The organism is Streptomyces sp. NPDC002476, from assembly GCF_042889785.1.
In the GTDB taxonomy this organism is placed as follows: Bacteria; Actinomycetota; Actinomycetes; order Streptomycetales; family Streptomycetaceae; genus Streptomyces.
This window is the reverse complement of record NZ_JBIARH010000001.1, coordinates 354083-411753: the sequence shown is the minus strand read 5'-3', so window position 1 is coordinate 411753 and position 57671 is coordinate 354083. Positions and strand designations below refer to the sequence as shown.

Below are 57671 nucleotides of genomic sequence, written 5' to 3'. Positions count from 1 at the left end.
ACCACCACGCACGGCACCCGCACCGCCTTCGGGGGCGGCGTCAACTTCTACGCCCACGGCGGCGTCCTCGACATCACGCTGTCGGACGTGAAGCTCTCCACCACCCGCACCGGCGGCGCGATCACCGTCGATGTCACCACCCCGGAAGGCACCCGCGACGACGTGGAGTTCGCCTCTCTCGACCTGACGGGCGTGAAGCCCGGACAGGGCGAGGGCGGCGCGATGGTCTTCAAGGACATCCCGGCGACCCTGACGAAGGCCGGCTCCGAGGCGTTCAACGGCCAGTACAAGGAGGGCGACGAGCTCGACCCGGCCACGCTCTCGGTGAAGGCGGGCGCGGCCCCGACCACGGAACCGACCGGGGAACCGACCACCGAGCCCACCGAGGAACCGACCAAGGAGCCGACGACCGAGCCCACCAGGGAGCCGACGGCCGAGCCGAGCGGCAAGCCCACGTCGCCCACTTCCCCGTCCCCGTCGGCCACCGGCAAGCCGGGCACCGACGAGCCGGCCGCCGAGACCGGCGCGATCCTCGACGGCACCCTGGACTGGGGCGTCAAGAAGTCGTTCCGTACCTACGTCACCGGGCCCGTCGCGCACGGCAAGGTGGAGACGACGGGCGGTGCCGCCGCGTCCGGCGACGGCTACCGCTTCCCCGACTCCACCGGCGACTTCGACGCCGCGAAGCAGACCCTGACCGCCGGGTTCGGCGGCAAGGTCCGCTTCCTGGGTCACGAGGAGAACGGGGCGTACACCCTCGACCTCTCCCTCACCGGCCTGGAGGTCCAGGTGAGCGGTGGCAGGGGCAGGCTGATGGCGGACGTCTCCACCAAGGACCGCGAGACCAAGAAGGTCTCCACCTACACCGGCATGGCCATCGCGGACCTGAAGCTGCCCAAGGGCGAACTCGCCGCCGAGAACGGCGTGGTGACCCTCTCCGCCGTCCCGGCGACCCTCACCGCCGACGGCACCAGGGCGTTCGGCGGCATGTACGGCAAGGGCGAGCAGCTCGACCCGCTGACCGTCGCGGTCGCCCTCGACAAGGACGCCGAACTCCCCGGCGCCGCAGGCGGCAGCGGTTCCGGCGGGTCGGCCGGCTCCACCGGTTCCACGGGCCTGGCGGGCGGTTCCGCGTCCCTCGGCGGCGGCAGCGTGGGCGGCGGTTCCGTCGGCGGCTCCGGCGCCCTCGCCTCCACCGGCTCCCACATCCCGACCGGCGCCCTGATCGCCGGAGCGGGCATCGTCGTGGCGACCGGAGCGGGTGTCTTCCTCGCCGCCCGCCGCCGTACCGCCTGACGGCACACGGTCCGAGCGCACCGCCCGGGTGACGGCCCGACCGAAGGCCGTCACCCGGGCGGTGCTTGAATGCGGACGTGAGCGCGAGAACGGGCCGCGGACACCGGTGAAACGGGCCATCGGGGCAACGGCCCCCTGGGCAGTGGCCTCCTGGTCAAGGGGCCGGCGCGGCCGAAGACACCGGACCGGGATCATCGGTCGGTGCCTTCGGCCGCGCCGGTACGAAGGTCCGCGAAGGCCCTGTGCGCGAGGCCCCAAGAGCTGGCCCGTCATCCGTGGTGGACCAGCGCGCGGCGTCGGATGTGGTGCATCGCAAGGCGGAGAGGCATCCGCATACTGGACGTATGCGGATGTTCCGACAATGCGGCGAGGTGCCGCAGCTGTCGTCGCGCGCCCGCCAGGGATTACGGGACAGCCCTTACGCGCTGATCGGGAAAGCCTCGCCCAGCTCCCGGAACACCGCGGTGTTCAGCGCGAACGCGCGCTTGCACTCGTCGACGACACGCTGCTTCTCCAGGTCGTCCGCGTCCAGCGTGTCCAGCAGCTCGCGGTAACCCCGCTTGAACGCGGCGGGGTTGGGGATCTCCTCGAAGACGTAGAACCGGACACCGTCGCCCTTGCGCGCGAAGCCCCAGGCCTTCTCCGCCTTGTCGCGGATGATCTGGCCGCCCGAGAGATCGCCGAGGTAGCGGGTGTAGTGGTGGGCGACATAGCCGGCGGGCCAGGTGCGGGCGCACTCCGCGACCCGCGCCGCGTACGCGGCGGTGGCGGTCAGCGGCTCCAGGCCCTCGCGCCAGTCGGCACCCCGCAGATGGGCCAGGTCGCGCTCCAGCTCGGCGGTGCGCATCAGTTCGGCGCGTATGAACGGGCCGGCGACCGGGTCGTTCCGCAGTGCCCGGCCCCCCTCCTCCAGCGCCCGGTACACGAACCACAGCTGTTCCGTGTAGCGCGTGTACGCGTCCACTCCGAGGCGGCCGCCGAGCAGGTCGCTCATGAAGGTCGAGGTCTCCGCCTCGGTGTGCTGTTCGTGCGACGCCGTGCGGATGAGCGTCGAGAAGGGCGTGACTGCGGCGGTTGCGTCCAAGGCGGGCCTCCGGGGGCCGAGGGGACGGGAAAGTCCTGAAAGAGGCGGACAAAAAGACGGCAGCGACCACGTCTCGGTCCCTGTCGACATCTCCGATCTTCCTGCTTAGGCTTACCTAAGTCAACGGCTTCCCGACAGTCTGTCGGTAAAAACGATACGCCTGGCTCCGCCGATGCGCGCAGGCGTGGTGGGAAGAGGAGGCACGGGTGCGCGAAAGCGGCCGCCCGCGGGCGGCCGCTTTCGCGTCGGTACGTGGTGATGCCTGGTGGGCTGTCCGTGTGACTACGGGAGGGTCAGGATCTCGGCGCCCGTCTCCGTCACGACCAGCGTGTGCTCGAACTGGGCGGTGCGCCTGCGGTCCTTCGTGACCACCGTCCAGCCGTCGTCCCACATGTCGTAGTCGTGGCTGCCCAGTGTCAGCATCGGCTCGATGGTGAACGTCATGCCGGGCTTCATCACGGTGGTCGCGTGCGGGCTGTCGTAGTGCGGGATGATCAGCCCGGAGTGGAACGAGGAATTGATCCCGTGCCCGGTGAAGTCCCGCACCACCCCGTACCCGAAGCGCTTCGCGTACGACTCGATGACCCGCCCGATCACGTTGATCTGCCGCCCGGGCCGGACCGCCTTGACGGCCCGGTTCAGCGCCTCCTCGGTGCGCTCCACCAGCAGCCGCGACTCCTCGTCCACGGCGCCGCAGAGGTAGGTGGCGTTGTTGTCGCCGTGCACGCCGTCGATGTACGCCGTGACGTCGAGGTTCACGATGTCGCCGTCGCGCAGCACCGTGGAGTCCGGGATGCCGTGGCAGATCACCTCGTTGATCGAGGTGCACAGCGACTTGGGGAACCCGCGGTAGCCCAGCGTCGACGGGTACGCGCCGTGGTCGCACATGAACTCGTGCGCCACCCGGTCGAGTTCGTCCGTCGTGACACCCGGGGCGATGTGCTTGGCGGCCTCCGCCATCGCCTGCGCGGCGATCCGGCCCGCCACGCGCATGCGCTCGACGGTGTCGGCGTCCTGGGTCTCCGGGCCGGTGTACGGGGTGGGGGCCGGCTTGCCCACGTACTCGGGGCGCCGGATCTTTCCGGGAACGGAGCGGATGGGAGTGATCTCCCCGGGCACGAGCAGCGACTGGCCAGACATGTCAGCGAGTTTAAGGGCTGTCCCGCCATCCCTGACGGGCGCCCGATGGCGGCTGCGGCGCCTCGCCACGTTGTCGGGGCGCCCGCATACTGCCAGTACGCGGGCGCCCTTCCGCCTGTGCGATGCACCACATCCGAACATCCGAAGCCGCGCGCTGATCCGCCGCGGATGACGGGACAGCCCTTGACCCAGCGGGCTTGGGGCAGCATGGCCCCGAGGGAAGGAGCCGGAGATGGCCCTGTTCAAGAAGCGCACGGTCGGCAAACCGGGCGAGTGGTACTACTGCCTGCAGCACAAGAAGGTCGAGGAGGGCCCCGAGTGCCCGGCCAAGGACCGGTTCGGGCCGTACGCCTCCCCGGGGGAGGCGCGCCAAGCGATGGAGACGGCGCGGGAGCGGAACCTGGAGTGGGAGACGGACCCCAAGTGGCACGACGCCGAGACCCCGGCGGACCGGGACCCGGACGCGTGACGGGCCGGCCGCCCGGGGCGCGACGGATCGCCGGTGAGGCGGACGGCCGACCACCGGCGAGGCGGGCCTGACCAGCGGCGAGGCGTGCGACGGACGAGGGCCCGTCCTCAGCCCCCGGACGGGCTGGATTCCGGTTCTATCCGGCCGCGTCCCGCACCGGACGGGCCGGTTTCCGCCTCGTACGGGCGGGCCTGCGTTTCCCGCGTGCCGGCCCCCGACCCGGGCGTGCCCGCATCCTCCTCGCGCTGCGCCCGCCTGCGTACCGCGTCCTCGTCCGTCGCGGAGTCGTACGTGAGCAGCTTCGGCAGCGCGGCGGTGAGCAGCGCGACCGAGGCCACGCACGCCACACCGCCGCTCCAGATCGCGGGACGGGTCCCCGTCCAGCCCGCCATCGCGCCGGCCCGCACCTGACCCAGTTGCGGGCCCGCGCTGTACGAGAGCACCTCGATGCCCGCCAGGCGGCCCCGCAGCTCCTCCGGGATGGTCTGGTTCCAGATCGTGGAACGCCCCAGTCCGCTGAGCATGTCGCCCGCGCCCGCGATCGCCAGGCAGACCAGCACCGGCCACACACTGGTGAACCAGCCCGCCGCCGCGATCGCCAGCCCCCAGACCGCCGCCCCGAACACCACGAACAGCCCGTGCCGCCGCACCCGTGACGTCCATCCGCTGGTCAGGCCCAGCACCAGGGAGCCGACCGACCCCGACGCGTACATCAGGCCCAGCGACCACTCGGCGTGCAGCTCGTCCGCGAGGAACGGGAAGATCGTGTTGGGGAAGGCGAAGAACATCGCGGCCACGTCGACCGCGTACGTCCCCAGCAGCACCGGCCGGCTCCAGGCGAACCGCGCCCCCTCGACGATCCCGCGCAGCGACGGCTTCGTGTTCTCCCGGACGGGCGGGGCCGGGGTCAGGCGCAGGCACAGCAGGACGGAGAGGGCGAACGTGACCACGGTGACCGAGTACGCCGTGGCGTGCCCGGCGTAGGCCACCACGAGCCCCGCCACCGCCGGACCGGTGATCGCACCGACCTGCCAGCGCAGCGAGTTCAGCGCGGCGGCCGCGGTCAGCTGGTCGTGCGGCACGATCCGGGCCATCAGCGAGTCCAGCGCGGGCCGCTGCAGCCCGGAGAGCGCGGAGACCCCGCCCGCCACCAGATAGAGCGGCCAGAGCAGCGGATCGGGCAGCACGGCGTTCACCAGGAGCAGCAGGGCCAGCACCCCCAGGCCCGCCTCGGTGCCCAGGATCACCTTGCGGCGGTCCACGGCGTCCGCGAGCGCCCCGCCGTACAGGCCGAAGACGACCAGCGGCACCAGTTCGACCGCGCCCATCGCGCCGACGGCCAGCGGCGACCCGGTGAGCTCCTTGATCTGGAGCGGCAGCGCGATCAGCGCCATGAAGCTGCCGAAGTACGTGACCACGCCCTGAACCCACAGCAGCCGGAAGTCGGCCGACGAACGCAGGGGGGTGAGGTCGGGCAGCAGCGCGGAGAAACGGCCGGACGGGGAAGGGGCTGAGGTCACGAAGGGTCATGCTCCGAAGTCGTGGTGCCCGGTGCAACACCTTTTCCGTGCCCGCGTCCCGGGCCGCGGTCGTGGTCGCGGGGGCGGGCGCGGGGGCGGGCGGTCCCGGCGCTCACCAGCGCGGCGGAGGCGGCGCCGTCAGCCGGTCGGCGAGCCGGGACAGCCGGTCGCGGAAGCGACGGCCGCCGCGCGGCACGGGGTCTCCGTTCTCCCCGGCAGCCGCGCTCACCAGATGCTGCACGGTGTCCAGGTCGACATCGTCGGAGCCGGTCACCGCCAGCGCCTCGTGGGCGAGTCCCCGCACCTCCGGGTCGCCGCCATCCAGCGAGAGGACCGTCGCCCCGGCCCTGCGGGCGTCGTGCATGCGCTCCAGCAGCCCCGCGCAGGGCCGCTCCGGCGCCACCAGCAGCAGCGTCTCGCCCCGGCCGGCCGCCTCGATCCGGCCCAGGCCGACCGCCAGATGCGCCGGATCGCCCGGCTCCACCCGGTGGCGCACCAGGGTCGGGGCCAGCTCGGGCAGCCCGGACCAGGTGGACTCGTCGACGAGATGGGCCGCCAGATGCCACGGCTCGTACTCCGCCGTCCCCACCAGCAGCAGCCCGCCGCCGTGCGGGGCGACGGACGACCTGAGCGACCCGGCGAACCGGCGGGCCGCGGCCGGCCACTCGGTCCCGGCGAGCACTTCACGCAGCAGAGCGACGCGTACGGCATCCATGGCCAGGCATCGTGCCCCGGGCACCGGCCGCGCCGTCGGTGAACGCCGCGGAACCACACGAACGGGGCACGGGCACGGGCGCGCGGCACGGGGTGCGGGGACGCGCCGGACGGGTCGGTGACTCCGCGTCGGGGCGACAGACTGTTCGTCCCGGTGGCGGGCAGTAGTGTCGAAGCCATGACTACGAATGAGACGGGCAGCGCGCCCAAGCCCGCCAAGGACCCCTGGGACCTTCCCGACGTGTCCGGGCTGACCGTCGGCGTGCTCGGCGGCACCGGCCCGCAGGGCCGCGGCCTCGCCTACCGGTTCGCCCGCGCCGGGCAGAAGGTGATCATCGGGTCCCGTGCCGCCGACCGCGCGCGGGCCGCCGCCGAGGAACTGGGCCACGGCATCGAGGGCGCGGACAACGCGGAGTGCGCCCGGCGCAGCGACGCCGTGATCGTGGCCGTGCCGTGGGACGGCCACGCCAAGACCCTGGAGGCGCTGCGCGACGAACTCGTGGGCAAGCTCGTCATCGACTGCGTCAACCCGCTCGGCTTCGACAAGAAGGGCGCCTACGCCCTGAAGCCGGAGGAGGGCAGCGCCGCCGAGCAGGCCGCGGCCCTGCTCCCGGAGTCCCGGGTCACCGCCGCCTTCCACCACCTGTCCGCGGTGCTGCTCCAGGACACGGCCGTCGAGGAGATCGACACCGATGTGCTGGTGCTGGGCGAGGCCCGCGCCGACACGGACCTGGTGCAGGCGCTGGCGGGCCGGATCCCCGGCATGCGCGGCATCTTCGCCGGGCGGCTGCGCAACGCCCACCAGGTCGAGTCGCTCGTCGCGAACCTGATCTCGGTCAACCGCCGCTACAAGGCGCACGCGGGGCTGCGTACGACGGACGTCTGAGAGAGCCTGTCGGGTGACGCCCGGTCAGAGGCCACCCGACAGGCTCTGAGCGGGGCCCGCGTCGGGGCGGTCCGGTCCGGCCCCCGTTTCCGGGCCACCCTGCGACGGGCGGAAAGGGGCATGGGGGACACTGGACGGGACCGTGCACCACTCCGGACAGGAGCCGACTCCCATGCCCCGACTCGCTCTCTACGCCATCGCCGTCTGCGTCCTGGCCGTCGTTGCGGCCGTGTTCTCGTTCGTCCAGGGCAGCTGGCTCGGGATCGTCTGGGTGCTGCTGGCCGGGCTCTCGTCCAACATGGCGTGGTTCTACCTGCGTCGGCACCGCGCCGGGACCGCCACGGGCTGAGCCCCGTCGCCGTGACGACTCGGACCGCACCTACGAGCGGTCGGCCGTCCCGTCGGCGCACGGGAGGGGCCTGGGTGCCGGCGGGGAGCGCCTCGCGGACGCGGGCACCGGGACGGGTGCCTTCGGCGACGCCGAACCGGGCGAGTGTCGCACGCGTGTCCTGCCGCCGCTCCCGGTCGCGGGAGAATGGGCGAGTGCGCTACAGCATCCTCGGAACCACCCAGGCACTCCATGACGACGGCACCACCGTCTCCGTCGGCGGTGCGCGGCTGCGTGCCCTGCTCACCGCCCTCGCCCTGCGTCCGGGCCGTTCCGTCCCCGCCGCGGTGCTCGTCGACGAGGTGTGGGACGGCGACCCGCCGGCCGATGCGGTGGGCGCGCTCCAGGCGCTCGTGGGACGGCTGCGGCGGGCCCTCGGACATGGGGCGGTCACGTCCGGGGAGAGCGGCTACCGGCTGGCCGCCGCCCCGGACGAGGTCGACCTCTACCGCTTCGAGCGGCTCGCGGGGGAGGGGGCGCGGGCCCTGGCGGAGGGGGACCCGGCGAAGGCCCTGGCCGCGCTCGACGACGCCCTCGCCCTGTGGCGCGGCCCGGTCCTGGCCGATCTGCCCGACCGCGGCGCCGTCGCGGCCCGCTGGACGGCCCGGCGGCTGGACGCCCGCCGCACCAGGATCACCGCGGCACTCGCCCTCGGCCGCGCCGACGAGACCCTGCCCGAACTGATCGCGCTCTGCGCCGAGCACCCGATCGACGAACCGCTCCAGGCGCTGCGGCTGCGGGCCCTGCGCGACGCCGGGCGCCCGGCCGAGGCGCTGGCCGCGTACGACGAGGTGCGCACCGTGCTCGCCGACCGGCTCGGCACCGACCCCGGCCCCGAACTGCGCGCCCTGCACGCCGCGTTGCTGGAGCAGGACGCGACGGGCGGGAAGCACCCGGCCGGGCCGTCACGGCCTCCCGCGCCTCGGCCCGTCGCCGCCGCCCCGGCCGGAGACACCGGCGCGTTGCGGGAAGCCCTCGCCGCCCCGCGCGGGAACCTGAGAGCCCGGCTCACCAGCTTCGTCGGGCGCGAGAACGACATCGAGGCCCTGCGCGAGGACCTGGCGCGCACCCGGCTGGTCACCCTCCTCGGTCCCGGCGGCGCCGGTAAGACCCGGCTCTCCCAGGAGGCCGCCGAGTCCTTCGGCTCCGCCTGGCCCGACGGCGTCTGGCTGGCCGAACTCGCCCCCGTCGACGACCCCGAGGCCGTACCGGAGGCCGTGCTGACCGCGCTCGGCGCCCGCGAGACCGTGCTGCGCGGGGCCGGTGCCGAGGAACTGCGGGTCGCCGAGGGCAACGCGGGCGACCCGCTCGTGCGCCTCGCCGAACACTGCTCCCGGCGCCGGATGCTCCTGCTCCTGGACAACTGCGAGCATCTCGTCGGGGCCGCCGCCGCCCTCGCCGACCACCTGCTCGCCCGCTGCCCGCAGCTCACCGTGCTGGCCACCAGCCGTGAACCCCTGGGCGTGCCCGGCGAGTTCGTCCGGCCCGTCGATCCGCTGCCCGACGCGATGGCGCTGCGGCTGCTCGCCGAACGGGGCGCGGCGGCCCGGCCCGGCTTCCGGACCGACGCCGACGAGGAGACCGCCGAGGCCGCCGCGGAGATCTGCCGCCGCCTCGACGGCCTGCCGCTCGCCATCGAACTCGCCGCCGCCCGGCTGCGGATGCTCACCCCGCGCCAGATCGCCGACCGGCTCGACGACCGGTTCCGCCTGCTCACCAGCGGAGCCCGTACCGTACTGCCCCGCCAGCAGACGCTGCGCGCCGTCGTCGACTGGTCCTGGGAACTGCTCGACGCGTCCGAACGCGCCGTCCTGCGCCGCCTGTCCGTCTTCGCGGGCGGCTGCACCCTCGCCGCCGCCGAGGCCGTCTGCGCGGAGGGCCCCGGTGGCGCGCGCGAGGTCGCCGGGCTGCTCGGCTCGCTCGTCGACAAGTCCCTCGTCGTCGCCGCGCCCGCCGAGGACGGCGAGATGCGCTACCGGCTGCTGGAGACCGTGGGTGAGTACGCCGCCGAACGGCTCGACGAGGCGACGGAACGTGACGCCGCGGAACGGCGCCACCTGGTGCACTTCCGGGAGCTGGCCCGTACCACCGACCCGCTGCTGCGCGGCGCCGGGCAGCGGGCCGCCATCGACCGCCTCCAGCGCGACTACGAGAACCTCCGCACCGCCCTGCGCAGGGCCGTCGCCGCCCGCGACGAGCAGGAGGCGCTCTGCATGGTGCTGTCGCTGTGCTGGTACTGGCAGATGCGCGATCTGCGCGCCGAGGGCCTGCAATGGGCCGACGCGGTGGCCGCGCTGGGCCCCGACCCCTTCGCCGGGCCCGCCGAACCCGCGCCCTCCCTCCACGAGCGCTGTACCGACGCCCCGCCGCCCATGTCGCCCGAACTGCTCCAGGAGGCGCGGCGCCAGGTGGCCCTGGTCCAGCTGGTCAGCATGGACCACTCCAAGGACGTGTGGGCCGACGAGCAGGGCATGGCCCGGCTGCGGATCATCGCGGCCACCTACCGCGCGGGACAGCCGCAGACCTGCCGCGCCCCCGGATCGCTCTGGTTCTTCGCGGTCATGATGACCGGCGGGGTCGACGACCTGCGCGCGCTGCTCGACGAGACCGTCCGGGCCGGCCGGGAGCTCGGCTACGCGTGGGAACTGGCCGGAGCGCTCCAGACGCGGGCCAACATCCTGGCCAACCGCCCCGAATGGGCGGGCGGCGCGCTCGCGGACGCCGACGAGAGCCTGGAGATCTTCCGTCGGCTCGGCGACGACTGGGGAGTCGCCGAAGCGCTCTCCTCCCGGGGCGAGGCCAACGAGAGGCACGGCGAGTACGCGCGCGCCGCCGAGGACTTCCAGGCCGCCATCGGCTACGCGGCGAAGCTCGGCGCCCAGTCACAGGTGTCCGTCCTGCGCACCAGATACGCCTCCGCCCTCACCGAACTCGGCCGCGGCGACGAGGGCGAGACGATCCTGCGCGAGGTGCTCACGGAGGGGCGCCACGCCGGTCACGAGGCGATTCCCGCCGCCCGGATCTACCTCGCCCTGTGGCTGGGCCGCACCGGACGCACGGCCGAGGCGCGCGAACAACTGTCCCTGCTGCGAACGGAGTTCCAGTCCGAGACGCTGGCGATCTTCGAGGGGTTCGTGCTGGGTACATTGGCCTGGCTCGACAACCAGGACGGGCGCTACGCCGAGGCCCTGCCCCGGTCCCTGGAGGCGCTGCGGCGGTCCCACGACCGGCTGTCGCAGATGGTGGCGCCGCAGATGTCCGTCATCCACCTCGTCTCCGTCGCACGGGCGATCGCCGGGATCGGCGGTGAACGGCGGGCCGCACTCGCGGCCCGGCTGCTGGGGGCCGGCCGGGCGCTGCTGCCCCTGGGACACGCGCCGACGTCCATGGAACGCGACGACTACGCCCGGGTGGAGGAACTGGCCCTCGCCGTCCTCGGCCGGGACGCCTACGACACGGCGTACGCCGAGGGCGGCGGCCTCTCCATGGAGGAGGCCACCGCCCTCGCCGAGACGTACGGACCGGAGCGCGACTGAACCGCCGCCCGGCCCTCCGGTGCGCGCACCGCGTCCGGCACGTACCGGGCGCGCCCTTCGACCCGCACCGGTTCAGCTCTTCCTGCGGAACTTCGAGACCGCCAGCGGAGCCGCCACAGCGGTGATCGCCACCGCCCAGCCGAGTGTGAGCCACGTCGCGTGGGCGACCGGTCCGCCGATCATCAGCCCGCGCGCCGCGTCCGCCAGGTTGGACAGCGGGTTGTAGTCGGTGAACGCCTGGAGCCAGCCGGGCATGGTGGCGGTCGGGGCGAAGATCGAGGAGCCGAACTGCAGGGGCATCAGCACCAGGAACCCCATCCCCTGCACCGCCTGGGCGGACTTCAGCGACAGCCCCAGCAGGATGAAGATCCACATGATCGCGGCGCCGAACACCATCGAGAGGCCGACCGCCGCGAGCAGGCCGAGCACCGAGGTCTTCAGCTCCATGCCGAGCAGGAAGCCCATGCCCAGCAGGATCGCCGTGGCCACCGTCATCCGGCCCAGCTCGACCACGATCTTCGCGACGAGGACCGACGACCGGGCGATCGGCATCGTCCGGAACCGGTCCATGACCCCCTTGCGGAAGTCCTCGTTGACCCCGGTGCCGACCGCGGTGGCGATGTTCATCCCCAGCATCGCCATCATGCCCGGGACCACGTAGTTGACGTACGTCTGCCGGTCGCCGCCCAGACTCGCGCCGATGGACCCGCCGAAGACGTACACGAACAGCAGGATGAAGACGATGGGCATCAGCAGCACATCGAACATCGACTCCGGATCCTTCTTGATCTGGAGCACGTTGCGCCGCATCAGCGCGCCGATGTGCCGCAGGCTGGCGCGCAGCCCGATCCGGCCCTCGCCGGCGAGGGCCCTCGGCGCGGCGGACGGGGCCCGGCCGGTCGTGGCGGGCTGCTGGATCGTCGTACTCGTGCTCATGCGGCGACCTCCGCGGGGATCGTGTCGGTGGCGGAAGCGCTCTTCTCGCCGGTGATGGCCAGGAACACCTCGTCCAGGCTGGGCAGTGCGGTGGCGACGTGCGCCAGCGCGTAGCCCCGGGCGCCGAGCAGGCCGATGACGGCGGTCAGCTGCTCGTCACTGAGGATCGGCACGTACAGCAGTCCCTCGTCCGGGACCGCCTGCGCGCCCGCGACCCCGTCCAGGCCGGTCTCCCGCAGCGCCTGCGCCATCGCGGGCAGCTGCGCCGGGTCCGAGGGGCGGATCTGCAGGGTGCGCCCGCCCACCTTCGCCTTGAGTTCGTCGACCCCGCCGTTGGCGATGATCCGGCCCCTGTCGATGACGGTGAGCTCGTTCGCGAGCTGCTCCGCCTCCTCCATGTACTGGGTGGTGAGCAGGACGGTCGCGCCCTCCGCGACCATCCTCTGCACCTCGTCCCAGACCTCGTTGCGGGTCCGGGGGTCGAGCCCCGTCGTCGGCTCGTCCAGGTAGAGCACGGCCGGGCGGCCGATCATCGAAGCGGCCAGGTCGAGGCGGCGCCGCATGCCGCCGGAGTAGTCCATCGCGGCGCGCCGGGCCGCGTCTGTGAGCGAGAACCGCTCCAGCAGCTCGTCGGCCCGGGCGCGGGCGGCCTTGCGCGACAGATCGAGCAGCCGCCCGATCATGTAGAGGTTCTCCCAGCCGGACAGCTTCTCGTCGACCGAGGCGTACTGCCCGGTCAGTCCGATGGTGCGGCGCAGCTGCCGGGGATGCTTCACCACGTCGTAGCCCGCCACGACGGCGTGCCCGGCGTCGGGGACGATCAGGGTGGACAGGCAGCGCACAAGGGTGGTCTTGCCCGCGCCGTTGGGGCCGAGCACACCGAGCACGGTGCCTTCGCGGACATCGAGGTCCACGCCGTCCAGAGCCTTGGTCGAGCCGTAGTGCTTGACCAGCCCCCGGACCTCCACGGCATGGGTGCCGTTCCTGGGGTTCTTGTCGTTTCGCGTCATGTCCACCATGGGAACAGGCGCCACCGACAGTCCGCCGACAACAGGCCGACACGGGGCCGACATGGGGCCGACAAGGCATCGGCAACGGGCCGGCGGAGGGACCGGTGGAAGGCCGACAGCCCGCCGATGGGGGAGGTCGGCGGGCTGTCGGTGGTGCGGGCAGTGGCCTGTGCGGGCCCCGACGGGTCACGGGCGGGGCCGGTCGACGCGACCTCTTAGTGGAAGGTGTGCTCGGCGGCCGGGAAGGCGCCGCCGACGACCTCTTCCGCGTACTCCTTCGCCGCGTCGCCCAGCACCTTGCGCAGATTCGCGTACTGCTTGGTGAAGCGCGGCATCCTGCCGCCGGTCAGCCCGACCATGTCGGTGTGGACCAGCACCTGGGCGTCCGTGTCCGGACCGGCGCCGATGCCGACGGTCGGGATGTGCAGGGCGCGGGTGATCTCGGCGGCCAGCTCGGCCGGGACGAGCTCCAGGACGACGGCGAACGCGCCCGCGTCCTGCACGGCCTTGGCGTCGCGCAGCAGCTGCTGGGCGGCCTCCTCGCCACGGCCCTGCACCCGGTAGCCCATCGCGTTCACGGACTGCGGGGTCAGACCGATGTGGGCCATCACCGGGATGCCGGCGTCGACCAGCAGCCGGATCTGCTCGTGGCTGCGCTCGCCGCCCTCCAGCTTGACCGCGCCGACACCGGACTCCTTGATCAGCCGGGTGGCGTTGCGCAGGGCCTGGACGGGACCCTCCTGGTACGCGCCGAAGGGCAGGTCGGCGACGATCAGCGCACGCGTGGTGCCCCGTACGACGGCGGCGGAGAGGACCGCCATCTCGTCCATCGTGACGGGCACGGTGGTCTCGTAACCGAGGTGGCAGTTGCCCATCGAGTCGCCGACGAGCAGGACCGGGATACCGGCCTCGTCGAAGACGGACGCGGTCATCGCGTCGTACGCGGTGAGCATGGGCCACTTCTCGCCGCGCCCGGTGGCGGCGGCGATGTCGTGGACGGTGATGCGGCGGGTGCTCTTGCCCCCGTACAGCGCCTTGCTGCTGTCGGCGGCGGCTCCCGCGGCGGGTGTGGCGGACGTGTTCCGCGCAGCCTGAAGCGACATGTGCCTACGGCTCCTTCGTCATCTCGAGGCGCCCTGACGGCGTCCCCGGACCGGTTCCATGGTGGCATCCCGTGCCCGTCCGCGGGAAGTGGGCCCGCACAAGCCCGTACCGCGGCCCCGGCGCGGCGCGAGGGGCTGGCGCCGGCCCGCCCCTGACCGGACCGGTCCCATGGACGGCGACGGCGGCGGCGCCTGCGCCCGGAGCCCGTGAGGGTGAAGCCGACCCGGGGAGACCGGGGAAGACCGGTGGAGTGAGCGCGGCCGGACCCGTGGAGTGTGATCGTTCTGTCACAAGCCCCGGCGGAGCCGGCCCCGTCGGAACTCATCGGCCCCCGCCCTTCGTCCTTGTGGCAGTACCGCCGTCGTGGACGGTCGGGAACACGCCGCGCATCGCCTAGGGTCGGGAGCACGGCGACACGTACGGCAAGGCAGTGAGGACAGCGCGATGGTGCAGGCGTACGGAGCGGACACCGGGAACGACCGCGCGGAGGCGCGGAGCACCGGGCCCCGTGTCCGGGACCTGCGCGACCGGTGGAGCCGGGCCAGAGGCGTCTGGCGGCGCGGTGTCGTCCTGGCCGTCTGCTCGGTCCTCGTGACCCTCGTGATGGTCTTCCACGCGCAGATCCCGAACGCCGTCGGCAACCTGGGCAGCCTCACCGAGACGTTCCTGCCGTGGATCGGCGTGCTCATCCCGCTGCTGCTGGTCCTGGCCCTGGTACGCCGCTCGGCGACCGCGCTGATCGCCCTGCTGCTGCCGGTCGCGGTCTGGCTCAACCTGTTCGGCGGTCTGCTCACCGGTAAGTCGGCCGAGGGCGGCGACCTCACCGTGGCCAGCCACAACGTCAACGCCGACAACCCCGACCCCGCGGGTACCGCCCGGAAGGTCGCGGACTCCGGCGCCGACGTCATCGCCCTGGAGGAACTGCCGAACGACGAGGTGGCGAAGTACGAGGCGGCGCTCGCCGACCGCTACCCGTACCACTCGGTGCAGGGGACCGTCGGCCTGTGGAGCAAGCATCCGATGCGCGACGCCCGGCCGGTCGACATCAAGATGGGCTGGCCCCGGGCACTGCGTGCCACGGTGACGACCCCCGAGGGCGATGTCGCCGTCTACGTCGCCCACCTGCCGTCCGTACGCGTCAAGCTGCACGCCGGGTTCACCGCCAACCAGCGCGACGACAGCGCCGACACCCTGGGCGAGGCCATCGCCGACGAACGGCTCGACCGGGTGATCCTGCTCGGCGACCTCAACGGGACGATGAACGACCGCTCGCTCAACGCGGTCACCTCGCAGCTGCGGTCCACCCAGGGCGCGGCGGGCGACGGCTTCGGCTTCAGCTGGCCGGCGTCCTTCCCGATGGCGAGGATCGACCAGATCCTCGTGAAGGGCGTCGAGCCGGTGTCGTCGTGGACGCTCCCGGCGACGGACAGCGACCACCTCCCCATCGCGGCGCGCGTCCAGCTCTGACGCGCACTCGCTCCCGGCCTGCCCGGACCCGGTCTCGGCGTCGGATCCGGGGCCGGGGAGCGCGGGCGTGTCCGTGCGGGCGACGGGGAGCGCGAGTCGCAGCTCACCGGCATCGCGGCGCGGCGACGCACCACGGCTCAGCCGGGTACTGCCGCCTGCCGGGTCCGCGGACGACGGGGCCGCCGCTGCCGGGCCGGTCGTTGCCCGGCCCGCCCACGACGGCCCGCCGGCCCGTCGCTCAGACCGATTCGCGCCACCGGTTGGTGATCGGCAGACGGCGGTCCTTGCCGAAGCCCTTCGGGGAGATCTTCGTGCCCGGCGGGTACTGCCGCCGCTTGTACTCCGCCGTGTCCACCATCCGCAGGGTCCTCGCCACCAGCGCCTCGTCGAAGCCCGCCGCGACGATGTCGGCCAGCCCCCGGTCCTGGTCGACATAGAGCTCCAGGATCCGGTCCAGCACGTCGTAGTCGGGCAGCGAGTCCGTGTCGACCTGGTCCGGGCGCAGCTCGGCGCTGGGCGGCTTGGTGATGGACGCCTCCGGGATCGGCGGGGTCTGCCCGCGCTCCTCGGCGGCGCGGTTGCGCCACTTCGCGAGCCGGAAGACCGACGTCTTGTAGACGTCCTTGATCGGCCCGTACGCCCCGACAGAGTCGCCGTACAGCGTCGAGTAGCCGACCGCCAGCTCGGACTTGTTGCCCGGCGCGAGGACGATCTGGCCCTCCTGGTTGGAGACCGCCATCAGCATCGTGCCGCGCAGCCGGGACTGGAGGTTCTCCTCGGCGAGACCGGTGAGCCCCAGCGACTCCATATAGGCGTCGAACATCGGCTCGATCGGTACGGTGCGGAAGTTCAGCCCGGTGCGGCGGGCCAGTTCGGCCGCGTCGCCCTTGGAGTGGTCCGAGGAGTACTTCGACGGCATCGAGATGCCGTACACGTTCTGCGCGCCCAGCGCGTCGCAGGCGATGGCCGCGACCAGCGCCGAGTCGATGCCGCCGGACAGCCCGATCAGCACACTGCGGAAACCGTTCTTCGCGGCATACGCCCGCAGGCCCACGACCAGCGCCGAGTACAGCTCCTCGTCGTCGTCGAGCCGCTCGGCGTACCCCCCGGCCAGCTCCGGCTCGTACGCGGGGACGGGGTCCTCGGAGAGCACCAGGCGGTCGATCCGCAGCCCGTCGTTCACCACGCCCGACGCCGCGTCGGCCCCGGTCGCGGCGGCCGGCAGGTCCAGGTCGAGGACCACGCAGCCCTCGGCGAACTGCGGAGCACGGGCGATCACCTCGCCGTCGCGGTCGACGACGATGGAGTCGCCGTCGAAGACCAGCTCGTCCTGGCCGCCGATCATCGCGAGGTACGCGGTGGTGCAGCCGGCCTCCTGGGCCCGCTTGCGGACCAGTTCCAGCCGGGTGTCGTCCTTGTCCCGCTCGTACGGAGAGGCGTTGATGGACAGCAGCAGCCCCGCGCCCGCCGCCCGCGCGGCCGGCACCCGGCCGCCGTCCTGCCAGAGGTCCTCACAGATCGCCAGCGCCACGTCCACGCCGTGCACCCGTACCACCGGCATCGAGTCGCCCGGCACGAAGTAGCGGAACTCGTCGAAGACGCCGTAGTTGGGGAGGTGGTGCTTGGCGAAGGTCAGCGCGACCTGCCCGCGGTGCAGCACGGCGGCGGCGTTCTGCGGGGCGCCCGCCGGCTGGCCGTAGCGCGGCTGGGCCGCCTCGGAACGGTCGAGGTAGCCGACGACGACCGGCAGCTCCCCGAGCCCCTCCGCGTCGAGCCGGGCGGCGAGCGCGCGCAGCGCCCGGCGCGACGCCTCGACGAAGGACGGCCGCAGGGCCAGGTCCTCGACGGGGTAGCCGGTCAGCGTCATCTCGGGGAACGCCACCAGATGGGCGCCCTGTTCGGCGGAGTGCCGGGTCCAGTGGACGATCGTCTCGGCGTTGCCGGAGAGATCACCGACGGTCGAGTCGATCTGATTCAGTGCGAGACGTAGTTGAGGCACGCGCACCAGTGTAATCGTCTGACTGACGCGATGTCCCGGCGGGGAACGCGGGCGCCGCCGGGCACCCCGCCGGGGCGAGGCACGCGACGGGGCCCGTGGGGATCAGCGGAGGTAGCCGAGGACCGTCATCATGCCCACGTCCGAGTGGTAGATGTTGTGGCAGTGGAGCATCCACAGGCCGGGATTGTCCGCCTCGAACTCCATCGCAACGGAAGTGTTCGGCCGGACGATCACGGTGTCCTTGCGCGCCCACTGCCACTCGCGCCGGTGCGACGCGCGGTGCCCCGGACCCGCCGACCCCACCAGCCCGAACGAGTGCCCGTGCAGATGGACGGGGTGCCACATCGAGGTGATGTTGAAGAACTCCAGCCTCACGCGCTCGCCCGCCGCGACCGGGCGGCGCCGCTCCGGCGAGTACGGCTCGTGGTCGAAGCCCCAGTCGTACGCCTTCATCGTGCCGGTCAGCTTGTAGCGGATGGTCCGGTCGGGCTTCCGGGCGGACAGGGCCACGGACGGGTGCGGCGACAACTGCGTGGCCTCCACCAGCTTCCCGTTCAGCTCCTTGGGCCGCACATGGGCGGCGGGCGGCGCGCCCATCCCGGTGCGCAGCAGGGCCAGGGCCGTCGCCCGCTTGCCCTCGGCGAGCGCGGTCAGCGGGAACACCCCGTCCTTGGCGGTGACGATCACGTCGTACCGCTCTCCCATGCCCAGCACCAGGGCGTCCGTCGTGGTGTGCTGGACCGGGTAGCCGTCGGTGTGGGTGATCGTCATCCGGTGGCCGCCGAGCGCGACCCGGAAGGCGGTGTCGCCGCCCGCGTTGATGATGCGCAGCCGGATGCGTTCGCCGGGCTTGGCGAGGAAGGTGGTGGGGGCCTTGGGGACGCGGCCGTTGATCAGGTAGTACGGGTAGTCGACGTTTCCGCCGTGGCTGTCGAGCAGTTGGCTGAAGCCGTGCCGCATGATCCGCGAGGGGCCGGAGCGCCGCCCCGGGGAGCCGGGCGAGCCTGAGGCGCCGCCGCGCCGGGTGTCGTCCGCGTCGTTCTTGCCGTCCGTCTCGTCCGCCCTGCCCTCCTCGTCCTTCTCGTCCGCGCCTTCGGTGCGGTTCATGGAGCCGTGGCGCTTCCCGCTGTGGTCCATGCCGCCCCGGCCGCCGCTGAGCTCGTCGAGTACCGAGTCCGGGGTGGAGCCGCCCACCCCGTCCACCCAGTCGTCGAGGACGACCACCCATTCCTTGTCGTACTTCAGCGTCTCCTTCGGGTCCTCCACGATCAGGGGTGCGTACAGCCCCCGGTCCTGCTGGACGCCCGTGTGCGGGTGGAACCAGTACGTCCCGGGGTGCGGCACCTTGAAGCGGTAGGCGAACTCCCCGCCCGGCTTGATCGGCCGCTGCGTGAGGTCGGGGACGCCGTCCATGTCGTTGCGCACGTTGAGGCCGTGCCAGTGCAGCGTGGTGGCCTCCGGGAGGTGGTTGGCGAGCGTGAGCGCCACGTTGTCGCCCACCGTGAACCGCAGTTCCCGGCCGGGCAGCCGGGCCTCGTAGGCCCAGGAGCCGACGACGAGGCCGCCGCCCAGGTCCAGGCGGGACGGGGTGGCGGTGAGGTGGAACTTCCGGAGGGGACCGGAGCGTCGTTTGGCCTCGGCCTCGGCGACCTCCTTCCCGTCGGGGGAGACGTACTCGTCCCAGGACTTCCCGTGGTGGGGGATTCCGTGCTCCGGGCCGCCGGCGTTCGCGCCACCGCTCTGCGGGGCGCGGCGGTCCGGGTCGGATTCACCGGAGCAGGAGGCCAGGAACGCCGTACCGGCGGTGGCGGCGGCCGCGCCGAGCACGGCGCGTCGGGTGGGTGGAGTGCGCATGACGGAGAGCACCTCGAGGTGTTGTCGGTACGGCGGGCTGCGGGGGAGGGGGGAGGTGCCCCTTCCGTATGCACAGCACCGACGACATGCGCAGCACCGACGACGGCGCGCCGAAAGCCGGACCGGGCCGGGGGAGCGGCCACGGCTTCGACGGCATCCGCGCCGCGACACCCGCGAGGAGGCGGGCGATCCCGATGAGCAGCGCCACGAACAGGGACAACTGTCCGTATGTCGCACATTCACTCAGGGTCATGTCGGGCACCTTACCCCGGTTGGGTACCCCGCGCGCGGGAAGACGGCCGGAAGCGTGGGGGCCGGACGGGGTGCGAGGACGCCCGGCAGGGCTGTGAGGAAACGTATCGGCGCGGGTGCGTGGTCCCGGCCGGAGCGAGATGTGCGGGCGGACGCCCGCCCGCTCGGCGGGGCGGGCACGCAGCGGCCCGGCGACCCCGCGGGGCGGGGTGCCGGGCCGGTCGAACGCGAGTCCGGGACGCGTGTGGTTGCGTGGACCCGTCAACCGCGCGCGTACACCTTCTCCATCCAGCAGGCGAGCTGCTCGTCGGAGAGATGCCGCGCCAGGTCGGCCTCGCTGATCATGCCGATCAGTTTCTTGTTCTCGACGACCGGAAGCCGACGGATCTGGTGGGTCTGCATCTCCTCCAGGACCATGTCCACGCTCGCGCCGGAGTCGATCCAGCGCGGTGTGCCGTGGGCGAGGTCGCCCGCGGTCACCCTCGACGGATCGCGTCCCTCCGCCACGCAGCCGAGCACGATGTCGCGGTCCGTGAGGATGCCGATCATCCGGTCCTGTTCGCCGCTGGCCGAGATGGGCAGTGCGCCCACGTGATGGTCGCGCATCAGCTGCGCGGCCCGGTCCAGCGTCTCGTGCGCGGGGATCCAGGTGGCCCCGGTGTGCATGATGTCCTTCGCAGTGGTCATGAGGGATTCCTCCTGCGTGCCGACGGGCATGCCGTTCACTCCCGAGAACATCCATCGTCGTACGTCCGTTCGGGACATGCGACCGCTATCGCCCGTTCGGGTGCATTCGGGATCCGGAGGGAACCGCCAGGTCCCGGCTCGAAGTGCCCCGCACGGCAGACGGCACTTCGATGCCGGAGCCCGGGGCCGTTCATGACCGGGGCTTCGCCCCGCGCGCCTCCAGCATCGCGGCCATCGCCTCCAGCTCGGACCGCTGGGCCTCCACCATCCCCTGGGCCAGCCGTTTCTCCGCCCCGACCGTGCACAGCCGGACGCAGCCGCGGGCCATGTCGACACCGCCGCGGTGGTGGTCGGTCATCAGCCGGAGGTAGAGGACCTCGGCGTCCCTGCCGCTCGCCGTGCGGAGCCGGTCCAGTTCGGCCCGGGTGGCCATGCCGGGCATGAGGGAACCGTCGCGGGGCGGGTGTCCCGCGTGCCCGGCGTGTCCCGCGTGACCTGCGTGGCCGGCGTTCCCCGTGTGTCCCGGGTGGCCGTCCGCCATCCAGGCCATCGGTCCCTGCCCGCCGGGGGCCGTCTTCGGCAGCTCCCACAGGTCCAGCCAGCCGAGCAGCATGCCCCGCTGATTGGCCTGCGTGTTGGCGATGTCGTACGCGAGGAGGCGAACCTCCTCGTCGCGGGTGCGGTCGCGCACGATGAAGGACATCTCCACGGCCTGCTGGTGGTGGACCGCCATGTCCCGGGCGAAGCCGGCGTCCGCGGAGTCCGCCCCGGGCACGCGGAGAGCGGTGGGGGAGTGGGTGCCCCTCGCCCCGTCGCCATTCGCCCCGTCGTCGTCACGGGCCCCGTCGTCCCGGGCGGAGGCGAGCGTCGCCGCCCCCGCGAACAGCAGCGCGAGCAGCGCGGCGGAGCCCGCCGCCCGTACTGCCACGCGCCGGTCGCGCCGTACCCCGGTCACGAGGCCCCCAGCCCGCCCGAGCACGTCGCGCCGGGCTCGGGCGTCTGCGGCCCCTGCACGAACGCCGAGAAGAACCGGTCGACCCGCGGGTCGTCGGCGCCGTCCACCGTCAGCTGGTTGCCCCAGGCGGTCAGCATGATCGCGCCGGCCTGGCCCTCGTACGGGCTCATCAGCGAGTACGGCGTCCTGCCGACCCGCTCGGCGAGCCCGGCGACATCGGCGTCCGCGGCTCTGTTCGTGTATGTCACCCACACCGCTCCGTGCTCCAGCGAGTGCACGGCGTTCACATCGGGGATCGCCTTCTCGTACACCTCGCCGTCGCAGTTCATCCACACCGGGTTGTGGTCACCGCCGACCGGGGGCTTCATGGGGTACGCGACGGGCCCGTCGACGTGCTTGCGGGTCAGTTTCGACGCGTCCCACGTCTTCAGCCCCCGGATCGGCCCGTCGGCGGACCCGTTCCGCCCCGGCCCGTCCGGCTCCGGTTCGTTCCGGCCCGCTCCGTTCCGGTCCGGCGCGGGTGCCTTGGCGTCGTCCGCGTGGACGCCCCGCTTGTTCTCCGCCGCCGCGGACCCGTTCAGCAGGGTGTACGAGCCGAACCCGACCAGGCCGACGGCGAGGACGCCCAGGACTATGGCCGTGACACGGGTGCGGCGGTCACGCGAGCGGTCGGCGTCGCGCGTCTGCTCCGGGCGGGTCCGAGGGTCGAGGCTCATGTCGTCGGGTCCTTCTGCGAGGAAGCGGGAAGGGACGGAAAAGACCGGGGAACCGGCACGCCCCGGGCCGCCGCCGAGCGGCTCCGCCCCACGCGTGCCATGGGCGCAGATCGTAGTGGGTGGCCGGGTGCTCCATCTCACTCCATGTGCGTAATCTGGGTGAAATCCCGGGTCGTGATACTGGAGCTCCTCCCCTACCCCGGGCGGTGGTGCACAGACCGTCTGAACTGCAAGGATGTGGCTATGGACAAGCAGCAGGAATTCGTCCTCAGGACGCTTGAGGAGCGCGACATCCGCTTCGTACGGCTGTGGTTCACCGACGTCCTCGGCTACCTCAAGTCCGTCGCCGTCGCCCCCGCCGAACTGGAACAGGCGTTTGACGAGGGAATCGGCTTCGACGGCTCCGCCATCGAAGGCTTCGCCCGGGTGTACGAGTCCGACATGATCGCCAAACCCGACCCGGGCACGTTCCAGATCCTGCCGTGGCGCGCGGAGGCACCCGGCACGGCCCGGATGTTCTGCGACATCCTGATGCCCGACGGTTCGCCGTCCTTCGCCGATCCGCGCTACGTCCTGAAGCGGATCCTCGCCAAGACCTCCGACCTGGGCTTCACCTTCTACACCCACCCGGAGATCGAGTTCTTCCTGCTGAAGGACAAGCCCGTCGACGGCAGCCGGCCCACCCCCGCCGACAGCTCCGGGTACTTCGACCACACCCCGCAGAACGTCGGCATGGACTTCCGGCGCCAGGCGATCACCATGCTCGAATCCATGGGAATCTCGGTCGAGTTCAGCCACCACGAGGGCGCCCCCGGCCAGCAGGAGATCGACCTGCGGTACGCGGACGCGCTCTCCACCGCCGACAACATCATGACGTTCCGCCTCGTGATGAAGCAGGTCGCGCTGGAGCAGGGCGTGCAGGCGACGTTCATGCCGAAGCCGTTCTCCGAGCACCCCGGTTCGGGCATGCACACGCACCTCTCCCTCTTCGAGGGCGACCGCAACGCCTTCTACGAGTCGGGCGCGGAGTACCAGCTCTCCAAGGTCGGCCGCTCGTTCATCGCCGGGCTGCTCAACCACGCCGCGGAGATCTCCGCCGTGACGAACCAGTGGGTCAACTCCTACAAGCGCATCTGGGGCGGCTCCTCCCGCGCCGCGGGCGCCGGCGGCGAGGCCCCCTCGTACATCTGCTGGGGCCACAACAACCGTTCCGCGCTGATCCGCGTCCCGATGTACAAGCCCGGCAAGACCGGTTCGGCCCGCGTCGAGGTCCGTTCCATCGACTCCGGTGCCAATCCGTACCTGACCTACGCGGTCCTGCTCGCCGCGGGCCTCAAGGGCATCGAGGAGGGCTACGAACTCCCGGCCGGCGCCGACGACGACGTCTGGGCACTGTCCGACGCGGAGCGCCGCGCGATGGGCATCGAGCCGCTGCCGCAGAACCTGGGCGAGGCGATCTCTCTGATGGAGAAGAGCGAACTGGTCGCCGAGACGCTCGGCGAGCACGTCTTCGACTTCTTCCTGCGCAACAAGAAGCAGGAGTGGGAGGAGTACCGCAGCGAGGTCACCGCCTTCGAGCTGAAGAACCTGCTGCCGGTGCTGTAGTCGCAGGTCAGCGGCTCACGAAGTACTACGCGGGTGGATCGCCCGATCCGGCAGAGGCGACCCGCCCGCAGCCGCGCCTGGTCCTGGGCCGTCTGTGGGCCGTCAGACCGGAACGGGCGGCCCGGACAGACCTTGTCCATGGCGACGCGGGCCCGCCCCTTCCGCGTCCGCCTGCGTCCCGGTTCTCGCGTCCCACCGTGGACCGGTCTCCGGGTCCGCCCGGGCCTCGGCCGCCGCCTCGACCCGCGCGAGCAGCCGGTCCAGTTCGTCGGCGTCCGGGCGGACCGCGGGGTCACGGCTCAGCAGCGCGGTCGGCACGGCGGTGAGCGGGCCCGCGCGGGTGGGGGGCCCGCCGCCCCCGAGCCGGTAACAGGCATTCAGGGGAAGGTAACTAACTGACGTAGTGTCACGTCTTTCGCCGGACAGTGGACCGGGCGAGGGGAGTCGTCCGGCGCCGCGAGTGGGGTAGTGTGACGCCTCCCCGTACGGGACCGACCAAGGAGGTGAGACCCATCAACGCTGTGTCAGACCGGGTGCTCACTTCGCACGACCGCGTGGCCGACCCGACATAATCGGCCGCGGAGCGCCCATCGGCTTCCCCGAAAGGCTCCGCCCCATGTCGGTTCACGTTTCGTCGCACGTCGTCTCCTCCATCGTCACCACACTCCGCGCCGCCGGCTGCGTATTCGCCGAGGACGAGGCGGATCTTCTCGTCTCCGCGGCCACCGACCACGCCGGACTCGCCGCCATGGTCGAACGACGGGCCGCCGGGCTGCCCCTGGAACACGTCCTCGGCTGGGCCGAGTTCGGCGGCCTCCGGATCGCCGTGGACCCGGGGGTCTTCGTCCCCCGCCGCCGCACCGAGTTCCTGGTCGAACAGGCGGTCGCACTCGCCGCGCCCGGGGCGGTCGTCGTCGACCTCTGCTGCGGGTCGGGCGCGCTCGGCGCGGCGCTGGCCGCGGCCACGGGCGGGATCGAACTGCACGCGTCCGACGTCGAACCCGCCGCCGTGCGCTGCGCCCGCCGCACCATCGGCGACGCGGGACGGGTCCACGAGGGCGACCTCTTCGAACCGCTCCCCGACACCCTGCGCGGCCGGGTGGGGATCCTGCTCGCCAACGTGCCGTACGTACCGACGGACGACATCGAACTGCTCCCCCCTGAAGCCCGCCTCCACGAACCGCGCGTGGCGCTCGACGGGGGCGCCGACGGCCTGGACGTGCTGCGGCGGGTCGCCGCCGAGGCCCCGCGCTGGCTCGCTCCCGGCGGGCACCTCCTGGTCGAGACGAGCGAGCGGCAGGTGCCCCGGGCCGAGGAGACCGTCGCCCGCGCCGGTCTGGTCCCGCGCGTGGTCACCTGCGACGAGCTGTGCGCCACCGTCGTCATCGCGACCCGGCCGGGCGCCCCCGCCGCGCCCGTCCCTCCCGCGTCCGTGCGCCGGCCGCCGTTCTCCCGCGAGCCGAACGCCGCCCGCTCCGAATCCCCTGGCGCGGGCTGAGGGCCGTCCCGTGAACCGCGGCGGATCAGTGTGCGGCGTCGGAAGTGGTGCGTCGCAAGGCGGAGTTGCGCCCGCATACTGGATGTGCGCGGGCGTCCCGACGGCGCGGCGAGCCGCCGCGGCTGTCGTCGGGCGCCCGCCAGGGATTCCGGGAGAGCCCTCACGACCTCGCCCACGATGGTCAACGGCCGTCGCGGCGTCCGGGGCCTCCGCCTCCGGCGTTGTCGTCAGTGGCCGATGTTCCTTCCCCGAGCTCTCAGCTGCGTTCGAGCAGGGGAGACCCCATCCGACTCCCTCCTCCGCCTTGGATTCGAAGGCCCCGGACGCCGCTCCTCCTCCCACTGCCAATCGCGGGCGAGGTCGATAGGCTCGGAACGCTGGATCGTGTACGGGCGGCGAGCAGGAGAGCACGGAAATGACGACGGCGCCGGGACGCAGAAGCAGTACGTTCACCCGACTGCTGCGGCACGGATTCACCGATCCCTCCGCCGCCGAGCGGCACCTCGACCTGCCCGCGCTGTCGTCCGTGCGCACCGATCCGGTGCTCCTCGACGCTCTCGGCGCCACCGCCGACCCGGACCTCGCGCTGCGCGGGATCGCCCGACTGGTGGAGGCCCAGGACGGGGAGGAGCGGCAGGCCCTGCTGGACACCCTCGTCACCGCCAAGCCGTTGCGGGACCGGCTGCTCGGGGTCCTCGGCGCGTCCGAGGCGCTCGGCGACCATCTGGTCCGCCATCCGCGCGACTGGCACGCGCTCGTCACGTACGAGGCCACCGATCTGCACCCCGGGATCGCCGAGTTCGAGCGGGAGCTGGCCGGGGCCGACGACCCCGACTCGCTGCGCGTCGCCTACCGCCGGTGCCTGCTGGCCATCGCGGCCCGCGACGTGTGCGGGACGACGGACGTCACCGAGGCGGCCGCCGAGCTGGCCGACCTCGCCACGGCGACGCTGCGGGCCGCGCTCGCCATCGCCCGTACGGCCGCGCCCGAGGACGACGCCCGGTGCCGGCTCGCCGTCATCGCCATGGGCAAGTGCGGCGGGCACGAGCTGAACTACGTCTCCGACGTCGACGTCATCTTCGTCGCGGAACCGGCCGAGGGCGTCGACGAGGGCGTGGCGGTACCGGCCGCCACCCGGCTGGCCGCGCACATGATGCGGATCTGCTCCGACACGACCGTCGAGGGCACCATCTGGCCCGTCGACGCCAACCTCCGGCCCGAGGGCCGCAACGGGCCCCTCGTACGGACCCTGTCCTCGCACCTCGCGTACTACCAGCGCTGGGCCAAGACCTGGGAGTTCCAGGCGCTCCTGAAGGCCCGGCCGGTCGCCGGGGACCCCGAGCTGGGCGCGGAGTACGTCGAGGCCGTCTCCCCGCTCGTGTGGCAGGCGTCGGAGCGCGAGAACTTCGTCGCCGACGTGCAGAGCATGCGCCGTCGCGTCGTCGACAACATCCCCGCCGACCGCGTCGAGAGGGAGATCAAGCTCGGCCCCGGCGGGCTGCGGGACGTCGAGTTCGCCGTGCAGCTGCTCCAGCTGGTGCACGGCCGCAGCGACTCCGCCCTGCGCAGCGGCACGACCCTGGAGGCCCTGCGGGCGCTCGCCGCGGGCGGCTACGTGGGCCGGGTGGACGCCGCGCAGCTCGACGACGCGTACCGCTTCCTGCGCGCCATGGAACACCGCGTCCAGCTCTACCGGCTGCGCCGCACCCATCTGGTCCCGGAGGACGAACCGGACCTGCGGCGGCTCGGACGCTCCCTCGGGATGCGCACGGACCCCATCACCGAGCTCAACCAGACGTGGCGGCGCCACACCTCCGTGGTGCGACGGCTGCACGAGAAACTCTTCTACCGGCCGCTGCTCGACGCCGTCGCCCAGCTCGCCCCCGGCGAGTCCCGGCTCAGCCCCGAGGCGGCCCGGCACCGGCTCGTGGCCCTCGGGTACGCCGACCCGGCCGCCGCGCTGCGGCATCTGGAGGCGCTGTCCTCCGGGGTGTCCCGCAAGGCCGCCATCCAGCGCACCCTGCTGCCGGTGCTGCTCGGCTGGTTCGCGGACTCCGCCGACCCCGACGCCGGTCTGCTCGGCTTCCGCAAGGTGTCCGACGCCCTGGGCAAGACCCCGTGGTACCTGCGGCTGCTGCGGGACGAGGGCGCGGCGGCGGAGAACCTCGCCCGGGTGCTCTCGGCCGGCCGGCTCGCCCCGGACCTGCTGCTGCGGGCGCCGGAGGCGGTGGCGATCCTCGGCGACCCGCAGGGCCTGCGGCCGCGCGGGCGGGCGCACCTGGAGCAGGAGGTGCTGGCCGCCGTGGGGCGGGCGGACGGCGCCGAGTCCGCCGTCGCCGCGGTGCGCGGGGTGCGGCGGCGCGAGCTGTTCCGTACCACCGCCGCGGACCTCATCAGCTCGTACGGGACGGAGGAGAGCCCCGCCGAGGAGGATCCCGGCGCCCTCGTCGACCGGGTCGGCGACGCGGTCACCGATCTGACCGCCGTCACGATCGCGGGCGCGCTGCGCGCCGCCGTACGCGAACAATGGGGGGACACCCTGCCCACCCGGTTCGCGGTCATCGGCATGGGCCGGTTCGGCGGGCACGAACTCGGCTACGGCTCCGACGCCGACGTGCTGTTCGTCCACGCGCCGCGCGAGGGCGTCGACGAGCAGGAGGCGGCACGCGCCGCGAACACCGTGGTCGCCGAGATGCGCAGGCTCCTCCAGCTCCCCACCGTCGACCCGCCGTTGCTCATCGACGCGGATCTGCGCCCGGAGGGCAGGAACGGCCCGCTGGTGCGCACGCTCGGGTCGTACGGGGCCTACTACCGGCGCTGGTCGCTGGTCTGGGAGAGCCAGGCGCTGCTGCGGGCCCTGCCGGTGGCGGGCGACGAACAACTGGGCCGCGAATTCATCGAGTTGATCGATCCGCTGCGCTATCCGATGGAGGGGCTGGGGGAGGACGCGGTCCGGGAGATCCGCCGTCTGAAGGCCCGGATGGAGTCCGAGCGGCTGCCGCGCGGCGCCGACCCGATGCTCCACACCAAGCTGGGGCGCGGCGGGCTGAGCGACGTCGAGTGGACCGTCCAGCTGATGCAGATGCAGCACGGCTGGTCGGAACCGGGGCTGCGGACGACACGGACGCGCGAGGCGCTGGCCGCCGCGTGCGCCGCCGGGCTGATCCCGACCGAGGACGCGCAGACGCTGGACGAGGCGTGGGTGCTGGCGACGCGGGTCCGCAACGCGGTGATGCTGGTGCGCGGCCGGCCGGGCGACACGTTCCCCTCCGGCCCGCGCGAACTCACCGCGGTGGGACGGTACCTGGGGTACGAGCCGGGCCACGTCGGGGACATGCTGGACGACTACCGCAGGATCACCCGTCGGGCGCGCGCCGTGATGGAGGAGCGCTTCTACGGGGCGTGAGGCGATCCTGTGCCCCTCCCGGCGACGCCCGCGGATGCCGCCGGGAGGGGAGGCTCCGAGGGCCGCGCGACGGGGGGCCGGCTGCGACGGCTGCCTGGCGCGTACGACACGGAACCGTCACCGCCGAGCGGGCGCTGAGCGGACTGATGGCGCTGGAGGGCAGCACCTCGCACCTCGCACGCGGCCGTCGCCGCCGGGGAACAGCGGGTCGCGGGGCGGATCGCCCCGGGCTGCCGGGCCGATCTCACCGCCCTCGGCGTGGACCCGGTCGAGGCCCCGGCGGACGAGCCGGGGGAGGCGCCCGTGCGGTTCACGGTCTGCGGAGGGCGCGTGGCGCACCGGGGGTGAGGAGCCCGGCGTTCCGGCCCCGGCTCCGCTCCGGGCGGGCCCGGCGTTCAGGCCGCGGGTGGGAACGCCGGCCGTGGCACCCCGGCCGGCGTTCCCACCGCCCGGGGGAGGCGGTGCGTCAGCGACCCGTACCAGACGTACGAGACCGCGAAGCCGAAGACCAGGCACAGCAGGCCGCCCAGCGCGTCCAGCCAGAAGTGGTTGGCGGTCGCCACGATCACGACCAGGGTGGCCGTCGGGTACAGCAGCCCCAGGATGCGGGCCCAGGGCGCGGAGACGAGCGCGAAGACGGTCAGGCCGCACCAGAGCGACCAGCCGATGTGCATCGAGGGCATGGCCGCGTACTGGTTCGACATGTTCTTGAAGTTGCCCGAGGCCATCGAACCCCAGGTGTGGTGGACCAGGACGGTGTCGATGAAGTGGCCGCCCGTCATGAGGCGGGGCGGCGCCAGCGGGAACAGGTAGTAGCCCAGCAGCGCCACGGCCGTGGTCGCGAACAGGGTCAGCCTGGCCGCCGCGTAACGGCCCGGGTGACGGCGGAACAGCCACACCAGGACGCCCAGGGTCACGACGAAGTGCAGGGTCGCGTAGTAGTAGTTCATCGACACGATCAGCCATGTCACGGAGTTCACCGCGTGGTTGACGGTCTGCTCGACGGCGATCCCCAGGTGCTTCTCGGCCGACCAGATCCAGTCGGCGTTGCGCAGCGCCTGGGCCTTCTGCTCCGGAACGGCGTTGCGCACCATGGAGTAGACCCAGTAACTGACCGCGATCAGCAGCACTTCGAACCAGAGGCGCGGACGGCGCGGGGATCGTGCCCGCACGAGCGCCATCCGGCGCCGGGTGCGCGTGTACGGGGGACATGGCCCTGCCGGGCCGGACTCCTGCCGCCCGGTGTCCTGCTCCGCGGTCACGGTGCGGGCCGCCCCGCCCACGGTGGGTGACGGGGTGGCATCCGTTCGGGCCTCCTGTGATGTCACGCGCGATTCACCCATAGGCGCAGAGTCTGCCAGAAATGTTTCCCCACCCGATCATCTTCCCATCGGTGGGGAGATGCCCCTGCCGGGGGTCGACGGGCCTGGACGAACCCGGATCAGGGGCGGTCGGGCGCCGCCGGTACGGCCCCGGCGGACGGCGTCGCGGAGCGGGCCGGTCCGGGACCCGCCGCCGTGGAGCCGCGGACCACCAGCTCGGGCATGAAGACGAACTCGCTGTGCGGGGCCGGTGTGCCGCCGATCTCCTCCAGGAGCGTGCGCACGGCGGCCTGGCCCATCGCCGTCACCGGCTGACGGATCGTGGTCAGCGGCGGATCGGTGAACGCTATGAGCGGCGAGTCGTCGAAACCGACCACCGACAGATCGCGCGGCACCTCCAGCGACAGCCGGCGGGCGGCGCGGATCGCGCCGAGAGCCATCATGTCGCTCGCACACACCACCGCCGTGCACCCCCGCTCGATCAGCGCCGACGCGGCGGCCTGCCCGCCCTCCAGGGTGAACAGCGAGTGCTGGATCAGCTCCTCCGTCTCGTCGGGCCCGGCCCCCGACTGCTCCCGCATGACGGCGCGGAAGCCCTCGATCTTGCGCAGCACCGGCACGAACCGCTTCGGGCCGACGGCCAGCCCGATCCGCTGATGCCCCAGCGACACCAGATGCGTCACCGCGAGCCGCATCGCCGCCCGGTCGTCCGGTGAGATGAACGGCGCCCGCACCTCGGGGGAGAAGCCGTTGACCAGGACGAACGGGACTCCCTTGGCGCGCAGTTGCTCGTAGCGCCGCATGTCGGCCGAGGTGTCCGCGTGCAGCCCGGAGACGAAGATGATGCCGGACACCCCGCGCTCGACGAGCATCTCGGTCAGCTCGTCCTCGGTGGAACCGCCCGGGGTCTGGGTCGCCAGCACCGGGGTGTAGCCCTGCCGGGTCAGCGCCTGGCCGATGATCTGGGCCAGCGCCGGGAAGATGGGGTTCTCCAGCTCGGGCGTGATCAGCCCGACCAGTCCCGCGCTGCGCCTGCGCAGCCGCACGGGGCGTTCGTAGCCGAGGACGTCGAGCGCGGCCAGAACGGATTCGCGGGTGGCCGCCGCAACACCGGGCTTGCCGTTCAGCACGCGGCTGACCGTCGCTTCGCTGACCCCCGCCTGAGTTGCGATATCGGCAAGCCGTGCGGTCATGGAAGTGGACTGTACCGGGCGTATGTCGGATTGCCCACCATCGGCCGGAGTCGGACACCCCGCGCCCGGCCGGGCCTCGGGGGACCCGCGCGGGCCGGTCCCGTCCCCATGCTCCGGCGGTACGAGGACACCCCGCCCGCACGCCGTCCGGCGCCGCGCCCGTACGTCGTCCGGTCTGCCGGACGCAGCAGTTCCGGCAGGCGTCGCGGAAAGGCCTTGCAAGGACTTGCGGTCCTCTGCCCGGCACCCGGTCGGGCCGTCGAACCGTGACGATCGCGTGCGATGGGCCGCCTCTGCAGGGTTTTCCGTCTCTCGTCAAGAGGCTTGACGGCAACCGTGCGGACACGTGAATGTAACGATCGTCGGCCTTTGCAGAAATATTCTGCAAACTCTTTCGGTCCTCTTTCATCCTTGTTACGTTCCACGTCGACCCGGCGCCGCGACGGAGCGGTACGGCAGTTGAAGGAGTTCAGATGCGACGTGGCATAACGGCCACCGCCCTGGTCGCGGCCCTGGCGCTCGCGGCGACCGCCTGCGGCAGCGATGACGAGAACGGCGGCACGAGCAAGGGCTCGGGCGAGCTGTCCGGCACGGTGACGTGGTGGGACACCTCCACCGCGGGCAGCGAGGACAAGGTCTTCAAGAAGATCGCCGAGGACTTCACCAAGCAGCACCCGAAGGTCCGCGTCAACTACGTCAACGTGCCCTTCGGTGACGCGCAGAACAAGTTCAAGAACGCGGCCCAGTCCGGCTCCGACGCCCCCGACGTCATCCGCTCCGAGGTCGCCTGGACGCCCGAGTTCGCCGACCTCGGCTATCTCGCCCCGCTCGACGGCACCCCCGCGCTGAAGAAGCCGGACGACTTCCTGAAGCAGGCCGCCGCGTCCACGAAGTACAAGGACAAGACGTACGCGGTGCCGCAGGTCATCGACTCCATGGGCATCTTCTACAACAAGAAGATCTTCAAGGAGGCCGGGGTCGAGGTCCCCAAGACCATCGATGAGCTGAAGAGCGTCTCCAAGAAGATCAAGGACAAGACCGGCAAGACCGGGATGTACCTGCGCGGCGACGACGCGTACTGGTTCCTGTCCTTCCTGTACGGCGAGGGCGGCGACATGGTGGACGCCGGGAACAACACCGTCACCATCGACAACGCCCAGGGCGTCAAGGCGATGAAGGTCGTCAAGGACCTCGTCGACTCCGGTGCGGCCAAGACGGACGCCACGGACGGCTGGGAGAACATGCAGGCGTCCTTCAAGGACGGCAAGGCCGCCATGATCATCAACGGCCCGTGGGCCGTCGCCGACACCTACGCCGGCAAGGAGTTCAAGGACAAGGCCAACCTGGGCGTCGCCCCGGTCCCGGCCGGCTCCGTTGCGCAGGGCGCCCCGCAGGGCGGCCACAACCTGGCCGTCTACGCCGGTTCCAAGAACCTCGACGCCTCCTACGCGTTCGTCGAGTACATGACCTCCGCCGAGACCCAGGCCGAGGTCACCAAGGAGCTGAGCCTCCTGCCGACCCGCACCTCCGCCTACGGCATGAAGGACGTCGTCGACAACGAGATCGTCGGCTTCTTCAAGCCCGTCGTCGAGACCGCCGTCGAGCGGCCCTGGATCCCCGAGACCGGCAGCCTCTTCGCGCCGCTCGTCACCGAGTACACCAAGGTCCTCACCGGCCAGACCACGCCGGAGAAGGGCGTCAAGACCACCGGCGACTCCTACCGCAAGCTCCTCAAGGGCTGGAAGTAACAGGAAGGCAGGCCGGCTGATGGCTGTCCGCACCGGCCAGTCGGTGGCGAAGGCCGCGGACGACGACGTCGTCCGCGGCCGGAGCCGCGGCACTGGCAACCCCCCGCCGCCGAGCAGGCTCCGGCGGGCGCTGTCGACCCACTGGTACGCCTGGGCCATGGTCGCCCCGGTCGTCGTCGTGATCGGCGTCATCATCGGCTACCCGCTGGTCCGCGGGATCTACCTGTCGATGACCGACGCGGACGAACGCAACGTCGCACGGTCCATCGGCGTCAACCACATGCCCGCCACGTACGAGTTCGTCGGCCTGGACAACTACGCCGACGCGCTCACGGGCGATCAGTTCCTCGGCACGCTCGGGTGGACCCTGGTGTGGACGGTCTCCTGCGTGGCCATCACCTTCGCTCTCGGCCTGGCCCTCGCCAACATCCTCAACCGCAGGATCGCCGGGCGCTCCGCGTACCGGACGGCGCTCATCCTGCCCTGGGCCATCCCCGGATTCGTCTCCGTCTTCGCCTGGCGGTTCCTCTACAACGAGGACCGCGGGCTGCTCAACAAGATCCTCTCCGGTGCCGGGTTCGACGGCATACCCTGGCTGAACGACCCCGCCTGGGCGAAGCTCTCCGTCATCGCCGTCAACGTCTGGCTCGGCGTGCCGTTCATGATGGTCGCCCTGCTCGGCGGGCTGCAGTCGATCCCCGCCGAGCACTACGAGGCCGCCGAGATGGACGGCGCCACCGCCTGGCAGCGCTTCCGCCACATCACCCTGCCCGGGCTGCGGCCGGTCTCCACCACGGTGGTCCTGCTCTCCACCATCTGGACCTTCAACATGTTCCCGGTGATCTTCCTGCTGACCCGCGGCGGACCCGGCGAGGCCACGCAGATCCTGGTCACCCAGGCGTACAAGTTCTCCTTCGAGATCAGCCCGCGCGACTACGCGCAGTCCTCCACCTGGGGCGTGCTGATCCTCGTGCTCCTGCTGCTCTTCGCCGCCGTGTACCGGCGCGTCCTCCGCACCCAGGGAGACGACTGGTGACCACCGCCCCCGCCCCCGCGAACCCCGCCCCGGCGACGAGCGCCCCCGCGACGACCGCCGCACGCCACCCCGCCCGCAAGGCCCGGCCGCGCGGCGAGCGCGCGCCGATCGCCTCCGTCGGACTGCACCTCACGCTCCTCGTCGCGTCCGTCATCGCCGTCTTCCCCGTGCTGTGGGTCCTGCTCACCTCGCTGAAGCCGGCCGCGTACGCGACCACCACCGACTTCTTCAAAGAGACGACGTTCGAGAACTACACGAACCTGATCCGGGACACGAAGTTCCTCACCTGGTTCGGCAACTCGCTGCTCATCGCGGGACTCACCACGCTTCTCGGCGTCATCGTCGCCGCCTCCACCGGCTACGCCGTCAGCCGCTTCCGCTTCCCCGGCAAGCGCGGACTGATGTGGACACTGCTGGTCACCCAGATGTTCCCGGTCGCCGTCCTCATCGTGCCGATCTACAACATCATGTCCGGCATGGGCCTGCTGAACCAGCCCGCCGGCCTCGTCATCACCTACCTCACCATCTCGGTGCCGTTCTGCGCCTGGATGATGAAGGGCTTCTTCGACACCATCCCGCGCGAGATCGACGAGTCCGGACAGGTCGACGGCCTCACCCCGTTCGGCACCTTCTGGCGGCTCGTGCTGCCGCTCGCCAAGCCCGGCCTCGCCGTCACCGCGTTCTACTCCTTCATCACCGCGTGGGGCGAGGTGGCGTACGCCTCCGCCTTCATGGTCGGCGAGGACAACCTCACCCTCGCGGGCGGCCTCCAGCTGTTCGTCAACCAGTACGGGGCCCAGTGGGGAGCGATGACCGCCGCGTCCGTGCTCATCGCGATACCCGCCGCCCTGGTCTTCCTCTTCGTCCAGCGCCATCTGGTCACCGGCATGTCCGCCGGAGCCGTCAAGGGCTGACCGGCCGCACCACGTCACCGCGCCCGCCGGAACCCCACCCGGTCCCGGCGGCGCACCCACCCCGACACCCCAGGGACGACATGACCCAGCACCTCGCTGCCCCCTCCACCGGCCCGTCCGCCGACGCTCCGGCCCACCAGAACGGCTGGTGGCAGGACGCGGTGATCTACCAGGTCTACCCACGGAGCTTCGCCGACGGCAACGGTGACGGCATGGGCGACCTCGCGGGCGTACGCGGCAAGCTCCCGTACCTCAAGGACCTCGGCGTCGACGCGGTCTGGCTCAGCCCCTTCTACGCCTCCCCGCAGGCCGACGCCGGCTACGACGTCTCCGACTACCGCGCCATCGACCCCATGTTCGGTACCCTGCTGGACGCCGACACGCTGATCCGGGACGCCCACGAACTGGGCCTGCGGATCATCGTGGACCTGGTGCCCAACCACTCCTCCGACCGGCACGACTGGTTCCGGCGCGCCCTCGCCGAGGGCCCCGGCTCCGCGCTGCGCGACCGCTACCACTTCCGCACCGGAAAGGGCGAGCACGGCGAACTCCCGCCCAACGACTGGGAGTCCGTCTTCGGCGGCCCCGCCTGGACCCGGACCACGAACCCGGACGGCACCCCCGGCGACTGGTACCTCCACCTCTTCGCGCCCGAGCAGCCCGACTTCAACTGGGAACACCCGGCAGTCGCCGACGAGTTCCGCTCGATCCTGCGCTTCTGGCTCGACATGGGCGTCGACGGCTTCCGGGTCGACGTCGCCCACGGCCTCGTCAAGGCCCCCGGACTGCCCGACATCGGCAGCCGCGACCAGCTCAAGCTGCTCGGCAACGACGTCATGCCGTTCTTCGACCAGGACGGCGTCCACGAGATCTACCGCTCCTGGCGCACCATCCTCGACGAGTACCCCGGCGGCCGAATCGCGGTCGCCGAGGCGTGGACCCCCACCGTCGAACGCACCGCCCACTACGTACGCCCCGACGAGATGCACCAGGCGTTCAACTTCCAGTACCTGGCCACCGACTGGGACGCCGCCGCCCTGCGCGAGGTCATCGACACCTCGCTCGCCGCCATGCGCCCCGTCGGAGCCCCCGCCACCTGGGTGCTCTCCAACCACGACGTGACCCGGCACGCCACCCGGTTCGCCAACCCGCCCGGCCTCGGCACCCAGATCCGCACCCCCGGCGACCGCGAACTCGGCCTGCGCCGGGCCCGCGCCGCCACCCTGCTGATGCTGGCGCTGCCCGGCTCCGCCTACGTCTACCAGGGCGAGGAACTCGGCCTGCCCGACGTCACCGACCTGCCCGACGAGGTCCGCCAGGACCCGTCGTTCTTCCGCGCGGAGGGCCAGGACGGCTTCCGCGACGGCTGCCGGGTGCCGATCCCGTGGACCCGCGACGGCGGCTCGTACGGCTTCGGCAGCGGCGGCAGCTGGCTGCCCCAGCCCGACGGCTGGGGCGAGCTGAGCGTCGAGGCGCAGACCGGCGTCTCCGGCTCCACCCTGGAGCTGTACCGGGCCGCGATCGCCGCCCGCCGGGCCCACCCCGGGCTCGGCGCCGGGGCCTCGGTGGAATGGCTCCGGGCCCCCGAGGGACTGCTGATCCTCGCCCGTCCCGGCTTCGTCTGCACCGTCAACACCACGGACCGCCCGGTCCGCATCCCGGTGCGCGGCAGCGTCCTGCTGTCCAGCTCCCCGGTCGTCACCGACGGCGCCGAGATCGACCTGCCCGCCGACACCACGGTGTGGTGGACGGTGTGACGACCCCCCTGGCCAGGACCGGCGGTGCGCCGAGACTCTCGGACATCGCCGGCCGGGCGGCGGTCAGCGAGGCCACCGTCAGCCGGGTGCTCAACGGGAAGCCCGGCGTCGCGGACACCACCCGCCGGCGGGTGCTCGCGGCGCTGGACGTCCTGGGCTACGAACACCCCGCACGGCCGCGCCGGCGCAGCGCCGGCCTGATCGGACTGGTGACGCCCGAACTCACCAACCCGATCTTCCCGGCGTTCGCGCAGTCCGTGGAACAGGTCCTGGCCGGACACGGCTACACCCCGGTGCTCTGCACCCAGATGCCCGGCGGCGCCACCGAGGACGAACTCGTCGAGCAGCTCGTCGAACGCGGCGTCGACGGGATCGTCTTCCTCTCCGGGCTGCACGCCGACCTCTCGGCCGACCCGGCCCGCTACGCCGCGCTCGTCGACCGAGGCGTCCCGTTCGTCCTGATCAACGGCTACAACGAACGGATCAGCGCCCCGTTCGTCTCGCCCGACGACGCCGCGGCGGTGCGGATGGCCGTCGGCCACCTCGCGGATCTGGGCCACCGCAGGGTCGGCCTGGCCATCGGCCCGCAGCGCTACGTACCGGCCCGCCGCAAGCGCGAGGGCTTCGTCGAGGCCGCCGCCGACCTCCTCGGCATGGACCGCGCCGAGGCCGAACTCCTCGTCTGCACAACCCTGTTCAGCGTCGAGGGCGGCCAGGTGGCCGCGGGCGCGCTGCTCGACCGGGGATGCACGGGCATCGTCTGCGGCAGCGACCTGATGGCGCTCGGCGTGGTGCGCGCCGCCCGGGACCGCGGGCTCCACGTGCCGCGCGACGTGTCGGTGGTGGGCTTCGACGACTCGCAGCTGATCGCGTTCACCGACCCGCCGCTGACGACGGTGCGCCAGCCCGTGCACGCGATGGCGGGGGCGGCGGTGAGCGCCCTGCTGGAGGAGATCGGCGGCAGCCCGGTGCAGCGCACGGAGTACGTGTTCCAGCCGGATCTGGTGGTACGGGGGTCGACCGCCGCGGTCGGCCCGGCCTGAGCCCCGGCCCGCGTTCCGGCCGGGGGCCTTGATCCCGTACCCGGGACCGTGACCCGCATTTCTCCCCGCAACAGGAGGAAACATGGCACGCACAGCACTGCGCGGACCCCTGTCCGCGGCGCTCGCCCTGGCGGCGGGCGCCACCGTCCTCATGGCCCCCGCCGGCACCGCCGAGGCGTCCGCGCCCGGCGACAAGGACGTCACCGCCGTTCTCTTCGAGTGGAAGTTCGAATCCGTCGCCCGGGCGTGCAAGGAGTCCCTGGGCCCGGCCGGTTACGGCTACGTACAGGTCTCACCGCCCCAGGAACACATCCGGGGCGACCAGTGGTGGACCTCGTACCAGCCCGTCGGCTACCGGATAGCCGGGCGGCTCGGCGACCGCACCTCCTTCGCCGCCATGGTGAACGCCTGCCACGAAGCGGGCGTCGGCGTCGTCGTGGACTCCGTCATCAACCACATGGCGGCGGGCTCCGGCACCGGCACCGGAGGCACCTCGTACACGAAGTACGACTACCCCGGCCTGTACTCCGCGCCCGACATGGACGACTGCACCGCGCCGATCACCGACTACCAGGACCGGGCCGACATCCAGAACTGTGAACTGGTCGGCCTCGCCGACCTGGACACGGGTGAGGAGTACGTCCGCGGCAGGATCGCCGGATACCTCGACGACCTGCTCTCCCTCGGTGCGGACGGCTTCCGCGTCGACGCGGCCAAGCACATGCCCGCCGCCGACCTCGCCGCCATCAAGTCACGGCTGAACGATCCGAACGCCTACTGGAAGCAGGAGGCGATCCACGGCGCGGGGGAGGCCGTCTCGCCCGACGAGTACCTCGGCAACGGAGACGTCCAGGAGTTCCGGTACGCCCGTGGTCTCAAGCAGGTCTTCAAGGACGAGAAGCTGGCCTATCTGAAGAACTTCGGCGAGGGCTGGGGGTTCATGCCGTCGTCGAAGGCGGCGGTCTTCGTCGACAACCACGACACCGAGCGCGGCGGCGACACGCTGAACTACAAGGACGGTGCCGATTACACCCTCGCCAACGTGTTCATGCTGGCCTGGCCGTACGGCTCGCCCGACGTCCACTCCGGCTACGAGTGGTCCGACAAGGACGCCGGTCCGCCGAACGGCGGCACGGTGAACGCCTGTTACCGCGACGGCTGGAAGTGCCAGCACGCCTGGCGCGAGATCTCCTCCATGGTCGCCCTCCGCAACACCGCGCGCGGCGAGCCGGTCACCGACTGGTGGGACAACGGTGGCGACCGGATCGCGTTCGGCCGCGGCGCCCGGGCGTACGTCGCCATCAACCACGAGGGTTCCCCGCTCACCCGCACCTTCCAGACCTCGCTGTCCGCCGGTGACTACTGCGACGTCCAGTCCGGCAGGGCCGTCACCGTCGACTCCTCCGGCCGCTTCACCGCCACGCTCGGCGCCGACACGGCCGTCGCCCTGCACGTGGGCGCCCGCACCTGCGGCGACTGACCCGGCCGACCGGTCCGGGGCACCCCGCACAGCCGGGGCGCCCCGGACCGGCGCGCGCCGCCGACGGGCCCCGCCCCGTCCCCCGATTCCCACAGCACACGCAAGGAGAATCCGCACGTGTCCCGTTCCCTTCTCGGGCGGGGAGTCGCAGCCGCACTGTGCGCGGCGCTCCTCCCCGTCGTCCCGGCGGCGTCCGCTTCGGCGGCGCCGAGACCGCCCGCCCCGCCCTCCGACGCCCGGCTGGCCGCCGAACCGGCCCGTCACGACCTGACGCGCGAACAGTTCTACTTCGTCCTGCCCGACCGGTTCGCGAACGGCGACCCCTCCAACGACCGTGGCGGGCTGACCGGTTCACGCCTCCGGACCGGCTACGACCCCACGGACAAGGGCTTCTACCAGGGCGGCGACCTCAAGGGCCTGACCGAACGCCTCGACTACATCAAGGGCCTCGGCACCACCGCCATCTGGCTCGCCCCGATCTTCAAGAACCGCCCCGTCCAGGGCACCGGCAAGGACGCCTCGGCCGGCTACCACGGCTACTGGATAACCGACTTCACTCAGGTCGACCCGCACTTCGGCACCAACGCCGACCTGTCGAAGCTGATCGACAGGGCCCACGCCAAGGGCATGAAGGTCTTCTTCGACGTCATCACCAACCACACCGCGGACACCGTCGACTACGCCGAGAAGACCTACGGCTACCGGCCGAAGGGCGCCTACCCGTACCTGGACAGGGACGGCCGCCCGTTCGACGACGCCAAGGGCTTCGCGAAGGTCGACGCGGACTCGTTCCCGTACACGCCCGAGAACACCGGGAACAAGGTCCCGTCCTGGCTCAACGACCCGACGATGTACCACAACCGCGGCGATTCGACCTTCGCCGGCGAGTCCGCCGCCTACGGCGACTTCGCCGGGCTGGACGACCTGTGGACCGAGCGGCCCGAGGTCGTCTCCGGCATGAAGAAGATCTACGAGAAGTGGGTCAGGGACTTCGACATCGACGGCTTCCGGATCGACACCGTCAAACACGTCGACCTCGACTTCTGGACCCAGTGGGCCACCGCCCTGGACGCCTACGCGGCCGAGCGCGGCCGTGCGGACTTCTTCATGTTCGGCGAGGTCTACTCCGCCGACACCGCCGTCACCTCGCCCTACGTCACCCGGGGCCGGCTCGACGCGACGCTCGACTTCCCCTTCCAGGAAGCGGCACGCCAGTACGTCTCGCAGGGCGCCCCGGCCGCGAAGCTCGCGGCGGTGTTCGGTGACGACTACCGCTACACCACCAACAAGGCCAACGCCTACGAGCAGGTCACCTTCCTCGGCAACCACGACATGGGCCGGATCGGGACCTTCCTGGAGCAGGACAACCCGAAGGCCGACGACGCGGAACTCGTCCGGCGCGCGGAGCTCGCCAACGAGCTGATGTTCCTCGGCCGGGGGAACCCCGTCGTCTACTACGGCGACGAACAGGGCTTCACCGGAGCGGGCGGCGACAAGGACGCCCGCCAGCCCCTGTTCGCCTCGAAGACCGCCGACTACCTCGACGACGACCGGATCGGCACCGACCGCACCCACGCCGACGACGCGTACGACCCGGGGCACCCGCTGTACCGGAACATCGCCGCGCTCTCCGAACTGACCAGGAAGAACCCGGCGCTGCGCGACGGCGTCCAGACCGAGCGGTACGCGCAGGGCTCCGTCCACGCCTTCTCCCGCACGGACCCCGAGAAGCCGAACGAGTACCTCGTGGCCACCAACAACGCCACCGCCCCGCGCGCCGTCGAGCTGCCCACCGCCTCGGCCGCCATGAACTTCCGTACTCTGTACGGAGGTTCGGGTACGGTCCGCAGTGGCGCCGACAAGAAGATCACGGTCACCGTGCCCGCCCTCTCCAGCCTCGTGCTGCGCGCCGAGAAGCCGATGGCCGACCCCGTCACCAGGCCCTCGATCACCCTGAAGGCGCCCGCCGCCGGAGCCACCGGCACCGTGGAACTGTCCGCCGACATCGACGGCGGACAGCTGAACCGCGTCGTCTTCGCAGCCCAGACCGGAAACGGCAAGTGGGTCACCCTCGGTTCCGCCGACCACGCCCCCTACAAGGTCACCCAGCACCTGGACGGCAAGGTGGCGGCCGGAACACCGCTGCGCTACAAGGCGGTCGTCGTCGACCGCGCAGGCCGCACCGCGAGTGCCCTCGCCGCGACCACCGCCGGACAGGCCCCCGCCGAGACGAAGCCCGTGGCCGTCCAGCGCGACTACGCCGTGGTCCACTACCGGCGCGCGGACGGCGACTACGACGGCTGGAAGATCAGGTCCGGCGACGCGACGGCCGGCTTCGTCGGGCGCGACGCGTACGGAGCCTTCGCCTGGCTCAAGCCCGGCCAGGACGCGTCCACCGTCGCGTACACCGTCGAGAAGGACGGCACCGCCGACGGGCCGCGGCGCACCGTCGACCTCGCGAAGACAGGAGAGGTCTGGATCGAGCAGGGCAAGGACGGCCAGGCCGACACGGCACCCGACGGCGCCCACCCGCCGCAGGACACCAGCAAGGCCGTACTGCACTACTACCGGCCCGACGGCGACTACGACGGCTGGGGGCTGCACACCTGGACCGGCGCCAAGAACCCCACCGACTGGGCCAAGCCGCTCCATCCGGTGAAGAAGGACGCCTCCGGCGCCACCTTCGAGGTGCCGCTCACCGACGGTGCCACCTCGCTCGGCTACATCCTGCACAAGGGCGACGAGAAGGACCTCCCCGGCGACCAGTCGCTCGACATCGCCACCTACGGGCACGAGGTCTGGCTCCTCGGCGCGACCCCCGGCCACCTGCTGCCGCAGACCGGCGGCGTACCCGCGCCCGACCTCGGCAAGGCCGAGGCGCAGTGGATCGACGCCGACACCGTCGTATGGAAGGTGAAGGCCACCGGGGCCACCAGCCAGCAACTCGTCCACGCACCGGACGGCGCCATCTCCGTCGTCGACGGGGCGCTCTCCGACGAGGGCCGGTGGCTGCGGCTCACCCCCTCCGCGCTGACCGACGCGCAGAAGGCGAAGTACCCGAACCTCAAGGACTACCCGGCGTTCACCGTCGACGTCCGGGACCGGGACAGGGTCCGTGAGGCGCTGCGCGGCCAGCTGATCGCCACCCAGCGCGCCGCCGACGGCGCCCTGCTCGCGGCCACCGGCGTCCAGACCGCGGGCGTGCTCGACGACCTGTACGGGAGGCACGCGGCCACCGCCCCGCTCGGCCCGGTGTTCGACCACGGCCGCCCCACCCTGTCCGTATGGGCGCCCACCGCCCGTACCGTCGCCCTCGAACTCGACGGCCGCACCGTCCCCATGCGCCGCGACGACCGCACCGGCGTCTGGTCCGTCACGGGCACGGGGAAGTGGACGGGCAAGCCCTACCGCTACGTGGTCGACGTCTGGGCGCCCACCGTCGGGAAGTTCGTCACCAACAAGGTCACCGACCCCTACTCCACCGCCCTGACCACCGACTCCGCCCGCAGCCTCGTCGTCGACCTCGACGACCCGCGGCTGGCGCCCGGGGGCTGGGACGCGCTGAGGAAGCCCGCCGCCGTCCCGCTGCGCGAGGCCCGGATCCAGGAACTGCACATCCGCGACTTCTCGATCGCGGACCGCACCTCGAAACACCCCGGCCAGTACCTCGCCTTCACCGACACCCGCTCCGACGGCATGAAGCACCTCAAGAGGCTCGCCGACGCCGGAACCAACTACGTCCACCTGCTGCCCGCCTTCGATATCGGCACCATCCCCGAGAAGAGGTCCGACCGCACCGAACCCGCCTGCGACCTGTCCGTGTACGCCCCCGACTCCGCCGAGCAGCAGGCGTGCGTGGCCGCGGCCGCCGCCCGCGACGGCTTCAACTGGGGCTACGACCCGCTGCACTACACGGTGCCGGAGGGCTCCTACGCCTCAGACCCGGACGGCCCCCGGCGCACCGTCGAGTTCCGCCGGATGGTGCAGGGACTCAACGGCGCGGGCCTGCGCGCCGTCATGGACGTCGTCTACAACCACACCGTCGCCGCCGGCCAGGACGACAAGTCCGTGCTCGACCGGATCGTGCCCGGCTACTACCAGCGGCTGCTGGACGACGGCACCGTCGCCACCTCCACCTGCTGCTCGGGCACCGCGCCCGAGCACACCATGATGGGCCGGCTCGTCGTCGACTCGGTCGTCACCTGGGCCCGGCAGTACAAGATCGACGGCTTCCGCTTCGACCTGATGGGCCACCACCCAAGGGCCAACATCCTCGCCGTCCGCAAGGCGCTGGACGCGCTGACCGTGGCGAAGGACGGCGTCGACGGGAAGAGGATCGTCCTGTACGGGGAGGGCTGGAACTTCGGCGAGGTCGCCGACGACGCCCGGTTCGTCCAGGCCACGCAGAAGAACATGGCCGGCACCGGCGTCGCCACCTTCTCCGACCGCGCCCGCGACGCCGTGCGCGGCGGCGGCCCCTTCGACGAGGACCCGGGCGTGCAGGGCTTCGCCACCGGTCTGTACACCGACCCCAACGCCTCACCGGCCAACGGCACGCAGGCCGAACAGAGGGCCCGGCTGCTGCACTACCAGGACCTGATCAAGGTCGGCCTCACCGGCGGCCTCGCCGACTACACCTTCACCGACTCCTCGGGCCGTGCCGTCAGGGGCTCCGAGGTCGACTACAACGGCGCCCCCGCCGGATACGCCGCCGCCCCCGGCGACGCCCTCGCCTACGTCGACGCGCACGACAACGAGTCGCTGTACGACGCGCTCGCCTTCAAGCTCCCGGCGGGCACGACGGCGGCGGACCGGGCCCGCGCGCAGGTCCTCGCGATGGCGACGGCCGCCCTCTCGCAGGGCCCCTCGTTCTCCCAGGCGGGCACCGACCTGTTGCGTTCCAAGTCCCTGGACCGCAACTCGTACGACAGCGGCGACTGGTTCAACGCCCTGCACTGGGACTGCCGCGACGGCAACGGCTTCGGCCGCGGACTGCCCCCGGCCGCCGACAACGAGTCCAAGTGGTCCTACGCCCGGCCGCTGCTGGCCGACGCCGCCCTCCGGCCGGGGTGCGGCGATATCGAGGGCGCCTCGGCCGCCTACCGCGACCTGCTGACCATCCGCGCCACGGAACGGGACTTCGGCCTCGCCACCACCGCGCGGGTGCAGTCCGCCCTGTCCTTCCCGCTCTCCGGGAGGGACGAGACGCCGGGCGTGATCACCATGCGCCTCGGCAGGCTGCTCGTCGTCTTCAACGCCACACCCGGCTCCACGACGCAGACGGTCACGGCTCTGGCGGGGAAACGGTTCGCCCTGCACCCCGTCCAGGCGAAAGGTACTGATTCTACCGTCAAGAAGTCGACGTATGAGCAAAGTTCAGGAAGTTTCACCGTTCCGGGACGCACGGTGGCGGTGTTCGCCCAGAACTGAGCCGCGACAGTACTAGGTTGGGCACCAGGCAACCGCCGAAGAGTGCCGCACCTGAGCACCCTCCGGTACGCCCTTCCCACCCCCGGCCGGCCCCGGCCCCTTCTCCGGTACCCCAGGTCCCTCCCATGCCTGGGGCGTACGGACCAGGGGCCGGGACCGGCCGGTCCACCTGTTTCAGTGACGGTGACCATGGCGAGCGACATCCCCGAGGAGACGACGAGCTTTGTCGGACGGAAAGCGGAACTGGCCGGGCTCGAACGCACCGTCGCCGCTCACCGGCTGACCACCCTCACCGGAAGCGGAGGCGTCGGCAAGACCAGGCTCGCCGCCCGCGCCGCACGGCAGGCGGCCTCCGCGTACCGCGACGGGGCCCGCTGGGCGGACCTGTCCCCGCTGCACGACGACAGCCTGCTCATCGCGACCGTCTCCGACGCGGTCGGGCTCTCCGACCACACCCTGCGCATGCCCATCGACGCGCTGTGCGAATGGCTCGCCGACAAGGAGCTGCTGCTGGTCCTCGACTCCTGCGAACACCTGCTCCCGGCCAGCGCGCACCTGCTCGGCGAGGTCCTCACCACCTCGCCCGGCCTCACCGTGCTGGCCACCAGCAGGCAGCCGCTCGGTCTGCGGGGCGAACGGCTCGTCGAGGTCGAGCCGCTGCCGGTCGAGGGCGCGGGCGACGCGCTGACCCTGTTCCGGGACCGGGCCGTGGCCGCGGCCCCCGGACTCACCCTCCGCGCACCGGCCGCCACCGCGGCCGCCGCCGAGATCTGCCGCCGTCTCGAAGGCATCCCGCTCGCCATCGAACTCGCGGCCGGGGCCCTCGGCGGGGAGGGCGTCGAGCAGGTCGCCGCCCGGATCCGCACCCGCTTCGACGTGCCGGCCGACGACTCGGCCCTGCCGCCGCGCCACCGCACCCTGCGCACCGCCATCGGCTGGAGCCATGAACTGTGCACCCCTCTGGAGCGGCTGCTCTGGGCGCGGCTGACCGTCCTGCGCGGCGACTTCGACGAGGCCACCGCCCGCGAGGTCTGCGCCGACGGACCGCTCACCGCGGACGGGGTCACCGAGGCGCTGAACGGCCTGGTCGCCAAGTCCGTCGTCCGACGGGACGGCGCACGCCACCGGATGCTCGACACCATCCGCGAGTACGGGCGGATGTGGCTCGCCGAACTGGGCGAGGAGCGGGCCGCCGCCGACCGGCACGCCGCCTGCTTCCTCGGCCTGGCCCGCCGGGCCCACGCGGGCTGGACCGGTGACGACCAGGTCATCTGGTACCACCGCATCGCCGAGACGCACGCCGACCTGTGCGCGGCCCTCGACCATCTGCTGGTCCACGACACCGCGGCCGCCCAGGAGATGGCGGGCCGGATCGGCTTCTTCTGGTGCTGCTGCGGCCATCTGCCGCAGACCCGCGACTACGCGCGGCGCGCCCTGGACGTCGGCCCGGAACAGGGCCCGCACCGCACCCGCGCTCTGTGGGTGCTGGGCATGACCGTCATGCTCCAGGGCGACTACCCGGCCGCCCGCCGCCTGGGCCGGGAGTGCACCCGGTCCGCGTCCCGGGACGGCACCCACGAGGGCATCCTCGCCGCCGCCTACCTGTGCGGTCTCACCCACCTGATGACCGGCCGCCCCGAGGCGAGCCTGCGCCGGATCGACCAGGTCCTGCGCGTCGCCGATGCCGGAACCCGGCTCGAAGCCGCCTACCGGCTGCGCTGCCGCCTCATCACCGTCTTCGCCCTGACCAGCCTCGGCCGGCTGGACGAGGCGGCCGATGCGGCCCGCAACCTGCGCGCCGTCTGCGAGGCCCAGGACGAGCGCTGGACCCGCAGCTACGTCGACTACCAGCTGGCCCTGATCGCCCTGCTGCGGGGCGACGCCGAGACGTCCGCCGCCCACGCCCGCGCGATGCTCGCGGGCAAGCACCGTCTGCGCGACCGCTTCGGCATCGCGCTCGGGCTGGACATCCTGGCCGCGGCGATCGCCGCCCAGGGCGCCGGGGCCCGCGCCGCCCGGGTGTACGGCACGGGCCAGGTCTACTGGCGCATGGTCGGCCACCCGCAGCGCGGCACCCCCGAGCTGGGCCCGCTGCGCGAGGCGTGCGAACGCCGGGCCCGCGAGGCCGTCGGCGACGCCGCCTTCCAGCGCGCCTTCGAGCGGGGCCGGGCGGACAACGCGGAGGTCGGCCTGGCGGCGGCGCTCCAGGCGAACTGCTGATGTAGCGCGCGGGCGCCGGACGCCTCCGGGCCGCGGAACGCCGGGCCGCGAACCCGTCACGACGTGCCGGGCAGCAGGCTCGTCACGGGGCGCCGGTCCGTGGGTCCGTCGCGGTGGGCGTCGCGCGTTGCGCGGGAACGGCCGGTACGGCCGGTGCCAGCGCGGAGAGCCGTTCCAGCAGCTCGCCGAACGGCCCCTCCGCCGACTCCTGCGCGAGCACCCCCAGCACGATGCCCGCCACCTCGGTGTCGTACGCGGCGCTCACCGCGGCCAGCGCCGCGAAGTCGTGCACCAGCTGCGTCTCCAGCTCCTCGCGCGGGACACGCCGCCCATCCAGCCAGATCAGCGCCGTCGACTCGGCCAGCGAAACCCACGACCGCACGACCAACTCCAGCCGTGCCGGGGGGACCTCGACGCCGAGATGGGCCAGGATCTGCTCGTACGCCGCCTGCCGCACCCCGTCGATCACCGCGTTCGCCGTCGACGAGCCCGCCGCGGGCCCGCCCCGCATCAGGGCCGAGAACCCCGGGCCGTGCTCGTCGACGAAGTCGAAGAACCGCTTCATCACCTTCAACAGCCGCTGGCCGAGGGGTCCTTCACGCGGTTCGACGAACCGAGCCGTCAGCTCGTCCGCCGCCCGCCGCAGCGCCGCCTCGTACAGGCTCTGCTTCCCGGGGAAGTAGTGGTAGACCAGGGGGCGCGAGATCCCGGCCGCAGCCGCGATCTCGTCGATCGACACCTCGTCCGGGGCGCGGTTGCTGAACAACTCCAGTGCGACATCGATCAGTTGCCGCCTGCGCTCCTCGACGCCCATCCTGCGCCGCACCCCGGTCGTCATGGTGGACAGCGTACCCAGTGCCGTGATCGGCGGGAGGTGGCGGGCCGGGCCGCCGACGATCCGTGGAGCCGGCGCGTGCGACCGTGCCCTTCGGGCGGTGGCCGCCGGTCCCGCCGCCAGGAGTTCACCGGCCGCTCCTCGTGCGAAGCGACGGATCCGGATCCAGGTCCCGTTCACCTGCGGGGCCGGGGACGCGCGGGCGTGCGGGGGAGGTGTCGCGCTCCTGGCCGTGGCCCGGCGGAACCAGCAGCGCCCCGCACACCAGCAGCGCCGCCACGGCCGCCATCGCCGCCTTCGCATACTGGTGGCGGCGCGGCAGGTCCGGAGGGCGGACGTGGAGGGCGCAGGGGTCGAACTCCGGGGAATCGAGCAGCCGGTGAGGCGTCGGCACACCGTCCGCCTCGGTGAGCGCCGCGTGCGGGTCCGCCACCCCGGCGGTGGTGAGCACCCGTCGCACCCGGGCGTCGGGCAGCCGTTCCAGGCCGCGCAGGACGCAGGCGGCGCGCCCCGCGCCGGAGAGCTCCGACAGGGCGTGCTCCAGGGCGAGTTCGTCCGGTCCGCCCGAGTGCGGCACCAGCCGCAGCCCCCACACCTGCGGCAACGACGCCGCCGTCCGGAGGCGGTGCCACGGGCGTTCCGCCTTCAGCGCCGCGCGCACCACCAGCCCCCGGGCGTACGCGTGGAGCGGATCCTCCGACGCCATCGGATCGCCGGGCAGGTGCGGCGACGGGATCCCGGAGCGGTCCGCGTCCGCCGTCCGGTGCGCCGACAGCAGGGCTCGCTGGGCGAGGGCGTGTGCCGTCAGCACCCGCCGATGACGGCCGAGCGACCGCGGCAGCAGCAGATATCCCAGCCGGGCCAGCCGTGGATAGTGCTCGACGAGCGCAGCCCCGGCCCGCCCCGCATCGGCCCGGGCGTCCGTGGAAGCTGTCTCGGGCAGTGGGCGCACAATCAGCAGAACGAACGGATCGTGCGATGGTCACTCCGGCCGCGTTCGACCGGCTCCCGGTCCGGGGCATCGGCCCGGTTCGTCCCGGTCCGGTGGACACCCGGACCGGGACGGACCCGCGCACGGCCCCGCTCCCCGCCTCAGGGAGCGTACTTGTACCCGACGCGCCGGACCGTCTGGATCGAACGCCGGTGCTCGGCCCCCAGCTTGCGGCGCCGGCCCGCCGGGCTCGGGGAAGCCCGGCGGACCGTGCCCGGATCAGACCTGGCCGGCCTTCTCCAGCGCGGTGCAGCAGGTGTCGACGATCAGCCGCGTGACGACGTACGGGTCGACGTTGGCGTTCGGCCGGCGGTCCTCGATGTAGCCCTTGCGGTCCCGCTCGACCTGCCACGGGATGCGGACCGAGGCGCCGCGGTCGGAGACGCCGTAGCTGTACTCGTTCCACGGGGCGGTCTCGTGCAGACCGGTCAGACGGTCGTCGATGCCCGCGCCGTAGTTCTTCACGTGGTCCATCGGCTTCGAGCCCTCGCCCATCGACTCGCACGCGGTGATGATGGCGTCGTAGCCCTCGCGCATCGCCCTCGTGGAGAAATTGGTGTGCGCGCCCGCGCCGTTCCAGTCGCCCTTGACCGGCTTCGGGTCCAGGGTCGCGGACACGTCGAAGTCCTCGGCGGTGCGGTACAGCAGCCAGCGGGCGATCCACAGCTGGTCGGAGACCTCCAGCGGGGACAGCGGACCGACCTGGAACTCCCACTGGCCGGGCATCACCTCGGCGTTGATGCCGGAGATGCCGAGCCCTGCCCGCAGGCAGTTGTCGAGGTGCTTCTCGACGATGTCGCGGCCGAAGATCTCGTCGGCGCCGACGCCGCAGTAGTAGCCGCCCTGCGCGGCGGGGAAGCCGCCCTCGGGGAAGCCGAGCGGACGGTGGCCGTCGAAGAAGGTGTACTCCTGCTCGATGCCGAAGATCGGCTCCTGGCCGGCGAACCGCTCGGCCACCTCGCGCAGCGAGGCGCGGGTGTTCGAGGTGTGCGGCGTCAGCTCGATGTCGAGGACCTCGCACAGGACGAGGATGTCGTCGCCGCCCCGGATCGGGTCCGGACACACGAACACCGGCTTGAGCACCAGGTCGGAGGAGCGTCCCTCGGCCTGATGGGTGCTGGAGCCGTCGAAGCCCCAGAGCGGCAGCTCCGCCACCTCCCGCGAGGCGCCCGCGGTCATGATCTTCGTCTTGGAACGGAGCTTGGCGGTCGGCTCGGTGCCGTCGATCCATATGTACTCGGCCTTGAACGTCACGGAAGCCATCCTTTGCGGGTCCTGCGGTGGTGCGGTCGGGTTTCTGCCGTCCTCAGAGTCGCAAGCCGCGATTTCCCGTCCGTTGCCCGTATGTGAACCCGGTGTTACCGAAAGAGCTCGATGATGCCGCAACAATCGGGCGTTACCGGGACGATCGGTATGACTGGGACGGCCGGGTGTTACGACCTGGGGAGCAATAGGGAGCGGGCTCCCGACGCCCTGCGACTCCGCCTCCCGCGTTGTCGTCGGTCACCGACGCTCTGCGTCGCCTCCCTCCTCCGCCTTGGATTCGAAGCCGCATGACGCCGCTCGCTGATCCACTCCCTATTGTTCCCCAGGTCGTTACCGGGAGGACGGTGTGAACCCGTGCCACCGGGGGAACCGCGAGGGCGGACCCGGTGCTACCGAGGGATTCCGCCCGGTGCCCGGTGCCTGAGCAGCGACTCGAAACCGGCGGACCGGATCCGGCGCACCAGCTCCTGCTCACTGGTGCCCAGGGCCGCCGCCGCGCCCGCGAGCCGCCAGTCCGCGGCGGCGAGCCGGTGCAGCAGATGGCCGCGCCTGATCTGCGCGTCCGACAGCCGGAACGTCTTCAGGTACGCCACCCGCCCCTTGTGATCGGTGATCGTCTCCCCGATGTGCCTGCCGTCCCCGTCGAGCCGGAACGGCGGCAGGAACCGCCACAGCGTGAACGACCCCATCCGGTACACCCGGTCGAAGGCGTACGACGTGTCCAGCAGCTCACGGGCGAACACCGTGTCATGAGCCTCGGCCCAGGCCCGCTCCTGGTCCCGTGCCGCCGCCCGCAGACCGGCGAGCGTCCGCAGACGCGGACCGTCGTCGATCCGCGCGGCGAACTCCGCCACCGGTCCGCCGTACAGCGCGTAGTGGTGGACCAGTTCCCCGTACATGTCCTGGACCAGCGAGCCGTGCAGCAGCCGGTAGTCGTCCGGATGCGGCACCACGAACGCGGCGGCGAGCGCGTCGGCCGCGTACACCATCACCCCGCACTGGCCGGGGTGGATCTCGAAGGTCCGCAGCGCGTCACCGAGCCCGAGCACCGACCACCCCATGTACGCGCTCTCGGCGCGCGGCGAGAGCCCGTCGCGCAGCGCCTGGCGCGACCACTCCTCCCAGGCGACGGAGGGGCCCCCGAAGTGCAGGGCCAGATACCCCTCCAGGGCGAGGTGCAGCGGCAGGAACCGCAGCCGGTCGCCGGGCTGCCGCTTGGCCATCCGGTGGTGACGGCCGCGCTGGAGCCGTACGGTCCGGGGCGGCCGGTCCCGCGACGCGGTGTCCGCCCCGGGACCGAGCTGCGTCCCGTACGCGGCGGTCTGCGCCCCCTCGCCGGACCAGTCGGCGACGAAGCCGTGCGGGATGTAGGAGATGTAGTGCGTGCGCGGACCGACGTCGACGACGCCGGTCGCGGAGCCCGCGTAGACCTCGCGGTGCAGCCGGAGCCCCTCGACGGGCTCCTCGCGGACGAGCGGCACCAGCCGGATGCCGCCCCACATCTGAGCGGGCCGGGTGACGAGCCCGGTCGTTTCGAGCCGGTTCACGACACGTCCCCCGTACGCCGGGCGTCGTCCGTCCCACGGGCGGCGGCGGAACCGGCGACGGGGACAGGGGCAGGGGCAGGGACGGCTGCGGGACGTCCGCCGACGAATCGTTCGACCCGGCGGTCCAGATAGGCGTACAGGGCATCCGCCCCGCTGCGCCCCTCGGCGAACCGGGCGATCTCCACCAGCGCCGGCAGGTCCTCCGCGTCCCGGATACCGGCCGTGGGCACCTCCCCGGCGAGCCGCCGCACATCAAAACCGTCCGCGTCGTACACGGGGTTCACATGCACCACCGCCGTGCGCCGGTCCGGATCGAGCCGGGTCCGCCACACGCGCAGCACCTCGCCCGCGAGACCGGGCGGTGCGTTGTCCCAGCCGTCCGACACGATGACCAGCCGGCCCGGTCCGTGCTCCAGAGCGTCCAGCACACGGCTGCCCAGCGGCGTCGGCCCCCAGGGCCTGGCCAGCAGCGGATCGGTGCCGCCCGAGGTCCACAGCCCGGTGTACGCGCCCGGCGCGGACAGCGCCTCCAGCAGGAAGTGGCAGCCCAGCGCCACGGCGAGCGGGCGGCGCCGCGTCTCGCTCGACCCGGAGGACGAGTAACTGTCGTCCAGCACGCCCGCCACCTTCCCCCAGCTCCCGGCCTGCGGACCCGCCGCGCGCCGGGCGGCGGCGCGCAGCGCACGCGTCAGCTCCGCGCGGTGCGCCGACCGTACGTCGAAGCCGAGCGACAGCACGTACAGCGCGAGCCGGGTCAGCGGCATCACCGTCAGATCGACGTCCGCGGGCAGCGGCGCCTGCGCCGAGGGGCCGCGCCGCCCCGAGGCCCGCAGCCGTTCCACGCTCCGCAGTCGCTCCAGCCGGGTCATCCGCGGGATCATCCGCTTCAGGAACACCTCGCGCTTCATCCCGTGCCGGGCGGCGAAACCCTCGGCGACGGTGAACGGCAGTTCCGCGACGGCGCCCTGTTCGTAGTGGGCGCGCCGCCACGCGTCGAGCAACGGGTGCCGGTAGCGGGGCCGTCGGCCGGGCCGGAACAGGAAGTCGCCCACTTCACCGGCCTCGTCGTTCTCACCGGAGCCGGAGCCGGAGCCGGAGCCGGAGCCGGAGCCGGAGCCGAACCGGAAGTGGGCATGGCGGGCGGCCGTCTTCAGACCGGTGCGGTACTTCACCGCGTCGTGCGCCGGATCCGGCCGGGCGGCCAGCCAGTCGCGCATGATCGCGCGGGTGCGCCGGTTGTTCACCCCGGCCGTGCGCAGCGCCCGGAACAGCTTGTAGACGCGCTGCGGCGGCAGCTTCGCCAGCCGGGCGGCGATCAGCCGCCCCTCGGCCCGTTTCTCCTGCGCCGTCGCCTCGGCAGAGGTCTCCAACAGCCCCTGGACGATGCGCACGGCGTTGTGGTCGTTGATGTCGAGGGCCAGCGCGGCGGCGTACACCCGGCGGTAGTTGATGCGTACGTACGCGTGAAGGAAGTCCAGCGAGAGCCGCTGCTGCTCGGCCGTCGAGCGGAAATCACGCCGGCCGGTGGCGGTGATCGCCGCGTTCACGAAGAGGAGTACGTCCTCCGCCGCGACGAGACCGGCGCCCGTGCCGGAGTCTCCAGCCCCGGCCCCGTCCCCGTCCCCGGCTGCGGCCGGGGACGCGGTCGTGCTCGTGTACGTGTCCGTCATGGTTCCCCCGTGGTGTCGCGCGCCGCCGTACGCGGGGGCGGCGAGGCGCCGGCCGGGGAATGGGGGCGCGAACAGCGAAATCTTTGCTTCAGAGGCAAGTCCCGGAAGTCGCGGCCGGAGTCCCGCGGCCGGCCCCGCAAACGTAACCGGCGACCTCACCCCGTGCCAACCGCGATACGGGTCCGGGGCGGCACGCTCGGGGCGCCACGGCACGGGTCCGGAACGGGGGACCGGGCAGACTTGCTCCATGACGACACATTCCCCGATTCCTCTGCGCATCGGCCTCGTCGGTACGGGCCCCTGGGCCAGGAACACACAGGCACCCGCCCTCGCCGCCCACCCCGACGTGGTCCTGAGCGGCGTGTGGGGCCGCCGCCCCGAGGCGGCGGAGGCGCTGGCCGCCGCCCACGGGACCACGGCGTACAGCGACGACACGGGCCTCGACGGGCTCTTCGCGGCCAGCGACGCCATCGCGTTCGCCGTCCCGCCGGACGTCCAGGCCCATCTCGCCGCCCGCGCCGCGGCGACCGGACGCCACCTGCTGCTGGACAAGCCGGTCGCGACCACCGTCGCGGGAGCCCGCGAGGTCGCCCGGGCCGTGGAGCAGTCCGGGGTCGCGTCCGTCGTCTTCTGCACCCTGCGGTTCGCCCCCGCCACCGCCGCCTGGATCGACGAACAGGCGGCCGTGGACGACTGGTTCACCGCCCGCGCCCAGTGGATCGGAGCCCTGTACGCCCCCGACACGGCCAACGAGTACGCGGCCTCGCCCTGGCGCCGCGAGAAGGGCGGACTGTGGGACGTCGGCCCGCACGTCCTGTCGGTCCTGATCCCGGTGCTGGGCGACGTGACCCAGCTGACCGCCGCCCGCGGCCGGGCCGACACCACCCACCTGATCCTCCGCCACACCTCCGGCGCCTCCAGCACCGTGACCCTGGCCCTGGGTGCGCCGGTGGGCGCGGTGGGCACCGAGATCGAGCTGCGCGGCGAACAGGGTGTCGTCACCCTGCCGCGATGGAGCGACGCGGTCGGCTCGTTCCGGGCGGCCGTCGACGCGCTCGTCGACTCGGCGCGCACGGGGGAGCCGCACCCGTGCGACGTACGGTTCGGGCAGCGCCTGACGGAACTGCTGGCCGAGGCGGAGGAACAGGCGGGGAGGCGGTAGGGGAGCGGCGCGGTACCGGGCGGGTGCGGGGGACGCCACAGCGGCGGCGGGACCGCGGGCTGCTGGACGGGACAGGGACAGGGGAAGCCGGGCGCGGCCACTTGGGCGCACCCGGCACCCGGCGCCCGGCCAGGGCCCGGTGGCCCGCTGATGCCCGACACCCGGCCAGGGCCCGGCAACCCGCCTCGCCTCAGCGCCCCCTTCTCCTCAGTGCCTCACCCTCCTCAGCGCCCCAGGGCGTCCCGTACGGCCTCGTCCGTACGGGCCACGACGGCCGTCCCGTCGTCGGCCGTGATGATCGGCCGCTGGATCAGCTTCGGATGCCCGGCGAGCGCCGAGATCCACCGCTCCCGCGAACCGGCCTCGCGCGGCCACTCCTTGAGCCCGAGGTCCTTCGCCTCCGCCTCCTGCGTACGCGTGATGTCCCACGGCTCCAGCCCGAGCCGGTCGAGCACGTCCCGGATCTCGTCCGGCGACGGCACGTCCTCCAGGTAGCGGCGGACGGTGTATTCGGCACCCTCGGCGTCGAGCAGATTCACCGCGCTGCGGCACTTCGAACAGGCGGGATTGATCCAGATCTCCATGGTGCCAACGGTACGGGAGAAACCCTTCAAAGTGCCGCTGGCCAGGGCCGATTGTCAGTGGTGGGCCGTAAAATGGAGGGAGTTCGTGAGGGTTCCACGACCGTGCCAGGAGGATGCCCATGGCCGTTGCCGCAGTCACGACCGAGCAGTACCACAAGCCCTTGAGGAAGAAGCCGCTCCCCGCAGGACGGCCCCGCGAGTGGTACATCACCCACAACCGCCGCCTGAAGGCGATGCGCCTGGCGATCGCCCTGCTCGACACGGGCGTCTACTATCCGTCGACCGCGACCGACCGCAGGATACGCGCGACCGCCGAGCGCATCGGTATCCACCCGCCGTCCGACACCACCTGCCGCATGGTCCGCTCCCTGATCCGCCACGGCCGCTGACGGCCGTCCGCCGACCCGCCCGTCCGCCCATCGACCGGAGCCCGCACCCCGGGGCGCGGGCTCCGGTCCGACCCGCCCCATTACCAGGAGACCAAGAAGGCTGCCGCCACACACAGAGCCTCGACAAGGCAGCGAGGGCCGCCACCCCGGCTATGGGGTAGCGGCCCTCGCTGGAGCTTCTGACAAGTCAGTCGACCGGCCCGGCGATCACAGCCGGTTTCCAGGACTTCGGCCCAGGTAGCCGGGCCCGCTCCTTACAGGCCGAAGTACAGCCCTTCTACAGATCGAAGTACAGCTCGAACTCGTGCGGGTGCGGGCGCAGCTGGATCGGGGCGATCTCGTTGGTGCGCTTGTAGTCGATCCAGGTCTCGATCAGGTCGGCCGTGAAGACGCCGCCGGCCTGGAGGTACTCGTTGTCCGCCTCCAGCGCGTCCAGGACGGCCGGGAGGGAGGTCGGGACCTGCTGGACGTTCGCGTGCTCCTCGGGGGCCAGCTCGTAGAGGTCCTTGTCGATCGGCTCGGCGGGCTCGATCTTGTTCTTGATGCCGTCGAGACCGGCCATCAGCAGCGCGGAGAAGGCGAGGTACGGGTTCGACGACGGGTCCGGGGCGCGGAACTCGACGCGCTTGGCCTTCGGGTTGGCGCCGGTGATCGGGATACGCATCGCGGCGGAGCGGTTGCGCTGCGAGTACACCAGGTTGACCGGCGCCTCGAAGCCGGGGACCAGGCGGTGGTAGGAGTTCACCGTCGGGTTGGTGAAGGCGAGCAGCGACGGGGCGTGCGTCAGGACGCCGCCGATGTAGTAGCGGGCCATGTCCGAGAGGCCCGCGTAGCCCTGCTCGTCGTAGAAGAGCGGCTGGCCACCGGCCCACAGGGACTGGTGGACGTGCATGCCGGAGCCGTTGTCGCCGAAGATCGGCTTCGGCATGAAGGTCGCGGTCTTGTTGTTGCGCCAGGCGACGTTCTTCACGATGTACTTGAAGAGCATCAGGTCGTCGGCGGCGGCGAGCAGCGTGTTGAACTTGTAGTTGATCTCGGCCTGGCCGGCGGTGCCGACCTCGTGGTGCTGGCGCTCGATCTCCAGACCGCTCTTCTCCAGCTCCAGGGACATCTCCGCACGCAGGTCGGCGAAGTGGTCGACCGGCGGGACGGGGAAGTAGCCGCCCTTGTAGCGGACCTTGTAACCCCGGTTGTTCTCCAGCGCGCCGGTGTTCCAGGCGCCGGCCTCGGAGTCGATGTGGTAGAAGCTCTCGTTCGACGACGTCTGGAAGCGGACGCTGTCGAAGACGTAGAACTCGGCCTCGGGGCCGAAGAACGCGGTGTCGGCGATGCCGGTGGAGGCCAGGTACGCCTCGGCCTTCTTGGCCACGTTCCGGGGGTCGCGGCTGTACTGCTCGCCCGTGATCGGGTCGTGGATGAAGAAGTTGATGTTGACGGTCTTGTCGCGGCGGAACGGGTCGACACGGGCGGTCGACAGGTCCGCGCGCAGCGCCATGTCGGACTCGTGGATGGCCTGGAAGCCGCGGATCGACGAGCCGTCGAAGGCGAGGTCGTCGGCCGGGTCGAAGGTCGCCGCCGGGACCGTGACGTGCTGCATCACTCCGGGCAGGTCGCAGAACCGGACGTCGATGAACTTGACGTCATTGTCCGCGATGTACTTCTTCGCGTCGTCGGCGTTCTGGAACATCCAACTCCTCCTACTCCCGGCCCGGGAGGGACGGGGTTGTAGCCCATCGTGCGGCCAGTGCGGTGGCACGCGCTGGTCCCGACCATAGGTAGACCGGATTTCTCAATCATGACCCATTTGTTTCGCAGAAGTTAACCGGGCCGTGCGCGGGCGGTGCCTCTCGCCTGTTCGACGGTGCGCGGACCCGCCCGGCCGTGGCCGCGTACGGGCGCAGTACCGTGGTCGGGTGGACAAGAGGCAAGTAATCGGATCGTGGCTCTCCGGACCGCGCGCGGCCGCCGAGGAGATGGGGGTCGACCTCGGCTACCGGGGCAAGCGGCTCGGACTGCCGGAGGACGGGCCGGGGTCCGTGGCGCCGCTCGGCCGGCGCTTCGGCGCCCTCTTCATCGACTGGGCCCTGTGCATGCTGATCGCGTACGGGCTGTTCGCCCGCGGCGACCAGCAGGCGGTCGGGAACTGGGCCCTCGGCGTCTTTTTCGTGCTGAGCGTGCTCACCGTGGGGACCATCGGCTGCACGCCCGGCAAGCGCGTCCTGGGCATCAGGGTCGTCGCCGAGAACGGCGGTCGGCTCCCCTTCGGGCGTGTCGTCGTCCGCAGCCTGCTGCTGTGCCTGGCCGTTCCCGCCCTGGTCTGGGACCGCGACGGGCGCGGTCTGCACGACCGCCTGTCCCGCGCGGTCCAGGTCCGTATCTGAGTCCGGGCCGTCGTCCGGGTCGTCCGGCGGCATGGGACGACCGGCATGGAACGACCGGCGCAGGACGGTGGAAAAGAGGGTGGGGGGGGGGGGCCGGGGGCGGGCAAGCACACCACCGACAGAGACGGCTCCAACACGTAGATCACGATGAGATCCACCACCACCACCGAGATCACCACCA

42 protein-coding genes and 2 pseudogenes (1 of these 44 cut by a window edge) are annotated in these 57671 nt (G+C 72.2%); 22 read left to right on the top strand and 22 right to left on the bottom strand.

The features are described from left to right. Positions 1-312: pseudogene (locus ACFYXM_RS01755) on the top strand (HtaA domain-containing protein); its annotated part reaches 354 nt to the left of the window's first position; the annotation flags it as partial. 216 nt (positions 313-528) lie between these two features. Beyond that, positions 529-1296 (top strand): HtaA domain-containing protein, encoded by a 768-nt coding sequence (locus ACFYXM_RS01750; protein ID WP_389285939.1) that lies wholly within the window; start codon positions 529-531, stop codon positions 1294-1296. Positions 1297-1714: 418 nt separating this feature from the next. Here the strand turns inward: ACFYXM_RS01750 and ACFYXM_RS01745 are convergent, their stop codons facing one another. Together ACFYXM_RS01745 and map are read right to left on the bottom strand one after the other, a co-directional pair. Beyond that, positions 1715-2380, bottom strand: a complete 666-nt coding sequence (locus ACFYXM_RS01745) for a heme oxygenase (biliverdin-producing) (RefSeq protein ID WP_389285842.1) — start codon at positions 2378-2380, stop codon at positions 1715-1717. 282 nt (positions 2381-2662) lie between these two features. Continuing rightward, positions 2663-3520, bottom strand: coding sequence for a type I methionyl aminopeptidase (map, locus tag ACFYXM_RS01740; RefSeq protein ID WP_389285841.1), 858 nt, complete (start codon positions 3518-3520; stop codon positions 2663-2665). A 232-nt stretch (positions 3521-3752) separates the two neighbouring features. On the opposite strand from map, the gene ACFYXM_RS01735 reads away from it, so the two are divergent. Continuing rightward, positions 3753-3989: a hypothetical protein gene (locus ACFYXM_RS01735; protein WP_389285839.1), complete on the top strand. Its 237-nt coding sequence runs from the start codon at positions 3753-3755 to the stop codon at positions 3987-3989. Positions 3990-4096: 107 nt separating this feature from the next. On the opposite strand, the gene ACFYXM_RS01730 is transcribed toward ACFYXM_RS01735, so the two are convergent. Together ACFYXM_RS01730 and ACFYXM_RS01725 are read right to left on the bottom strand one after the other, a co-directional pair. Beyond that, a complete protein-coding gene (locus ACFYXM_RS01730) occupies positions 4097-5509 on the bottom strand; it encodes an MFS transporter (protein ID WP_389285837.1) in 1413 nt (470 codons plus the stop codon). A 112-nt stretch (positions 5510-5621) separates the two neighbouring features. Then, positions 5622-6224, bottom strand: coding sequence for a hypothetical protein (locus tag ACFYXM_RS01725; RefSeq protein WP_389285835.1), 603 nt, complete (start codon positions 6222-6224; stop codon positions 5622-5624). A gap of 177 nt (positions 6225-6401) precedes the next feature. On the opposite strand from ACFYXM_RS01725, the gene npdG reads away from it, so the two are divergent. The 3 genes from npdG to ACFYXM_RS01710 all read left to right on the top strand — a co-directional run bounded on the left by npdG (position 6402) and on the right by ACFYXM_RS01710 (position 11033). Next, positions 6402-7109, top strand: coding sequence for an NADPH-dependent F420 reductase (gene npdG, locus ACFYXM_RS01720; protein WP_389285833.1), 708 nt, complete (start codon positions 6402-6404; stop codon positions 7107-7109). A 172-nt stretch (positions 7110-7281) separates the two neighbouring features. Then, positions 7282-7458 (top strand): hypothetical protein, encoded by a 177-nt coding sequence (locus ACFYXM_RS01715; protein ID WP_351521767.1) that lies wholly within the window; start codon positions 7282-7284, stop codon positions 7456-7458. Positions 7459-7652: 194 nt separating this feature from the next. Next, the gene (locus ACFYXM_RS01710; RefSeq protein ID WP_389285831.1) at positions 7653-11033 is read left to right on the top strand and encodes a BTAD domain-containing putative transcriptional regulator; all 3381 of its coding nucleotides are present in this window, start codon (positions 7653-7655) and stop codon (positions 11031-11033) included. 72 nt (positions 11034-11105) lie between these two features. On the opposite strand, the gene ACFYXM_RS01705 is transcribed toward ACFYXM_RS01710, so the two are convergent. The 3 genes from ACFYXM_RS01705 to panB all read right to left on the bottom strand — a co-directional run bounded on the left by ACFYXM_RS01705 (position 11106) and on the right by panB (position 14082). Continuing rightward, the gene (locus tag ACFYXM_RS01705; protein WP_389285829.1) at positions 11106-11969 is read right to left on the bottom strand and encodes an ABC transporter permease; all 864 of its coding nucleotides are present in this window, start codon (positions 11967-11969) and stop codon (positions 11106-11108) included. Then, positions 11966-12988: an ATP-binding cassette domain-containing protein gene (locus ACFYXM_RS01700; RefSeq protein WP_389285827.1), complete on the bottom strand. Its 1023-nt coding sequence runs from the start codon at positions 12986-12988 to the stop codon at positions 11966-11968. Before ACFYXM_RS01700 ends, ACFYXM_RS01705 begins: the two co-directional genes overlap by 4 nt. Positions 12989-13194: 206 nt before the next feature. Next, positions 13195-14082, bottom strand: coding sequence for a 3-methyl-2-oxobutanoate hydroxymethyltransferase (gene panB, locus ACFYXM_RS01695; protein ID WP_389285824.1), 888 nt, complete (start codon positions 14080-14082; stop codon positions 13195-13197). 445 nt (positions 14083-14527) lie between these two features. Here panB and ACFYXM_RS01690 point away from each other — a divergent pair, with 445 nt between their 5' ends. Continuing rightward, complete coding sequence (locus ACFYXM_RS01690; RefSeq protein WP_389285822.1) at positions 14528-15550, top strand: endonuclease/exonuclease/phosphatase family protein; 1023 nt, start codon at positions 14528-14530, stop codon at positions 15548-15550. A gap of 238 nt (positions 15551-15788) precedes the next feature. Here ACFYXM_RS01690 and ACFYXM_RS01685 read toward each other — a convergent pair whose 3' ends face one another. From ACFYXM_RS01685 to ACFYXM_RS01665, 5 genes are all read right to left on the bottom strand, one after another. Beyond that, the gene (locus ACFYXM_RS01685) at positions 15789-17549 is read right to left on the bottom strand and encodes an NAD+ synthase (RefSeq protein WP_389285820.1); all 1761 of its coding nucleotides are present in this window, start codon (positions 17547-17549) and stop codon (positions 15789-15791) included. A gap of 102 nt (positions 17550-17651) precedes the next feature. Further along, positions 17652-19403 (bottom strand): multicopper oxidase family protein, encoded by a 1752-nt coding sequence (locus ACFYXM_RS01680; RefSeq protein WP_389285819.1) that lies wholly within the window; start codon positions 19401-19403, stop codon positions 17652-17654. A gap of 513 nt (positions 19404-19916) precedes the next feature. Continuing rightward, positions 19917-20342, bottom strand: coding sequence for a CBS domain-containing protein (locus ACFYXM_RS01675; protein ID WP_389285817.1), 426 nt, complete (start codon positions 20340-20342; stop codon positions 19917-19919). A gap of 190 nt (positions 20343-20532) precedes the next feature. Then, the gene (locus tag ACFYXM_RS01670) at positions 20533-21297 is read right to left on the bottom strand and encodes a DUF305 domain-containing protein (RefSeq protein WP_389285816.1); all 765 of its coding nucleotides are present in this window, start codon (positions 21295-21297) and stop codon (positions 20533-20535) included. After that, positions 21294-22013 (bottom strand): DUF3105 domain-containing protein, encoded by a 720-nt coding sequence (locus tag ACFYXM_RS01665; protein WP_389285814.1) that lies wholly within the window; start codon positions 22011-22013, stop codon positions 21294-21296. Before ACFYXM_RS01665 ends, ACFYXM_RS01670 begins: the two co-directional genes overlap by 4 nt. Positions 22014-22256: 243 nt before the next feature. On the opposite strand from ACFYXM_RS01665, the gene glnA (ACFYXM_RS01660) reads away from it, so the two are divergent. Beyond that, positions 22257-23618 (top strand): type I glutamate--ammonia ligase, encoded by a 1362-nt coding sequence (gene glnA / locus ACFYXM_RS01660; RefSeq protein ID WP_389285812.1) that lies wholly within the window; start codon positions 22257-22259, stop codon positions 23616-23618. A gap of 102 nt (positions 23619-23720) precedes the next feature. Here the strand turns inward: glnA (ACFYXM_RS01660) and ACFYXM_RS01655 are convergent, their stop codons facing one another. Further along, on the bottom strand, positions 23721-23936 hold the full coding sequence (locus ACFYXM_RS01655) for a hypothetical protein (protein WP_389285811.1): 216 nt from the start codon (positions 23934-23936) through the stop codon (positions 23721-23723). Positions 23937-24234: 298 nt separating this feature from the next. Here ACFYXM_RS01655 and ACFYXM_RS01650 point away from each other — a divergent pair, with 298 nt between their 5' ends. The 3 genes from ACFYXM_RS01650 (at position 24235) to ACFYXM_RS01640 (ending at position 28870) form a co-directional block, all read left to right on the top strand. Next, positions 24235-25116, top strand: coding sequence for a putative protein N(5)-glutamine methyltransferase (locus ACFYXM_RS01650; protein WP_389285810.1), 882 nt, complete (start codon positions 24235-24237; stop codon positions 25114-25116). 415 nt (positions 25117-25531) lie between these two features. After that, complete coding sequence (locus tag ACFYXM_RS01645; RefSeq protein ID WP_389285808.1) at positions 25532-28522, top strand: bifunctional [glutamine synthetase] adenylyltransferase/[glutamine synthetase]-adenylyl-L-tyrosine phosphorylase; 2991 nt, start codon at positions 25532-25534, stop codon at positions 28520-28522. 219 nt (positions 28523-28741) lie between these two features. Then, positions 28742-28870: a hypothetical protein gene (locus tag ACFYXM_RS01640; RefSeq protein ID WP_389285938.1), complete on the top strand. Its 129-nt coding sequence runs from the start codon at positions 28742-28744 to the stop codon at positions 28868-28870. A gap of 47 nt (positions 28871-28917) precedes the next feature. On the opposite strand, the gene ACFYXM_RS01635 is transcribed toward ACFYXM_RS01640, so the two are convergent. Next, a complete protein-coding gene (locus tag ACFYXM_RS01635) occupies positions 28918-29865 on the bottom strand; it encodes a phosphatase PAP2 family protein (RefSeq protein WP_389285807.1) in 948 nt (315 codons plus the stop codon). A 98-nt stretch (positions 29866-29963) separates the two neighbouring features. Then, positions 29964-31037 (bottom strand): LacI family DNA-binding transcriptional regulator, encoded by a 1074-nt coding sequence (locus ACFYXM_RS01630; protein ID WP_389285805.1) that lies wholly within the window; start codon positions 31035-31037, stop codon positions 29964-29966. A gap of 473 nt (positions 31038-31510) precedes the next feature. Here ACFYXM_RS01630 and ACFYXM_RS01625 point away from each other — a divergent pair, with 473 nt between their 5' ends. The 8 genes and pseudogenes from ACFYXM_RS01625 (at position 31511) to ACFYXM_RS01590 (ending at position 46665) form a co-directional block, all read left to right on the top strand. Next, positions 31511-32785, top strand: a complete 1275-nt coding sequence (locus ACFYXM_RS01625; protein WP_389285803.1) for an extracellular solute-binding protein — start codon at positions 31511-31513, stop codon at positions 32783-32785. Positions 32786-32804: 19 nt separating this feature from the next. Beyond that, positions 32805-33821, top strand: a complete 1017-nt coding sequence (locus tag ACFYXM_RS01620; protein WP_389285801.1) for a carbohydrate ABC transporter permease — start codon at positions 32805-32807, stop codon at positions 33819-33821. Beyond that, entirely contained in the window at positions 33815-34735 is a 921-nt protein-coding gene (locus ACFYXM_RS01615; RefSeq protein WP_389285936.1) for a sugar ABC transporter permease, read from the top strand. The genes ACFYXM_RS01620 and ACFYXM_RS01615 overlap by 7 nt, the downstream gene beginning before the upstream one ends. A gap of 80 nt (positions 34736-34815) precedes the next feature. Beyond that, positions 34816-36492: a glycoside hydrolase family 13 protein gene (locus tag ACFYXM_RS01610; RefSeq protein WP_389285799.1), complete on the top strand. Its 1677-nt coding sequence runs from the start codon at positions 34816-34818 to the stop codon at positions 36490-36492. After that, positions 36477-37535, top strand: a complete 1059-nt coding sequence (locus ACFYXM_RS01605; RefSeq protein WP_389285797.1) for a LacI family DNA-binding transcriptional regulator — start codon at positions 36477-36479, stop codon at positions 37533-37535. The genes ACFYXM_RS01610 and ACFYXM_RS01605 overlap by 16 nt, the downstream gene beginning before the upstream one ends. 82 nt (positions 37536-37617) lie before the next feature. Next, positions 37618-39006, top strand: a pseudogene (locus tag ACFYXM_RS01600) (alpha-amylase family protein); the annotation flags it as partial. A 126-nt stretch (positions 39007-39132) separates the two neighbouring features. Then, positions 39133-44445, top strand: a complete 5313-nt coding sequence (pulA, locus tag ACFYXM_RS01595) for a pullulanase-type alpha-1,6-glucosidase (protein ID WP_389285795.1) — start codon at positions 39133-39135, stop codon at positions 44443-44445. Between the two features lie 189 nt (positions 44446-44634). After that, the gene (locus tag ACFYXM_RS01590) at positions 44635-46665 is read left to right on the top strand and encodes an ATP-binding protein (protein ID WP_389285793.1); all 2031 of its coding nucleotides are present in this window, start codon (positions 44635-44637) and stop codon (positions 46663-46665) included. 82 nt (positions 46666-46747) lie between these two features. Here ACFYXM_RS01590 and ACFYXM_RS01585 read toward each other — a convergent pair whose 3' ends face one another. The 5 genes from ACFYXM_RS01585 to ACFYXM_RS01565 form a co-directional block, all read right to left on the bottom strand. Further along, positions 46748-47503: a TetR/AcrR family transcriptional regulator gene (locus ACFYXM_RS01585; protein WP_389285792.1), complete on the bottom strand. Its 756-nt coding sequence runs from the start codon at positions 47501-47503 to the stop codon at positions 46748-46750. Between the two features lie 124 nt (positions 47504-47627). Then, on the bottom strand, positions 47628-48452 hold the full coding sequence (locus ACFYXM_RS01580; RefSeq protein ID WP_389285790.1) for a hypothetical protein: 825 nt from the start codon (positions 48450-48452) through the stop codon (positions 47628-47630). A 258-nt stretch (positions 48453-48710) separates the two neighbouring features. Continuing rightward, complete coding sequence (glnII, locus tag ACFYXM_RS01575; RefSeq protein ID WP_389285788.1) at positions 48711-49745, bottom strand: glutamine synthetase; 1035 nt, start codon at positions 49743-49745, stop codon at positions 48711-48713. A gap of 401 nt (positions 49746-50146) precedes the next feature. Beyond that, complete coding sequence (locus tag ACFYXM_RS01570) at positions 50147-51304, bottom strand: hypothetical protein (RefSeq protein WP_389285787.1); 1158 nt, start codon at positions 51302-51304, stop codon at positions 50147-50149. Beyond that, the gene (locus tag ACFYXM_RS01565) at positions 51301-52974 is read right to left on the bottom strand and encodes a hypothetical protein (RefSeq protein WP_389285785.1); all 1674 of its coding nucleotides are present in this window, start codon (positions 52972-52974) and stop codon (positions 51301-51303) included. The genes ACFYXM_RS01570 and ACFYXM_RS01565 overlap by 4 nt, the downstream gene beginning before the upstream one ends. 247 nt (positions 52975-53221) lie before the next feature. On the opposite strand from ACFYXM_RS01565, the gene ACFYXM_RS01560 reads away from it, so the two are divergent. Further along, a complete protein-coding gene (locus tag ACFYXM_RS01560) occupies positions 53222-54136 on the top strand; it encodes a Gfo/Idh/MocA family protein (RefSeq protein WP_389285784.1) in 915 nt (304 codons plus the stop codon). A gap of 224 nt (positions 54137-54360) precedes the next feature. On the opposite strand, the gene ACFYXM_RS01555 is transcribed toward ACFYXM_RS01560, so the two are convergent. Then, positions 54361-54720, bottom strand: a complete 360-nt coding sequence (locus ACFYXM_RS01555; protein WP_351524373.1) for an arsenate reductase family protein — start codon at positions 54718-54720, stop codon at positions 54361-54363. A gap of 119 nt (positions 54721-54839) precedes the next feature. Here ACFYXM_RS01555 and ACFYXM_RS01550 point away from each other — a divergent pair, with 119 nt between their 5' ends. Beyond that, positions 54840-55109 carry a hypothetical protein gene (locus ACFYXM_RS01550; RefSeq protein WP_384416281.1) on the top strand — a complete coding sequence of 90 codons (270 nt, stop codon included), beginning with the start codon at positions 54840-54842 and terminating at the stop codon, positions 55107-55109. Positions 55110-55386: 277 nt separating this feature from the next. On the opposite strand, the gene glnA (ACFYXM_RS01545) is transcribed toward ACFYXM_RS01550, so the two are convergent. After that, the gene (glnA, locus tag ACFYXM_RS01545) at positions 55387-56796 is read right to left on the bottom strand and encodes a type I glutamate--ammonia ligase (protein WP_389285782.1); all 1410 of its coding nucleotides are present in this window, start codon (positions 56794-56796) and stop codon (positions 55387-55389) included. A gap of 226 nt (positions 56797-57022) precedes the next feature. Between glnA (ACFYXM_RS01545) and ACFYXM_RS01540 the strand changes: the two genes are divergently transcribed. After that, positions 57023-57490, top strand: a complete 468-nt coding sequence (locus tag ACFYXM_RS01540) for an RDD family protein (RefSeq protein ID WP_389285780.1) — start codon at positions 57023-57025, stop codon at positions 57488-57490. The last annotated feature ends 181 nt before the right edge of the window (positions 57491-57671 follow it).

Bases quoted from the DNA above. Each gene is read 5' to 3' on its own strand.
- glnA (WP_389285782.1), bottom strand. From the start codon at position 56,796: ATGTTCCAGAACGCCGACGACGCGAAGAAGTACATCGCGGACAATGAC.
- map (WP_389285841.1), bottom strand. From the start codon at position 3,520: ATGTCTGGCCAGTCGCTGCTCGTGCCCGGGGAGATCACTCCCATCCGC.
- ACFYXM_RS01550 (WP_384416281.1), top strand. From the start codon at position 54,840: ATGGCCGTTGCCGCAGTCACGACCGAGCAGTACCACAAGCCCTTGAGG.
- ACFYXM_RS01630 (WP_389285805.1), bottom strand. From the start codon at position 31,037: ATGACCGCACGGCTTGCCGATATCGCAACTCAGGCGGGGGTCAGCGAA.
- ACFYXM_RS01635 (WP_389285807.1), bottom strand. From the start codon at position 29,865: ATGGGTGAATCGCGCGTGACATCACAGGAGGCCCGAACGGATGCCACC.
- ACFYXM_RS01705 (WP_389285829.1), bottom strand. From the start codon at position 11,969: ATGAGCACGAGTACGACGATCCAGCAGCCCGCCACGACCGGCCGGGCC.
- ACFYXM_RS01585 (WP_389285792.1), bottom strand. From the start codon at position 47,503: ATGACGACCGGGGTGCGGCGCAGGATGGGCGTCGAGGAGCGCAGGCGG.
- ACFYXM_RS01610 (WP_389285799.1), top strand. From the start codon at position 34,816: ATGACCCAGCACCTCGCTGCCCCCTCCACCGGCCCGTCCGCCGACGCT.
- npdG (WP_389285833.1), top strand. From the start codon at position 6,402: ATGACTACGAATGAGACGGGCAGCGCGCCCAAGCCCGCCAAGGACCCC.
- ACFYXM_RS01590 (WP_389285793.1), top strand. From the start codon at position 44,635: ATGGCGAGCGACATCCCCGAGGAGACGACGAGCTTTGTCGGACGGAAA.
- panB (WP_389285824.1), bottom strand. From the start codon at position 14,082: ATGTCGCTTCAGGCTGCGCGGAACACGTCCGCCACACCCGCCGCGGGA.
- ACFYXM_RS01645 (WP_389285808.1), top strand. From the start codon at position 25,532: ATGACGACGGCGCCGGGACGCAGAAGCAGTACGTTCACCCGACTGCTG.
- ACFYXM_RS01735 (WP_389285839.1), top strand. From the start codon at position 3,753: ATGGCCCTGTTCAAGAAGCGCACGGTCGGCAAACCGGGCGAGTGGTAC.
- ACFYXM_RS01625 (WP_389285803.1), top strand. From the start codon at position 31,511: ATGCGACGTGGCATAACGGCCACCGCCCTGGTCGCGGCCCTGGCGCTC.
- ACFYXM_RS01620 (WP_389285801.1), top strand. From the start codon at position 32,805: ATGGCTGTCCGCACCGGCCAGTCGGTGGCGAAGGCCGCGGACGACGAC.
- ACFYXM_RS01715 (WP_351521767.1), top strand. From the start codon at position 7,282: ATGCCCCGACTCGCTCTCTACGCCATCGCCGTCTGCGTCCTGGCCGTC.
- glnA (WP_389285812.1), top strand. From the start codon at position 22,257: ATGGACAAGCAGCAGGAATTCGTCCTCAGGACGCTTGAGGAGCGCGAC.
- ACFYXM_RS01665 (WP_389285814.1), bottom strand. From the start codon at position 22,013: ATGAGCCTCGACCCTCGGACCCGCCCGGAGCAGACGCGCGACGCCGAC.
- ACFYXM_RS01680 (WP_389285819.1), bottom strand. From the start codon at position 19,403: ATGCGCACTCCACCCACCCGACGCGCCGTGCTCGGCGCGGCCGCCGCC.
- ACFYXM_RS01565 (WP_389285785.1), bottom strand. From the start codon at position 52,974: ATGACGGACACGTACACGAGCACGACCGCGTCCCCGGCCGCAGCCGGG.
- ACFYXM_RS01675 (WP_389285817.1), bottom strand. From the start codon at position 20,342: ATGACCACTGCGAAGGACATCATGCACACCGGGGCCACCTGGATCCCC.
- ACFYXM_RS01690 (WP_389285822.1), top strand. From the start codon at position 14,528: ATGGTGCAGGCGTACGGAGCGGACACCGGGAACGACCGCGCGGAGGCG.
- ACFYXM_RS01650 (WP_389285810.1), top strand. From the start codon at position 24,235: ATGTCGGTTCACGTTTCGTCGCACGTCGTCTCCTCCATCGTCACCACA.
- ACFYXM_RS01560 (WP_389285784.1), top strand. From the start codon at position 53,222: ATGACGACACATTCCCCGATTCCTCTGCGCATCGGCCTCGTCGGTACG.
- ACFYXM_RS01700 (WP_389285827.1), bottom strand. From the start codon at position 12,988: ATGGTGGACATGACGCGAAACGACAAGAACCCCAGGAACGGCACCCAT.
- ACFYXM_RS01725 (WP_389285835.1), bottom strand. From the start codon at position 6,224: ATGGATGCCGTACGCGTCGCTCTGCTGCGTGAAGTGCTCGCCGGGACC.
- ACFYXM_RS01555 (WP_351524373.1), bottom strand. From the start codon at position 54,720: ATGGAGATCTGGATCAATCCCGCCTGTTCGAAGTGCCGCAGCGCGGTG.